This window comes from Pseudoalteromonas sp. NCIMB 1079 (assembly GCF_040567695.1).
GTDB classification, from domain to species: Bacteria; Pseudomonadota; Gammaproteobacteria; order Enterobacterales; family Alteromonadaceae; genus Pseudoalteromonas; species Pseudoalteromonas distincta.
The window spans coordinates 57,672-115,342 of record NZ_JBEWZA010000002.1; the positions used below are offsets into that span (position 1 = coordinate 57,672).

Consider the following 57,671-nt stretch of genomic DNA (forward strand, 5'->3'; position numbering starts at 1 on the left):
CAATTTCATCTAACCAATTTACAGTTAATGAGTTAGCTACTGCAATTAAAAACAACATTCCTAATGAATATATTTTTGCACTTATGAAGCAGGTGCCTACACTGGATGCTATGCCGTTGTACGAAGAAAATTCTGTTTTGTATAACATGGCTGATATTGCCGTAAGCCAGTTTAATTTACCGCTTGTAAAAGCACTACAACAACTAGGCGTAACACCAACCAATCGGCCTGGCTTATTTACTGGTTTAGATGTTGCAATAGTAAACCTGCCTAGAAGTGGTAACTTAACGCCAGCCCCTTTAGATGCAAAGCATACTCAAATGTTGGACTACCTCACAGAGCAGGGCTATAAAGCTCATAGCGGCAATGCTAATGACGACCTAAATGGCAAAGGCGTTTCTTTTGTAAGTGATTTTATTTACCAGCAAGGCGCCTATATTAATGGGCAGGAAAACCCTGAGCAATATGCTTACTTTAGCCCTATTGGTAAAATAGACAACGCCACATTGCCACAAGTGAGTGAGCCCGATGATTCTGAAATATCTCAATTTTTACAAGAAATACAACTTAAAAAAGAAGAACTAAATTCATACTCAAGCAATTGTAGTCAACTACCAAAGAAGCTATTTGCAGCCCAAAAGCTCATACAAGATAGAGACGCTTACGCAAAAGTTCGCGAAATTGAAAAAGAATATGGCAGCAACTTTGAAGACGTATTACAAGATATAGACCCTGTTTTAGTTAATTATTGGTGGAACACTCTTGCCGGTCGTACCTCTTCAGATAGAAGCGATAATGTATTTCGTGAGTATTTAGCTAAAAAAGAATTTCAAAAAGCACTTGAATACAGCCAAACAACTCCACTAAACCAAACAGAAACAAACGTGCTATTTATTAGGTTACTTGAAAATCCATATGACTTAGTTCCTATTTGGAATAGCCGAACACTACCCGTCCCTCCAAAGGATTTGGTTAGACTAAGCTGGTTTCCACTAAAAAAATGGCAAGAACTTGCACAACTTGGTTTTGATTTTTCGATTACCGATATACGTGGACGCGACGTTTATATACAAGCTGCATCATCTTCTGTCGAAGTAGTCCAATTTCTAATTGATAATAAAATACCGACTGTTCCCAGTAAACTTGGCGTAGATATACTCGACTTAGCGCTAGAACAAAGCTACACCCAAGGTGAGTTGAGCCCAATGGTCCCTTTAGCGTTGCAGCTTGTAGAAAAATTTGAACCAAACCACTTTTCTCGCGTTGCCCGATTAAAAACATTTTATCCTGAAGTTTATCAGCAGTTAGTACAACTTAACCCTGCACTAAAACCCGCTGAGGGCACAGAGCTAAATCACTATATTTTTAATAATCACTGATCTACATAACAGGCGAGCCATTACTTGATGAATATTGTCTTTAATTTTTAACATTGTCTGTGTAGAGTATTTAAAACAACTAAGGAAATTGGGTTATGACGGGTAAAACGCTAATTTTTAACTTTGACGGCACAGGAAACGAACCCCGTGATGCAGAGCAATTTAGCTCTGATCATTTTAAAGAAGACTCTAATATTACCAACATTCTAAAACTGCATTTACTACTTGGCGGTAAATTAGAAGACTCCCCCGTTACTCCATTTGCTAATCAACTCAGTTTTTATTATCAAGGTATTGGCACTAAAGGCAGCCGCCTTAAACGTATTTTAAACCAAACCTTAGCACCTCGTGGTGACGACGTAGCCAGTATTTTAAATCAAGCATTAAGCGACTTTAAAGCTCACTACCTAATAGGCGATACCATACTGCTAACGGGTTTTAGCCGAGGCGGTGCACTTGCTAGGCGTTTTGCCAAAATCCTAGAGCCTTTAATTGCTGATAATGTTTACGTATGTGTGTTTGATACCGTCGCCTCTATTGGCTTATCAAAAGTAAGTAAAGCCACACGCGGCGCAGAGCACGTTATTTTTGAAAACCACACCATTGCCAACAACATTACTCACGCGCTGCACTGCGTAGCCCTTGACGAAAAACGCCGCGCCTTTGAACCCACACTCATGAACCATCAAAGCAATATTACCGAGCTATGGTTTGCAGGTGCGCATTCAGACATTGGCGGCGGTTACTACCGCGATGGCCTAGCCGATATTTGCTTGCGCTATGCACTTGAGTGGTTAATAGAACAACCGCTTAATATTTCGTTACTCACTAGCCACGATATAGATTACGAAACCCTACTCCCCGATAGCAACTTAGTAGCACAAGATGACGTAACCGTAACGCCCGATCCGCTCGCATTAAGCCATCAACAAAATTACTTTTGGTTTAACCCATTTTTTAAATTAGTAGATAGGCAGTGTTATGTATTAATTGATGACGAAGCCAGCAACCTTGAGCCTTTAGTGCACTACAGCGTAGCCGAACGTATTAATAAGCTAACCAGTTATCGCCCTGAATCGCTTAAAAAACTGCATTACAAAATTAGCTACAACGACAACACCACGCTCAGTTTTATTGGTTTAAGCCAACATATAGAACTGGCTAATCAAAACATGAGTGTGCTGAGCATTAACCAAAGCCAAGATGTAATGGTATTTGCCTCTGAGCAATACAACGCAACCGGGCTCATGCTAGAGCAAGGCGCTACGTACCGCTTTACCCCATATCCAAATCAATACTGGTTTGACGATGGCATAAAGTGCACGCCATTAGGCTGGAACCGCGATAACGTACAACTTGGTGTAAAAGAAATCCCCATGGCTGTGCTTGAACCATTTAGACGATTCCCTCGTGCACAATGGTTTTCACTTATTGGCGCTATAAATAAAAACGACGACCACCTTTTTGAAATAGCCAACGGCGCCGATATTAAAATGGATAAATCTGGCGAGTTTTGCTCATTTGCAAACGACTTAAGCCGCTTTTATGGCGCTAATGCCGGAAAAATAAAAGTGAAAGTAACGTGGTTGGAATAAGAGGAAACCGAGGCTTTTAAATTGTAGGCTGGAATTTACATCGCGCTTTGGCTTTATAAAAACATTAAGCGAGGTATAAAACCTCACCTACAATAATTCAAACACCACACTCAACAAACCCGTAGGTGCGATTTTACATCGCGCTTTGGCATTATAAAAAACACCATGCGAGGTATAAAACCTCACCTACAATAATTCAAACACCACAAAGCCCGCCTAAACTCCTGTAGGCGCAAAGCTTGCTCGCGCGAAAAGCGAAGCTTTTAAATTAAATAAAACAAATATCAGTTTTAATGTTCACTATAAAACTGATAGGTTATTATTACTGTTTTTATCAATGGTTACTTTTTCGTGGCAAATGAAGTTATACAAAAAATAATTGAGTATTTACATCAAAACACCGACATTGATGTAGTTTGGCTATATGGCTCCCATGCAAAAGGGACAGCTCAGCCTCATAGTGACATTGACTTAGCCATAGCATTTAAAAACTTTGATCTGGAATCGTTCGATAAGCGCCTTAGGCCAAAAGAGCTTGAGCTTGAAATAAGTAATGCACTTAATCTTAACGAACAACTTATTTCGATTGTTGATATAAATATTATTCCAAGTTATTTAGCTTTCAACGTTATTGAATATGGAAAAATAATTATAAGCAATAATAGTGTTAGAGCGATGAAAGAGCAGCAGCGTATATATAGCCAGTTCGAATTTGAAACCATAGCGAGTAAACATGACTGATACCGGAATTACACTTTATTTAAGTGAAGTAACACGCCATATTGACGAATATATGCAAGAACTCGACGAACTCAGTCAAATCGATTCACTTAATAGTAGAGACTACCGAGCTGCAGAGCGATTACTACAGTTAATGACCGAGGTGTGTATTGGTTTATCAAAGCATTGGCTAAAGCAGCACAAAAGTAGTACCAGTAGCAACGCCTATCAAACATTTAGCGAACTTACTAATTTGGGCTTTTTGAGCGAGGCAGAACTACTGTCATGGCGTAAAATTATAGGCTTACGAAATGCTCTTGTTCACGATTACTTAACTATTGACCAAAGTATCGTTAAAACAATCATTAAAAAGCAACACTACACAACTATGCACGCATTTAGTATTAAAGCGATTACAGAGCTAAACAAAGATTCATAGATAAAACCTCACCTACAATAATTAAACCACTGCACTGAACAAAACCGTAGGTGCGATTTTACATCGCGCTTTGCTCTTATAAAAACACCCGCGAGGTATAAAACCTCCCCTACAACAATTCAAATACCTATTCGCCTCACACAGTGAGGCGAATAGGTATTTGAATTGCCTCATTAGGCAATTTTGTAACGTGTACTACGCCCACCTGCGGCGGTTTTTGTTAAAAATCCAAGCGTTTGCAAGTCCGATAAATGGCGTGTTGCGGTTGCACGGCTAACCTTAGCTACCTTTTGATACTGACTAGCACTAATACCCTGTTCAAATTGGCCATCAAGTAACTTATTAAGCACTTTTACTTGCTGCTCACCTAGCTTTGTTTGATCTTTACTTGCCCAGTAATTGGTTTTAAAAATTGTTTGCTCAATATTATTAAGCGTGTGGTGTATCGCATTATTAAGCGTACATAAAAACCATTTAACCCACTTTGTAATACAAAGATCTCCACGTTGAGTGGCTTCAAGCACCTCGTAGTAGCTCTTTCTGTCTTCTAAAATAGCCACCGACATAGCGTAAAATCGAATTGACTCAGCATGTTCTTGCGCTAATGCCAGGTCGGTTATAAGGCGTGTAATACGCCCATTACCATCCTCAAGTGGATATATTGTTACAAACCATAAATGTGCGATAGCTGCCCGAATAAAAGGATCTATTTGAGGTTCGTTTTGCGTTTTGTTAAACCAGTTAAAAAATAGCGAAAGCTCTTTATTTACTCGCTCTTTAGGAGGCGCCGTAAAATGTAATACCGGTTTATCTAAGCGCCCCGATACCACTTGCATTGGCTCGTCACCACGCAATTGCCCGCCCTCAATTTTAGTAAATAAGCTTTGCTCACCTGCAAACAATAAGCGATGCCAATTAAGCACTCGCTCTAAATTAAGCGGTGAGTCTGTGTTATTTATTGCATCAAGCATAATCTCTGCAAGATTATCGCTTTGCACAGTTGTTGGGTAAGGTTGCTCATTAATATTGAGCTTTTTAGCAAGAGAAGAGCGAACCGAAAATGCATTAAGCTTTTCACCCTCAATCGCACTGGAGTGAATAATATTTGCAAGTAAAGTATCAAGGGCTTGCTGCTTTTGTTGAGCACTTTGCACGCCCATACGCCCTACTAATAAACCTTGATTGTATGAAAGATCCCTTAGTAAAGGAGCAAGCGCTGCAGCATCCCACGTAAAGTTTGGCCAGTTTTGCAGTTGCCATATCCACATAGTCTTTAGTCCTAAAGGTAATTAGCTTCAGTCTATGTTATTTATTTGCCTCATACAATGAGGCGAATATAATAGTTAATTGCCTCATTACTTTTAAGCGTTAAACAGAACAATAATTCATTTTTCAATGGTAAAAACAATCCATTTATAAGCGAGGTATAAAACCTCACCTACATTAATGTAAACACCACTCTTAACAAAAGCGTAGGTGCGATTTCATATCGTGCTTTGGCTTTTAAATAAGGCCAAGCTCAACACCTGTAGGCGCGAAGCTTGTTCGCGCGAAAAGCGAAGCTTTTAAATTGTAAGCCGGAATTTATCTCTCGCTTTTAATTTTAATTTGCAAATATCGCGTTGATACTGACAACCAAAATATGAATTACTTACTCAAAATGCATGTATTTATTTTCTAATGTTTAAATAAATGCATCCATATTTGGTATTTGTATTATTTGCTCACTCAGCTTATTTGCAGCTTTATTAATTATTTTTATGCACAAATCAATGTGTGCTAATTCAGCAGTAGACAAGTTATTTTTAACAGCAGAAACTTTAGCAGTATCAATTGCGGCTAATACAGAGTCAACGGTTTGACTCATAAGTAGTTGCATCCGTGGTAGTGAAATAGCAAATTCATCAGCAAGATCAGCTAACATGTAAGCTGTAATCTCATTAGTAAAATTGCCTGCACTTTGCGAATTATGCTCACCCACTGACATAGCATAACACCTTGATATTTTGGGCTGTAAATAGCCCATATCACGGTCAATGCTTCCCTGCTCAATAATAGCCTCTATATTTACCAAGTCGTAAAACGGCGTAAGCTCTAAACCATTTTTGCCAACAAAAAAACTAATGTTTTTGCCATGAGCATCGTAATTACGTACTAAAATATTAAATGTCATCCAACGAATAAGCTGAGCCTCATACGCTTGTACATTCGTTGTTTTAACATTAAATAGTTTTGCAAAAGAAACGCCATCTCTAATATAAATACCATCCCCATCATCACCATGCTGACGCTCATATTTATAAGAAGGAGGTAAATTAGTGGCTTGGCAACCATCAATAATATGACGACGTAATACACGGCTTTGATCTTGTGTAACGCGCCTATCAAAACGATCTATTACAAATACTCTTACATCTGCGTAAGTACGCAACTCAACATGGGGAACATTGAGCCCCGACTCTTTTGCCAAAAGCATGGTAAAAAGTTCATTTACTGCAATGAAAGGCGCGGTACCTGTTTCAAATTTAAAAATTTTATTAGAGCATAGCTCCCCTTCACCAAATCCTAATTTACTATCGATTTCGAGTAGGTTTAGTTTGTCTTGAACGCCAGCAACAGAGAGCCGAGTTCGGCCATCCCAATGAGTAATTGACTCTCCAACTTGTACAAAGCGTTTAAGTTTTTGGCTTAGCTCATCATTAGTTACTTCACGAAAAGATGTTTGCTTTAAAGTACTGTTACTTGCTCTAAACGACAAAGCGCCTGACGTTTCCTCGCCAATTACTTTAATCAAACCAAACGTATTATTTTTAGAGATAGTAGTACTACTTATAATTTCATCAAGACCTTTGCCCTCGGGTAATAAGTTTTGTAAATAATTACGCACATCACGTGAGTCAAAATCACCATTGAGCGGTAAGTGTGGTGAAATAGCAAAACCCTTATTAATCCACTCAGGCTCATAGGTAAATGCAATTTCATTTTCAGAGCCTATATCAAGAGTTATCGCACCTATCTTCTGCGTATGCCCAATAAATACATCTAAGCTATTTTTTTTAATACCACTGCTCATCGCTCACCTCATCCTTGTTATTGTGGTGCGACTCGTCATCACTGACAAGGCTAAACGACAGCCCCAAGTATTCCATCACTTTGAGTACATTAAAAAACTGCACATTCACATCACCTTTTTCTATTTTTATCAGCGTAGGCTTTGAAATATTAAGTGCTTGCGATACATCAACCAGTGTAAGCTTCATGCCAGTTCGCTTTGAAGTAATCGCTTTAGCGAGCCGCACCGACGAAAACGGCTTTGATAGATCAGGCATTTCAGTGCGTTTAACAACTCTTCCAAGTGTTTTTTTTGCTGGTAATTCACTCATTAAAGGTCAACTATAGTTTACTTATACAATTTATTTTAGGGTAGCCCACCCAAAAGTCAAATATAACTTACTTTTAAGTTTGAGCGTATATTTACTTCCTATAAGTAAATCCCAATTTACTTATAGGCAGTAAAATAAAACACAACCCCATAAGTAAAACATAAATTACTTATGGAAAGTTAATGACATTTTGAGCTTAATAGCCAAGCTAAACACCTGTAGGCGCGAAGCTTGCTGGCGCGAAAAGCGAAGCTTTTAAATTTTTACCTTATTTAAAATATATGCGCTTTTAAAGGCTTTTTTAACCTCTGAGAATATTCACGATTAAGATTAGGAAATTGCTTATACATCATCGTTTTTAATTGCCTTTCATATAGCTTATTACAGAGGAATTCTTGCTCAGCAAGCATTATATTCTTAAGTAACGCTCTCCCTGCTTGAGTATCCATTAAAAAGTAAATTGCAGCCCAGCTGCTTGCATACAACTTACTGATGTCACCTTTTTTCCATGAGTCATCCAAACCCACTAACGAATCAATCGAAAATACACTTTTAGTAATATTGTTATTTTTCGTCCATGAACTATTCGACTCAACAATAGCTGTTTGCATATTATTTTTAGTAAGCTCAAAGTATTCAGCAAACCCCTCATTAAACCATCTCGGGGTGTAACCTAAAACTGCTTTATTAATGGCGTGCACTGCTTCATGTACCGCAGTTCGCATTGCACTGTGTGCATTATCATAATGAATAAAAGCAGAATTACTCGCGTGAAAATACATACCAGCAGTATTTGTAGGGTCAGCACTGCGTTGCTTTATTGCGGCCTCATAAGCGCGGCGCGTAGGCAATACCGTTAAATTAAGCTTTACCTTTTTATGTGCATGCACGCCAATAATCTGCCCGTATACTTTAAATACAGTAATGAGTTTTATGCGTAACTCTTGGTTAAATGACGAAGGTAAATTAGGCGTATTTAAAGTGAGATCAAAGTAATCTAACGGTTCAATAAAACCAGTATCGTAAGTTGCTACCGCAAAATCCGGTTTTTTATCACTAAAATGCGGTACACCGTCACTGTCTGTCCACGTAAATATATCGCCACTTCGTTTATATTTAACCTTACCCAACGACACATCCACGCAGCGAGTATTGTTAGCTTGCGATAAATGGTTATCGGCAGGTACTGATGCGTTTTGTAAAGTTGTTGTGCTTACATTTTTGAGCTGTTTAGTTGCTAACGGTTCAGTAGCTAACTGCGTCGATAAACTATTATAAATTCGTTTAACCTCGCCTATAGGATCGTAATAATTAAATACCCGCCCAGTAAAATGATTAGCAATGAGCGCCGACGCAATTAGCAGCACAAAAAATACAAACACCACGCGCAATTTTGTTTTAAATATCTTTATGGGCGCCCTTGCCACTGTGCTTCAAACAACTCTTTTTGCTTACCCCGATACTCACTACACCATACAAAGTCGGCCGACTCCATCCCTTTTTTACGGCAACGTTTGGGCAATTTATAAAATTTTGACCAAGCATCAAGCTTAGCGGCATCTTTATAGCTATCGCTGTGCAAAGACATGTTTGATACTTTTTGATTGAGTAACCAATTGCTATTAGGCGTACGAGTTGGGGTAGGAGAAGTAGCCTGATAAGCGCTACCACTCTTTTTAGGCTTACTGCAGTGATTAGCAAGTAATGTAAATAGCGCTTTATCGCGTGCAGTTAAACGCTCACCTTCTTTATTACTGTAGCCACTTCTAAATTGAGAGCGAATAGCTTCGCGCTGCTTTTTAATGCTATCGCATTGGGCTTGTGTGTAAGCCTCACCAGCTTGAGGAAAAGTTGTAAATACGCTAATAAATACCAGTAAAATCCATTTAATCATTATTCATTCCCTGAATTAAAACTTTAAAATAGTGTACCTATAAATGTGAAAAAACACATCAACATTACTAATCCAAAAAGCAAAAATTAAAGCTGTGGGTGGGAGTGCATCTTGTGTCTGGTTTTTATAAAGCACCCGCGAGGTATAAAACCTGACCTACAGTAATTAAACCACCGCACTCAACAAAAGCGTAGGTGCGATTTTACATCGCGCTTTCTCTTTAGTAACTAGCTCATTACCTCAATCAACAAGCAAAGCTCACCTAAACACCTGTAGGCGCGAAGCTTGCTCGCGCGAAAAGCGAAGCTTTTAAAATAATTTACAAATATCGCGTTGGCGATGGCAACCAAGGGGCGTACGGTTTTCAAAGTTCACTCTGCTGCAAGTAATTCATCCCTGAAGCTGGGTTCCTGTCAGCATCCATGCTTCCACTTCCTCACGCTGCGAAACTTCGTTTCGGTCACTCGTCACCCACGGCGCCCCGAGGATCACATTATTTCCTCAATTTAAATTAATGATATGAACGTAACCAGCGTAGATAGGCCATCCATGGCCAAGCTACGCTTTTAACAGCATCCATACTGTTAATTACTCATCATTAATTAAATTTCGGATGTGAGCACGGGGGAAATTTTTTAGCAGCGTTCTTAAAATTTGCTGTAGGCGCTCAGCTTGCTCGCGCGAAAAGCGAAGCTTTTAAATTGAATTTACAAATATCGCATTGGCGATGGCAACCAAGGGGCGTACGGTTTTCAAAGTTCACTCTGCTGCAAGTAATTCATCCCTGAAGCTGGGTTCCTGTCAGCATCCATGCTTCCACTTCCTCACGCTGCGAAACTTCGTTTCGGTCACTCGTCACCCACGACGCCCCGAGGATCACACTATTTCCTCAATTTAAATTAATGATATGAACGTAACCATCGTAGATAGGCCATCCTTGGCCAAGCTACGCTTTTAACAGCATCCATGCTGTTAATTACTCATCATTAATTAAATTTCGGATGTGATCACGGGGGGATGTCTTAGCTGTAGCGTTTAAGCTAAATTTGTCGATGGACTTAGAGTTAGGTATATTAAATTTATACATAATTTGAGTAACTTAAATGGCTAACCAAAAACAACAAGGTGAGTGGTTTTCAAGCAAAGAAACGATGAAGCTCTTAAAAATATCAGACTGTGAGTTAATGCATCGTCGGGAACGTGGCGAGCTTAAGTTTGAAAAACGCGGACGTGCGTACTTTTATTATTTTGAAATCAAGGATGAATAAGTGATATTTCACGATTTACTACAAAAAATGCAAGCCAAAGAACAAAAAGTGACTCCTCCCCAAGGCTTTCAAAAATATTTAAGTACCAATAATTTAAAAGCCAATACTGCAGCATCAATATCTATAGATTCGATAAAAAAACTGCCAACAATTTTACGAGATCACAATACAATGGTGCTAAGGCTTGGTTCTCGCTTGGGCGATAATCAAACTTATTTTTCACTTGTAAAATCAAATGATGTAAACGATTTCTTTTTTAATGACCAAGCACTGTTTGGCCAATTACAACCTGAACTATTTTTACCGAACGTATCAATAAGAAGTTTATTTGCATTTCAGCTCCTGCCTAAAGTTACTGAAACCTCCGTTGTTAATCTAGCTATAGCATCAGGGTTAATGGCTGAAGCACTTAACTTAAAAGAAGACAAAACTATAGTAGTGCCAGCAACGGGGCAAAGTACATTCACGTTTAGCTTTAAGCCACTCGCTAACGAAGACGTTATCCTTGAGCATATAAATGGCCAAGTTGAAATCGATGCTGTATTTATTGCTAAGCGAGACGGTAAAGAACACTTATTTGTGATTGAAGCAAAACATGGCGATAAGTTTGATTCACTAGCAAAACACAAATTGCTTTACCCTAGTTTAAGCTTATTACAAAAGCTTCCTTCATCTATGCCCATAGTTCCCGTTTACTTGAGAAGTATAAAAACAAAAAATGGTATCAACTTTTATATTGCTGAGTGTCCTTGCATTGTAAATCAACAAGATGAACTATATAGTTTGGATACATTGAGCCCCTGTAAAGTGCAGGCACTACATTTAGCAAATTATTAAACTATGAACGCAGAGCAATTTAAGCAACTTGTAAAAAAAGTAAAAATAGCAAAAAAGCTACCTGATGCAATCTATTTCCATAAAGATGCATTTGCAGATGCACCTGCCGATTTAGTTAAATTTATTAAAGTTGTTGCGCAAGCTTTAAAGGTTGATGAAGCCGATTACGATCTTATAAAGCTATTTAAAAACGACTTTAGGCTCTCGCTATTAAGCTACCCAACCTTTTATGATGATTCATACCCCGCGCTTAAACAAAGCGTAACTGTAGATCTAGCAAAGCTTAGTCATAAAATCACTAAGTACGATAACAGCGAAAACCCGCCTATTTTGCATAGAAAAGAAACCATGATTTCGCCAGCTAGTAAGTTTTACCAATTATTTTGTGATCTAACTGCAGAGGGCGAACAAGCGGGTCTATACGAAAATACCCGTATGATCGGTTTTAAAGGCTCGTGGGAGCGTTTAATTGCTAAAAAAGGATATGAGCTAGTTGATGGTCGTTTATTTCGAAGCTCTGCTGTACAAAGCCCTGATGATGATAAAACAATAGACAGGCATTTAACGGCCATTGTGCGGCACGAGCTTTCTGCTCCTTTAAAAACACTCGCTAAAAATGGCTTTTTGAATGGCGACTATTCAATATTTGATTATGGATGCGGCAGAGGCGACGACTTGCGCGAACTCGAAGCCCATGGAATAGATGCATTAGGCTGGGATTTAAATTACCGCCCTGACGCTGATAAAGTTATTTCTGACATTGTTAACATTGGTTTTGTAATTAATGTAATAGAAGACAGAGATGAGCGAATAGAAGCGTTACTTGGTGCATGGGAGCTTTCACAAAAGTTACTTGTTGTATCAGCAATGCTCGGAAACGAAACGCTGATAAGTCAGTTTCAACCTTATAAAGATGGCGTAATTACGAGTCGTAATACCTTTCAAAAATACTACACGCAATCAGAGCTTAAGGCATTTATAGAAATGAGCGTTGACGAAAACGCCATTGCTGTTGCCCCTGGTATTTATTATATATTTAAAGATAAGCAACTTGAACAACACTTTTTACAAAACCGTCATAAACGTGCTTATAAATGGCAGCACCTAACAGCGCCAGAACCTGTTAATGAAGAACAGGCGCGAATTTTATTTACACAACACCAGCAACTTTTTGAATCGTTTTGGTTAACATGCCTAACGCTTGGCCGCTGCCCAGCAAGCAATGAGTTTGCGCAAAGTGACAAAATAAAAGAAGTCATTGGTTCAAATAAAAAAGCCCTGCAACTTGTATTAAAATGGTTTGAAGAAGATGAGCTAAAAACAGCCGAAACAATGCGTAAAGAAGATTTACTCCTTTACTTTGCTCTTGCTATGTTTGAAAAGCGAAAGCCTTACGCCCAACAACCTGATGATTTAAAGCGCGACATAAAAGCATTCTTCGACACTTATAAAATAGCGCAGCACCAAGCCACTGAGCTGCTTTTTCAAATAGCGGATAGTGCATTAATCGAATCACTGTCCCTAGAAGCAGAGAAAATATTACCCGCGAGTAAAGTCGACTTTGAAAATGGGCTACCACACTCACTAACGCTTCATAAGGACTTTATAACCCTGCTACCGCTAGTACTTCGCGTGTATATAGGCGCAGCACTACAAATGTACGGTGAGCTTGATGATATTCAGCTTATAAAAATTCACATACATTCAGGTAAGGTAACACTCCTTGGTTATGAAGGATTTTATGATTCCCCTCTTCCGCGTCTAAAAGAGCGTGTAAAAATAAAAATGGCAGATCAAGATGTAGACTTTTTTGATTACATTATTGAGGAAAAGCGTCCACTACTTCTTAACAAAATTGATTATATTGATGATACTTTTGATGATTATAAAAAGCAAAAGGCGTTTAATAAACGCCTTTTGAAAGAACTAAATAAGTTAGATCTTGGATATAGGAATTTAACTTATACCCAAACTTTAGCTTTTTTAAGTCAGGTAAACTTGAAGATCGAGGGTTATCATTTATACCAATTCAGTACTCCTTGAGTACTGAATTTTTGTCTAGCTTTCAAATCTTTAGTTATCAGCTCTTAACAATTAACCAATTAATTAAATTATTCCAACTATTATTTAAAAGATTTTCTGATCGCTCGACTATAATATCCGTACGCCATGCAGGAGCATTTGCAACTGATTGAATAAATTGATTATAGTTTCGAACTATACCAGTGGTGCTTTTTTTAATAGCAAGCTCTTTATAAAGTGCCTGTTTAGTTAGCCATGAATTATTAGAAGCTTCAGAGTTATCTCCTCTCGTTAGGATCACTAAATTACCAAGCGTATTAATCAGCTCGCCATCATCTAGGCTGCTATCCCAATCAAAATCTTTCGGTTGCTGTGGAGCAATATGCTCAATGGTAAATTGAATCTTGCTATTCTCTAGGAATTCAGACCAATTATAAAAGCTTAACGTTGGGTTACAACCCTCTTTACCTTGTACCGTTTTCCAACTACATTCTGGATCTATAGCCATATTATGCATAGAAGCTAATAATAATAAACGACAAATACCTAGTTGTTTCCCTGTTGCGTATTGTTGTATTTTAATTGATTTTTTTAACCAATCCTTTCTTGTTGAATCAATGTCGAAGGTTGTGTTTTTTCCAGAGAAAGTGTTTGAAATATCTTGCTGAAAGAAGTGACTTATCTCAGATATTCGATCTAATATAGGGAAGTCAAAAGTAACTTTGTCAGCTAAAGCTGAGCCAGAATATAGCTCCTTATACCGACTATCTATGCCAGCAGTGCCCCCTGTACCAGCTCTTCTTAAAGTCCAAAATGCAGCAAGTAATTTTGTGCACAGTTTGAATTTAGCGGTGTTACGTTCTTGTTTGAAATAGTGATAAGCTATTGATAAAAAAGGGCGTGCAATTTCATGTCCCGTAGATTTCAATAAACCTATAGAGAGCTTAAATTCTTGTTGTTGATCAAGAGAATCGACACATTGAGAAACAATCGTTTCATCTGAAGAATACCAAATAGAAAATAAAAATTCAGCTGTATCAGCAAGCTGCTGTAAATATTTAAGTTTATCATCTGATGCAGAAAAACTATCAATTAGATACCTTCTTTGCTGAGATATGTGAGTCCCGCATCTTTTTCCTGATTTCGCATAAGAAAAGACTTCAACCAACTTTTTAGTGGCGTCATTTTTCTTATTTGCATCAGAAATTGAATTTAAATAGCCATCTACTATGCCTAAGTATTTTCGCCCCTCTTTGTCCTCGTTTATTAACGACCGCTCTTTTAAACTATGAAAAAATTGGATGGCTTTTGGTCTGAATGTTTCGTAAGCGGTTAAAGGTTCACCCGTTGTATTCAGTGCTTCAAACATATCGAATGCATAGTCAAGGTTATTAACACTTACAAAAGTAAAACATGTTCTGTACAACAAATAGGAGGAGAACGCACTTAAGTAAATAGCCTCCTTAACTAATTTAACATCTTTATCAGTTAAAAAATCTGATTTGAGTAGGCTAGGTAAATCACCAATATCAAAAAAGGTTTCTTGTTGGTAATTTCTAAAATCTATAGTACATAAATCTGTGACAACTTCATTATTGAAAATGTAACCATTTGATATCTGCATTAGTGCTTGATCAATCACTTTTAAATTAGCTGATACCGTCGTGTCTGCAGCCGATGGCAAGACATGAAAATCATCATCTACTGTTGCTTTTGTAACTTTATGAATATATTCAGCAATAGCTGAATTATAGCGCGCTTGGTTCTTTTGTTTCGACCATGTATCTTCTCCAGACCTACTTAACAGTGGATAGTAACGATTATATTTATCTCTTGAGTTAGTATCTTTAGAAAAAAACCTTAGACCAGCAACAATGTTATATAAGTTATCTGAAAATTTATTTATCTCCTCGCAAAATCCCCCAGCTTCATTATCGTCATTATAAGTATTAGTGACATCTGTTAACTCATTAAGATATTGATTTAATTTTAAATAAAGTCTTGTAGATATAAGAGTAAGTGTCGTAAGTCTTTGCTGACCATCAATGACAAGTCTTGTTTTCGGGGGTTTTTCTGCCTTTAGTTCAGGACTTAAAGATGTACCTTTATAATCATCGACAGTTAAAAGCGTACCTAAGAAAGTAATTGCATCATCATGCTCAACAAGAACAGAACAGCCAGCTTTTATATCATCGAATAAACGACTTACCTTATCTTCATTCCAAGAATAAGGTCTTTGATATTCCGGAATATGAAAACACGTCCCACTTTCTGAAATTACTTCATGAACAGACTTAGGTGTTGATTCAAAAACATCGTTTAATTTCATTTTTTTCCTTAAATATGTGAGGGGATAAAAAGTTTTAACCTCACTTTTTCTTTATTTTTTATATGGCCGTGTTTAAACCTTGAGAAAACAATTATTAATTAATCTATTTTTATTCTCAAAACTTCACTACGTCTACCTGGCATATAAACTTCTATCTCATCGTAAGCATACTGTTTGATATAAGAATATAAATTAGCCTGTAAGCTCTTAATTTCTTGACGATAAGGTGCAGGATCATCAGCTAATTCATCATGTAACAGCCTTGATATTTGACCAAACCCTAAATTCCTATCCGTTTTATTATCTAAAATTTGTTTTTTTATCCAGTGATAAGCTTTACTTCGTTTGAACAACTTAGCAGCCTCGAATGAATTACCTTTATTAGCTTCTATCTGAGCAAATGGTAAAGAGGGATTTAACTCATACTCATAAGTACTGATACCGGGCGGGGTTAAAGGAAAGTCAGATACGAACAAGTCAGAAGATTGGGGGAGTATTTCTTCAGGCCAACTAGAGGGAATAAAAGACGCCTCTTGATGCCTGTATTGCTCTAAAAACAAGTCCATTCTTTCAAGAGTTAATATATCTAAAGGTACTGCTGCATTTACTAGTTTATTAATAAAACGATTAGACTCTGTACAGCCTTCAACTCTAGTGCATGCTTCATAGTTACTTTCAGCAACAATAGCGAGCCCTTTACCAGTGAGGTTAGCACTACCATTGAATATTAAATCATCATCTATTTGGTAGATTTTCGCATGTAAGTTTAATAATGCTTTTACATGGTAACCTTTTTGAACCGCTCGCTTAATAGTGACGAAATCACTAGCCCCACTTAGAAAGTCACTTGGTATCAACCTACCAATAAGTGAAACATTCGAGCAGTCGGCAGTAATTAAACTATCCATCCACTCAAAGCCAACTTTAGAAATAAAAGCTGACGCAACAACTAATTTTTTACAAGAAGGCAAGACTACTTCTAAATCAGTTTTTAATTTATCACCTGAAAATAAATTACTCAAAATTCATACTCGCCAATTTATCTTCAAGAAACTCACTCAATCGAGAAACATACTTTATATCTCTCTCTTGTACCTTCTCATTAGTTGTTTCAAATGTCATTTGACACATACTAATGATGAAAAAATCTATTATTTGCTTTTGCTCTTTTGATGACTTTGAATAGACTTTTTCATAAAAAGGGTGGCTCCCATTTATACCTATATACAAATGATTATTTAAAAAATTAAATTCAAAAGCATCATGTGATTTATTTTTTACAATCTGGATACTTGTGTTCAACTCTTTTGGAAACTGCAAAGCTACTTCGGCGACTTGCTGTTCCAGATCATTACGAACTATAGGATCTTTTTTTCTTTTTTTTAAAAAATAGCTAACTGGATCAAATAGTGTTTTCATATTCTACGCCTTATCTAAGGCTAACAACTTTAATCTTGTTAGCCTTACCCACATTAAAGGTCTAACTCTTCAAACATCTCTTCAATAACTTCACCCCAATCATTACGTGCTCTTTCAAGTTGGCGTCGTTTATTTTCATTAGTTGTAGAGTCTTCCATCAATGCCCAAGCTCCTAGAAGCACTTTAAATATCATTTTATCTTTATCTGACATTTGGCTTAAGAATTTTGTATATAACTCATGCTCAGGATTAATAATAAGTACGGCAATACCTTGAAGGTTTTCTACTTCGAAAAAAGATTGATTAGAAGTTTTACTATATTGAACACTTATTCTAGATTGTAAATCTTCCATTTTCTTAGTAGTTAATTTTGCATTTGCCTCATCATAGCCAAAATCATCGACGAGCTTTTTCTCTAGCTTTTTATAGTCAGGCTCTTGAGCTAAAGTATTCCCGGGGTTCACTTCATCGCGCTTATTCATTACTGTATTAACTAAGATGCTAACTTTATCGTCTTCATTCAACTCAGGAGTTACAGTACCTACTTTTGTTGTTGGTAACAATTTTGCTTTTTTACGAGCGTTAGCAACTACTTTTTTAAGTTTGGTCGATATTTCAAAAAGTACAGCTCTCTCTTCATCACCATTCTCTCGTAAATATTCGATAATCAGGTCATCTTTTTCAATTACATCCTTTTCATCTAAATCCATTTTATCCGCATCTAATTCTTTTAAGTTATGAGCATGCTGCTTATTATTTGTAACGCCTAAAACTTCATCTAGTGAAGGAGGAATATCAATCTCAACTCCCATAAAACGCGCTTTATATGCGTCATCTTTTAAGAAGAACTCATTAGTAATAAGCTCAATTTCACGGTCTGCCCTCATTACAGATATCCCGAAATTTCTTAAGCAGTCTTTCCCATAGTCAGTTTTACCAGCTTGGTTCTCACTACCTAAATTAAGAATCCTAGTGATCATCTCAGATCTAGCAACTGAGCTTCTAATATGAATCGTATGCTGAGCACCTTGGAACTCAACCTTAAAAGGAAAAGACTCCAGCTCTTCAAAGAAAGTAGGGGTTTCATCAACATGTAACCCAGGAAGATCCGGTAGAGCAGAATCTGCAGTCAAGTAAAGGGGGTCATTTGCTTTAATAAAACCTGTTTTAGTTTCGCGTTCTAAGGCCTGCATTTTAGAACCACCAAAAGTATCAAAAACTTTAAATTGAACTGAACACTGACCTTTAGAGATAAACCTACGGTACATTCTACCTATTTCATATTGTGATTTAGCAAATAATGTTGAAGAGCGCTTCCACTTTAATTTATCTAGATTTGACCATAAAACAAATGTACCTGACTCAGGCATGTCTCCGTCAAACATTGAGTCTAAATATTTCTCAGGCATTTCGACTAGAGTTGGTTCTGGTAAGTCGCTATAAATACCGTCTATGATTTCCTGAACATCTAAATACGTATAATAAATCTCATGTTTATTTTTCCAACTCCATACTTGAATTCTTTTACATTGAGAAACAGATGCATTAGGTAAACCCATACCAAACTTACCCATTCCTTTAGTATCATCATTTAATAAGTTGCCATCTTTATCTTTCTCGCGACCAGACTCACCAAAACCCAAAGCTGAAGCTAATAAGCTCTGTGACATCCCAGCCCCATTGTCGACAATAGCAATCTCTTCAATAGTTCTTTTTTGATTTTCAAAAATTAAGATTTCAACTTTGTCTGCCCCAGCCTGAATTGAGTTATCTGCTAACTCAGCAATAGCGTAAGCGGTATCTTTATAGCCGTTAGAGCGCGCGGAAATAATATATTGTTTAGGGTTTACTAAAGACATTTTATAATCCTTTAAAGTTTTTCATTTTCAAGCTCTGTCCACATTTCATTCCAATGCTTAAAAGCTAAATTAACATTATTAAACTCTGATATTTCATCTAGCACTGTATATATACGTGCCGTTTTAGGAGTTAAGGGGGGATTACCGCGTAATGCGCGGCCTATCATTTGTAGATATAAGACTAAGGAGTTAGTGGGTCGGGCTATAATTGCAACATTTGTTTCTGGAGCATCAAAGCCTGTAGTAAGCATTTCACAATTCACTAAAACATCTAAATCGCCATTCTTATAATTATCGATAATTTGAGTTTTTTCTTCAGAAGTAGTGCTTTTACTATCAACAGATGCAGCTTTAACGCCCATGCAGCATAGAGAAAATGCTAAGTTTCTCGCATGCTCAATATCACAAGCAAAAATAATCAATTTTGAATTATTGCTTTTTACTTCATGAACTGCTGTTTTAAGAATAATAGAATTACGATTGTTAGAACTGCTAAGTTTTTTTAACAACTCACTCTCAGTGAAATGACTTAAAGCACTGGTATTTTTATAAATATCTATATCGTCATAATTTAGTTCGATAAACTGAGGATCAGCTAGATAATTCTCTTTTATCAAGAACTCCATTGGTTGATAAGGCGCAACATCCATAGTAATTTTATTATTACCAAAAAGCTCAGCAAGAGCTTTGTTCTCCGGATCTAATTCAGGTTTATCATCTTTATAAACACGCCCAGGCGTAGCCGTTAAACCAACTAACTTAGCTTGTGGAGAAAACTCCAAAAAGCGCTCTAAAACCTCTTTATAAGTCGAAGCTAATGCTCGATGAGCCTCGTCAAAAATAACTAATGTTATTTTTTTATCAAATGCTGCGGTTTGATGCGGTGTCATTGAGTTGTAATAAGAAACTAATTTTTGTAATCCCCCTACAACAAAGCCGCTTTTGATACTTTCAAGTGAAAAGTTATTAGAACCATAATAACGACCTTGGATAATTTCTCTATTACCCAATTTTTGCCAAGCTTTACTGAATTCTTCAGATGCTTGTTCACATAAAATTTCAGAATTAGCTAACCAAAGTACCATCGCATCTTTTTTTGTCATCAAATGGCGACATGCTATATGCATAGCAGTTCGGGTTTTTCCAGCGCCAGTAGGTAGGTGGATTATCGCTTTATTATTATTCCCAAACTCTATCGAATTAAATACCTTATCTGATATCTCTATTTGATAAGGGTATAATCCATACTCAGGCTTTACAGTGCGGAACGCTTTATATTCTTCGGTTTTATTGCTGGAATCTATAAAATTAAACCCTAAAGAATTCAAAAATGTAACTAGCCCGATCTGTGAATTGCAGAAATCTTTTACATTTACGTAGTGTTCAGGATTAATTTCGTTTACATAAGAGCCGTTTATTCTAAAGATTATTTCATTGATGTCTTCTTTACTCAATCGATCAATAAAATACTCACGGCTTGTTTTAGCTAAAAGTAACCGCGTTGGATTTGAGTTTATTATTGCTTGAACTAATAACTTTTGCTGATTATTTTCATCATAGTATGACTTGTCTATGTTCAAAGTATTCTCAAAGAATGACAATGAATCTTGACCTGCGAGAAACTTTAAAGCATTAACACTAAAACAGTTTAGACACTTTTGAAACACATCTTCTCCTTAAGATTTAAAAATAAAAGCACTTATTAAATTCACGCGATTAAGTTCGCATTCATATTTCCAGAGACTACAACAAAAGTATGTACCTAACAAGGTGTTATACTCATAGCTAATAACTACTGTACATAAATACACATTCTGAGATAAAGTTCTTTCGCTGCTACAAAAATAAAGTTAACATTGCTCTTGGACATTCTCTCCAATTAAAGGTTACAAAATTAGCATGAAAGCGAAATTTACAGGGCATGACACCTTTCCTTTACGCTACGGATGGCTATTCAAAGCTATTAATCATTTGAATAATAAAAGCAATTTTTCGTCTAGCGAAGACAGTATTCGCAATTCTGTTGTTGAATTAGGTGTTGGTAAAAATATGGTAAAGGCGATTCAGTATTGGGCTGAATCAAGCAATGTAATAAAAAGAAGTCCTCAAAGTGAATATGGTCATTATGTGACTGATAGTGGTAAATACTTGTTTGGTGCCTTAGATAAAACAGGACAAGATCCTTTTTTAGAATTACCTGGTTCTATTTGGTTACTGCACTTCTGGTTAAATTTTAATAATGAAAGCCTTACAGCTTATCGTTACTTTTTTAATTATTCTAATGTTCAATATTTTGAAAAAAGTAAACTTACCGATGATTGCTATGATGATGCAAAACGATTAGTAAAAACAGAAGTTGGCAACCCTAGTACTCTAAAAAAAGATATTGACTGCTTTTTAAATACTTACAGTAAAAAACAAAAAAATAGTACTGCTAAAAAAATAACTAAAGTCGATGAGGATCACTTTACTTCGCCTCTATCTGAGCTGAACTTACTACAAGATAACGGGGGCGGATTCTATATAAGTAATTTGTCTGAGCGTCCTGAATTACCTGTTGAGATATTTATTTTTGCCTTACTTGAATTTTTTAATAACGAAACTCAAGATTCAAACGTTGGCACTATCGATTTTGACTCGCTTCTGACAAAACCTTGCTCTCCGGGAAGAATTTTTAGGCTTTCAGAGTCGGGCTTAGGTCAAAAATTAGACGAGGCGCAAGAATTTACTGATAAGCACGTAACTTGGGTTGATTCGCTAGGGTTGAGACAAGTAAGTATATCAGATGATATAAAAGATAACGCTATCAATTACTTAGATATGTACTACGGTAAATAATATGTCAGACACTTTAATTACAATAAATCAACGCTACAAAAGTTCGACACGAATTGATACTGAGAGTACTGATTTTTCTCCATTTATTGATGAATTTGTATTGCATGGCACAGCCATCAATGTACTTGATACCATTAGCCGCGAATTTGAAAATAGCACTCAACGCGCTTTTACTATTACTGGGCCTTATGGGTCGGGTAAATCAACAGTTGCCTTATTTTTATCATGCTTACTTTCTATAGATGTTGAGCAACGTACTTATGCATTGCAAAAGCTGAATAGTGCTCAAAATATTATTACTGATTTTGATAAACGCTTTGAATTAAGAAATGGCTGGCAAACAGTTAAGCATGTATGTGGTTTAGAAGCGCCAGCGAACAGTATTTTAGTTAGCTTACTTAATGCATTTGATGAAGACTTTGATAAAACAGAAATAGCTGATTTTGATGATGATAAATGCTTAGCTGAAATAAAAAAATTATTACAGAAACCCAGTAAAAATGAAGACGGTGTTTTAATTTTACTTGATGAAATGGGTAAAGCTTTAGATTACCAATCTCGTGAGAACAAAGACCTACATTTATTCCAATCTTTAGCTGATATTGTACAACAAGCAAAACGCCCTGTGCTGCTTATGGGTTTTTTACATCAAGCTTTTTCGGATTATGCTAAAAATAAAGATGTTAAAACTCAAAAAGAATGGAGCAAAGTACAAGGCCGTTACCGTGATTTGAGCTTTAACCCATCAATTGATGAATCTTTGACCCTCGTTGGTGATTCTATTTATAGAGCACCGAAAGTAGCAGATGCTATTGAATCAAAGTATGCCAATTTAGTTAATACTGTAAGTGGTGCTTTTGCTAATCAAAATAAAAACGTCAATGCACTGAGTAAAACGCTACCATTAGATCCTATTGTTAGTTTATTGCTTGGCCCTGTTTCTCGTCGTCGTTTTTCTCAGAACGAGCGTAGCTTATTTGGCTTTTTAGCCTCACATGAAAAACATGGTTTTAGAGAGTTTTTAAATAATAGTTACAGTGAGTTTAATGAAGAGCTAGCTTTGTATCGCCCAGAAATGTACTGGGATTACCTTTACCACAATTTACACCATTTAATTGTTACCTCTCAAGATAGTAAAGCGTGGCTCGAAGGCTCTGATGCAATATATAGGGCAGAGCAAAAAGGTGGCGTGCTTCATATAGCTATTACTAAGCTAATAGCGCTATTAACTATTTTCGGTTTTCATCATCAGTTACATGCAAAACGAAACTTCATAAAAGAATATTTTGTATGTCGAGGCTATAAAATTGAAGATGTTGATGATGCGATTGCGGAATTAGAAGCAAGCACTGTTATTATTTATCGCCAAAAACATGATGCTTTGTTTGTGTTTCAGGGCAGCGATATAGATATTAATAACCTTATTAGTGAACAGATTGAAGTTGTTAGTGAAGGTATTGATTGGACTGAAGCATGTGCGACACCACAGAATATTTTAGCGACAGCGCATTACCACAAAACAGGCACTATGCGCTGGGCAACAACTAAACTTTTAAATAAGTTTGATGCTCAAGTATTTGAATCGTTTGTAACAAAACCTAAAACAGGTGAAGCATTTTTATCTTTTGTTCTACCAACAAATCCTGATGTTGCCAAAACACTTAAAGAAAATGCTAAAACAATGCCATTTGTTGTAATTGGTACTTTTAATGATTTTAGTAATTTAAAAACAGCTGCAATTGAGTTGATAGCACTTCGCAAAATATTAAAAGATGAGAAAAAAATTGCTCATGATTTAATTGCTAAAAATGAGCTTGAGAGCCGAATAAAGTTTGCGCAATCAAATGTAGAGACTGAACTACAAAATGCTTATAAAAATGCTAGCTGGTCATACTTAGGCAAAAAGTTAGCATTACTTCCTGTAACAAAAATAGCCTCTGATATTGCAGAAGTCATATTTAGTAAGTCGCCTCCGGTAATAAATGAGTTAGTTAACCGCTCTAAACCTTCGGGGAGTGCAAACAGTGCAATAAGAAAATTAATGAATGCAATGTTTGAGAACGGCGATAAAAAAGATCTTGGATTTGATGATAAATCATTCCCTCCAGAAAAGGGTCTTTACCTATCTTGTTTGAAGAGTAAAGGTTGGCACTGCGAAACACCTGAGGGTTACTTATTCCCGAGTGAGTGGAGTAAAGAATCTATAAATGCTAACCCCAAAATGCATGAATTATTTGAAAGCGGTTTTGAGTTCATAAAAAATAACTCAGCTACAAAACATGTAACAATGGCCGAACTTTATGAAATGTGGATGTTACCACCGTTCGGTTTAACCGCAGGTTTGTGTCGCATATATGGTTTAGCATTATTAAAGGCACTTGAAGGGCAAGTTGCTTTTTATGACTGGGATTCGACAAAGCAGTTTGTATTTATACCTGAACTTGACGAAGAGTTGGTTAATAAAATATATAAACACCCGATTGAAGCAGGCGTTAGGTACTTTAAAATATCAGAAATCCAAAGCCATTTATTGGATAACCTTGCTAAAGCAACTTTAGGTGAAGCTAAAAAAGATGATGCAATTTTAAATATTGCTAAGCATATTGTAGGAATTGTTCATAAACTACCTACATGGGTAAAGAAAACAAGTGGCGAAAGTTTTACTAGCTCAAATGAAAGTGGATTAACTAAGCAAGCGAGAGATTTTAGAAATAAAGTGATCGCCGCAAATGATCCATACAAATTAGTGTTGGATGATTTACCCGCTGTTTTTGGCTTTAAACAAGATGACCCTGAAGTTGAAGAAAAGCTAGGCGCATATCTTAAAACTGCAATAGAAGATTTAAGCGCGCAGCACGAAATGCTACTCAACGGCTTTAAGCAGATTATTATTAATATGTTAGGCGAAGATTTTAATAGTGTTTTAAAAGCCCGCTGCGACATAGTTGAAAAAGAAGCTAAACGACCTAAAGTAAAAGATTTAGCAAATCGCTTGTCACAATTCATTGATGGTAAATCTAAATTTGAGTTTGTAATTAATATATTAACGGGTGTGCCTGAGCCTAAATGGACAGACAAACTTTTGCGTACTGGACTAGATGAACTACAAAATTTATGCGTGCAATTTAGACGTATTGAATCTTTTAGCAATTTTCAGGCTAAAGGCTCATCGAAACCCATTGCTTTTATAACTACAGACAACGATGGTAATCATCAAGAATATAGTAGCTTTACTAAGCATGATTTAGCTGCTGACGGTGACGTTCAAGCAGCTGTGAATAACATTGAACAAGCTATTGCCGAAATGCCAAAAGAAAAGCAACTGGCTGCACTTACGAACTTATTAACTAATTTGATGGATAAAACACAAATAGAGGTGCCAAATGACACAGAAAGTTAAACATGTTTTAGGCCTCTCTGGCGGTAAAGACAGTAGCGCTTTAGCTCTATTTGTTAAAGAAACTTATCCTGAACTAGACGTAGAGTACTTCTTTACCGATACGGGTTATGAGTTACCTGAAACAAATGAGTTTATTGATCAACTTGAAGAAAAGCTTGGTTATATTCATCGATTAAACGCGCGTTCTTTAAATAATATTGAAGGCCGTGGTGAAAAAGACTTTGCTCATCTTTTAAAAGAGCATGGTAATTACTTACCTTCTCAAAGAGATCGGTGGTGTACTGTTCAAATGAAGCTAAAACCTTTTGAGCAGTGGTTAGATAGCTTTATTAAAGATGGTTACAAAATAAAAAACTATGTTGGCATAAGAGCAGATGAACCTGAACGCGTAGGCTATATGACAATTGAAAAGCCAATTGAATCTGTTTTTCCCTTTAGAGAACACGGCATAGTAAGAAGTGACATCGAAAATATATTACAACGCAATGGTTTAGAACTGCCTGAATATTATAAATGGCGCTCTCGCTCTGGTTGTACATTTTGTTTTTATCAGAGAAAAATTGAATGGGTTAAGCTTATGGAAAAGCACCCTGATTTATTTGAAGAAGCCAAAGCTTTTGAAAAAGGCGATGACAACAATACTACTGTAGGTGAACGCTTTTATTGGATGGGCCAAGGCCAGCCATTAGAAACATTAGAAGACCCAGCAGTACAAAAAAGAATTATTGAAAATCACGAGAAGAAAGTTGCTCGCTTTAACAAGAAAAAGCGTCGCAATGCACTGTTAGGCGACTTTAACGGGGTATGTGAATTCAATGAATTAGATGATATTTATGATGAAGCAGAAGGCGGTGGAGCCTGTGTAACATGCTATAAATAATAAAAAAGCGGCTAAATAGCCGCTTTTTTTATAGCTGAAATCAATAGATTAATATCTGCGGTGGTGATTTCGTTCGTAAAACTTATGCGAAAAGTAAATTCAGCTTCTTCACGACTCAGACCTAATGCTGTTAAAACATGTGATGCTTCAATTTCTTTAGAAGAACAAGCGGAGCCTTGAGCTAAACAAAAGAGCTCTTCATTGTCTCGTACCAAAATACCTACATTTGTTTTAGGTAAAGTTAAGGAAACCATATGCGGTAAAGCTTTTTCATTACCGTTTATAGAAAAAGGGATTTCAGCAATAGTAAGCTGCTTTAACAAGTAGTTACGTATCCCTTTATCTACAAAGCTTAGATAACTGTGTGGAAATGTATTTATTGCCGTTCCAAAACCGACTATTAACGGCGCTGCTACTGTTCCGCCTCTAATTCCTTGCTCTTGCCCTGCACCATGAATAACAGGTGTTAGAGAGCGTTTGCGCAAGTCTCGAATATAGACAGCTCCAATACCTTTTGGACCACCGATTTTATGAGCTGAAAACGACATAATATCAACATTCAGATCATCTACATCAACCTCAGTTTTCCCGAAGCTTTGCGCTGCATCACTATGAAAAAGAATGTTGTGCTCAAAACATATTTCACCAATCTCTGAAATAGGATTAATCGTACCTAATTCATTATTAACATGCATTACAGAAACAAGTGCAGTAGATGGTTTGAACAGGCTTACTATGCTTTTAGGCTCAATAATTCCTTCTTTGTTTGGCAAAACAATGGACACTTCAAAGCCTTCGCCTTTTAAATACTCGCAAATAGCAAAAATACATTTATGCTCAATAGCACTAATAATAATGTGATTTTTATCTTTTGGATGATCGCTATTAAGTAATATGCTCTTGAAGGCTATATTATTAGACTCAGTAGCACCGCTAGTAAAAATAATTTCACTTGGATATGCGCCGATCATATCAGCAAGTTCTTCTCTTACTTTATCTACTTTTTGTAAAGCCGCTTCACCTAAAATGTGACCTGAGGCTGAGTTTGCATAACAATTATCGAATGCATCTATTAAAGATGTTTTAACTTCTGGAAGTAGTGGGTACGAAGCCGCTGTATCAAGATATATCATTTAATTAATCCTTAATCTGAGCGTTTAATAATACCATAAAGTACTTAATCATTAATTTAAACCCGCTTAATAATGAACTTAAAAAGCTAAAGCCACTACCCCGAGTGTGTTGTCAAATTCAGGGGCGCTTGCCACCCTTTGCTGCTAACTAGACACTAGCTCGCCTAAACTGTCGTTAAATTCGGCCTCATCTTCATCACTTAAAGTTAGGTCGTTACTAAATCGAAGTTCAACAATAGCGTCGGCCATAAAATACACATAATTACGTTTATATTCTTGGGCGTTATATTGGGCAAATTCACCAAATTCTTTTGTTGCTGCTTTTTCATTAGAAAATGCTTTTAAAACGCTGCTTAGGTTATTAAGAGCCTGCTTTTGCCCTGCATCAAGCATACGTTTATTTATATTTTTAAGCGCCTGTAAAACCCCTTTACAGTAACTTGGTAGGGGCATGTTCGGCTTTAGCGAATCCCGATAGTCTTGCTTAGATAGGCTACATTTTGTTGGCATTTTTAATTCGTTTTGAATTACTTTATCCATGCTTTGGTTATACAACGCCATTAAGCTTTCAAGGTATTTTATCTCGCTCTCTTTTTGAAGGTTAATATCTCCAAATAAATCAGGTTGCCACTCGCTCGGGGGAAGCATTTGGGGTAATACACCTAACCCCATTAAATAACCTTGTATAAAATAGTAGTTTGGTTGTTTAGTGCTTAATTCACTGAGTTTTATAACATTGTTGCGAATTTTAGTTGGCGACATAACGTGCCCTGCTATGTATAAATTTATTATTAGTGTACCCATAGATAAGGTTACCAACAACGCTAGTTTGGTTGTTTTATCCTAAAACGAATTTTTAACGAAATATTTACAAATTTAAGCAAACCCGCGCCGCTAAAATACAAAAGCTGGTTTATACTGTTGTAATAATGAGCAAAATAATAACTATGAGGCGTAATGAATAAATTAATTACCGTATTTTTATGTTTGCTGTTTACGGCTCCATTTAATGTATTTGCTTGTGAAAGAACCTTTAGCGTGGCATCGCACGATGCTTTTTGGCCGCCTTATGTAATGGGCATTAACGGTAAGCTGCAAGGCTCGGAGGTTGATGCACTTAACATTATATTTGCTGACTCCCCTTTTTGTTTTGAAGTTAAGTTACTACCAAATTCTAAGCGGGCTTTTATTGAGCTTAAATACGGCCGTATTGATTTAGAGTGGGCTGCAAGTTATACAAATGAGCGCGCTAAATATGTGCACTTTAGTGATAACTACCGAACTGAAGTTATGCGTTTATACGAAAACAAAAATAATCAGCATAGCGTTAAAAACCTCGAAGACATTTTTAAACAAGGCTTTATTGTTGGCGCTAACTTTGGAAGCTATTACGGCGAGGAGTTTGAGCAATATAAAACAACGCATAAAAAACAAATTGAATACGCCAGTGCAACCAGTAAACGCTTTGAAATGCTTAACAAACAACGTATTGATTTTGCTATTGAAGACGAGTTAGTGGGTGCTTATTTTGGCCAAAAGGGCTCAAATATAAAATTAGTAACCAACATTGAGTATGTAAATAAAGACGATATTTATTTAATGTTTAGCAAACAAACGGTGTCGGTTACTGAGCTTGCAATAATTAATGAGCACATAAACAAAAACAAAACAGCACTTAATGCGCTGTTTAAATACTAGGAGTGTAATGAAAACTTTATTTTTAACATTTACTACACTGCTATTTACTCACTTTAATGCCCTTGCGTGTTCAAAAACATTGGTAATGGGCACTAACGAAACTAATTGGCCGCCTTATCTTGTAAAACAAGGTGATACATTTTTAGGCACAGAAGTGGATGCTGTAAACGCTATTTTTAAAGATTCAAAATTTTGTATTAAATGGACTTATTTTCCGAGTTTTTCGCGTGTTCAAGCTGAGCTTAAAAATGGCCGAGTAGATATAACCTACGCGGCAAGCTATACAGAGCAACGTGCTCAATATGCGCACTTTAGTTTGCCTTATCGCGAAGAAATAATGCTGCTTTATAAACATAAAGATTCGGCTGATGTAACCAGCTTGGCTGATCTTTTTAGTCAAGATTTTACAGCAGGTATTAACCGAGGAAGCTTTTTTGGTGATGAGCTTGAACAACTCACAACCAAGTATTCAAAACAGGTCGTGCTTACTGCTCAAGCAAATAATCGGTTTAGCATGTTAGATAAAAAACGAATCGACTATGTTATTGAAGACTCGGTGGTTGCGCAGTACTTTGTGAAAAAACACTCCTCAATTTCGCCGGTAAAAACTATTACACCGATTAACGTTAACAATGTGCACTTTATGCTAAGCAAGGAGTCGCTAACACTCGATGACGTGGCGACTGTTAATCAGTTAATTACCAAAAACGAGGCGGCTATAAAGTCAATTTACCAACCTATGCATTAAAACATAGCTAATAACTTAGCTATTTGGCGCCCCCTCTTTAATATTGCTTGGCATTAGTAATTATTTACATTGTGGCTGTAAGCACATTCAACACTACATACGCTAAAAATAATGACTTAAAACCGAGAATTGCCGTTATTTTTACTTGGTTATAAATTAGCTGCCTTTTATCTTTCATTCGTTGTGGCTGATCTGTATAATTCGCCAGCTAATTTACCCTATTGTCTGGTTCTTGTTTGTGGCGTTTTGCTGCAGCGTACTCCTGTCAGTACTAATCTAGGATTACCTTTTTTGATCTCCACCGCAAATATTACGATGCAGTTTGGCGCAGAGCCGTTGTTTGAAAACATTTCAGCTAAATTTGGTAACGGTAACCGTTACGGTTTAATTGGCGCTAACGGCTGCGGCAAGTCGACTTTCATGAAAATTTTAAGCGGTGCGCTTGTTCCAAGTGCGGGTAATGTATCTATTACTCCAGGGTTAAAAGTAGGTAACCTAAGCCAAGACCAGTTTGCTTTTGAGCAATACAGCGTTGTAGACGCGGTAATTATGGGCGACGTGGAGCTTTGGAAAGTAAAGCAAGAACGCGAACGTATTTACTCGTTACCAGAAATGAGCGAAGAAGACGGTATGAAAGTTGCCGATCTTGAAAGTGTATTTGCTGAAATGGACGGTTACACAGCTGAAAGCCGCGCTGAAGAAATTTTGCTTGAAGCAGGTATCGATAAAGAATTTCATTACGGTTTAATGGCAAACGTTGCCCCAGGTTGGAAACTACGTGTGCTTTTAGCACAAGCGTTATTTGCAAACCCTGACATTTTGCTACTCGATGAGCCTACCAATAACTTGGATATTCATACAATTACGTGGCTTGCTAACGAGCTTAACAAACGTAAATGTACGATGATTATTATTTCGCATGACCGTCACTTTTTAAACTCGGTATGTACACACATGGCCGATATTGATTACGGTGAGCTGCGTATTTATCCTGGTAACTATGAGAAATTTTTAGAAGCTGCGGGCTTACAACGCGAGCAACTTTTAGCTGAAAATGCTAAAAAGAGCGCTGAAATTGACGAGCTACAAGACTTTGTTAACCGTTTTGGTGCTAACGCTTCAAAAGCTAAGCAAGCAAGTTCGCGCGCTAAAAAAATGGATAAAATTAAGCTTGATGAAGTTAAATCTTCAAGCCGTATGAGCCCATCGCTTTCGTTTGACGAAGGTAAAAAAATGTATCGTCAGGCGCTTGAAGTTAATAAGCTTGGCCATGGTTTTGATGGCGAAACGTTATTTAGCGGCGGCGACTTTTTACTTGAAGCTGGCGCTAAGCTTGCCGTAATTGGCGAAAATGGTGTGGGTAAAACTACATTTTTACGCTGTTTAGTAGACGAGCTTAAAAGTAATGAAGGCGAAATTAAATGGTCTGAAAATGCGAGCTTTGGTTATTGCCCGCAAGACAGCACTAAAGATTTTGATAACGATTTAACGTTGTTTGATTGGATGTCGCAATGGCGTACAGCTAAGCACAACGATTTAATGGTTCGTGGCATGTTAGGCCGTTTGTTGTTTACAGCTGACGATTCAAACAAAAAAGCGCGTAACTGTTCTGGTGGTGAAAAAAACCGCCTGTTATTTGGTAAGTTAATGATGCAAGACGTTAACGTGCTTGTTATGGACGAACCAACTAACCACATGGATATGGAAGCCATTGAAGCGCTTAACAATGCGCTTAAAGACTTTGAAGGTACGCTTATTTTTGTAAGCCATGACCGAGAGTTTGTTTCGTCATTAGCTACACGTATCATTGATATTAAAGATAAAAAAGTAATCGACTTCCAAGGTACGTTTGACGAATACCTAGCAAGTTGTGAAGAGAAGAAAGCGTAAACTTTTTCTTATTGCTTATAAAAACGGTGCTAAATTTAGCGCCGTTTTTTTATGTGTGGAATTTGAGTTTAACTATAAAATTAATTAACAAAGGCTTAAATAAATAATTCACTAAGAGATTAAGAGACGCTACGCTTTTAGAGTCAGTGATAAAATACTCGTTTTCTGGCTTGGCTCTTCTCATTTACTCCTCTTTGGCTTCTCCTAGTACAATAGTTTTTCAAGTAAATAATTCACTAATGGTGATATAAGACGCAGCGCTTTTAAAGTGAGTGATAAAATAAAAAAGCACTGTTTTTTTGACTTTATTTTTCTTAGTTACTGCTGCTTCGCTTTTCCTTATGCAATTAATGGCTCTTATCGCAGAGCTAATTATTCACATTATTTTATTGGTAAATACTGCATACACCATTGCTTTAAATCTAGTCATATTCTCCTGTAAGTCTTTGTCGCTTAATGCTAATGTTTATGGAGTGAGTTATTTAAAACTTTAATGGCTAAACCAAGAGGTAACTATGTCTAATTGGGTTGAAGCAACAGTAAAAAGCGTAACATGGTGGAGCGAAACGCTCTTTAGCTTAACCGTTAATGCTAATGTAGAGCCGTTTAAAGCTGGCCAATTTACAAAGCTTTCAATAATGGATGGCGACAAACGTATTGCTCGGGCTTATTCATATGTGAATGCTCCTGAAAATCCCGATCTTGAATTTTACCTTATTAACGTTATTGACGGTTTGCTTTCTCCTCGTTTAGCTACATTACAACCTGGCGAAACCGTATTAATAGAACAACACGCAACTGGCTTTTTTACTCTTGATGAAATACCACAAAGTGATCAGCTTTGGATGTTAGGGACTGGCACTGCCATAGGGCCTTTTTTATCGATATTACAACAGCCCGATGTATGGAAAAAATACAAAACTATAAATTTAGTGCATGGCGTACGTTTTAATAACGACTTAAGCTATCAGGCACTTATTAACGAGCTATTAAGAGTGTACCCAGCACAACTCAACTATATTCCTGTTGTAAGTAGAGAGGAGCCATTACAAGGCTTAAGTGGGCGAATTACTAACGCAATTGAGAGCAACCGCTTGTTTGAATATGTAAAGTTAGACCCAAAGCCCAGTAATGCACAATTTATGATTTGCGGAAATCCACAAATGGTAAAAGACACAACCGCGCTACTTCTCGATAAAAACTTTACGCGTAACCGCCGTAAAAACCCCGGCAATATTACGGTAGAGCAGTACTGGTAGGCTTCAGTGGTGGTATTAACTACCCGATAACGTTAAAATTTGCTATGTTGCACCCTTATACTAATTTTATCAAAAATATGATCATTCTATCGCATTAAATAACTCACTAACTGCGTTAAAGGTTATTCATATAGAACAACTATATGTCACAATTTTCGCGTTGTTATTGCGCTATTTTTTAACGCTATAATAGATCGCCTATTTAATGTAATTGGTATTACACGTATTTAGTGTTCATTTTAGGAAAGTTATGAAACCGTTATCTATTATTTTAGCCTCATTAGTCACTACCGTTGCGCTAATTACTTATGCCGCAGAGCAAAGCGAGCCTGAGCAAAAAGAGCCGCAAGTTGAAGCTCAAGCAAGCGTTGAAAAGCCAAAAGTTGAAAATGAGCAATCAGTAGCTCAAACCAACACTGACGACAAAGTAAATACGCTTGAATACAAAGTGCCAGAGCTTAAAAAGCCAACAATTGATGCGACTAAACCAGACGATTCAAAAGTATTAGGTAACGAGCAAATTAAACCTGCTGAAAAGCCTAAAAATAAAATAGAAAAAGCAGTGGCTGTAGCCGAAGCTGAAAAAGCTGTAACGCAAGCAAAAGAAGCACTTACAGTTAAGCAGCAAACTAAAGCTAAACAATCGCGCGAATCACTTGCTGTGGTAGAGCAGCTAGTTAAAGCATATAACGCGCGTAACATTGAAGAGTTTCTTCGTGTATATGCCGAAGATGTTGAGTTTTATATTTTCCCTAATGAGCTATTATTTAAAGGTAAAGAAAAACTAATAGAACGTTATGGGCTAATGTTTAAAAAGTTGAAGTGTATTCACTCATCACCAATTAAGCGCATAGTGCACGGTGATATAGTGATTGATCACGAACTTTCAGAAACTTGTTCAACTGACGAAAACGTAGTTGATAAACGCTCAGAACTTATTTCGAGTTATCAAATTAAAGATGGGAAAATAGTACGCGTACTGTTTTTTAGATAAAGGCTTTAAATGCAAATAAATGACGACAAAAAAATTCGCTTAATGTATCGCATTGAGCCAGGTTGCCTTGGACCTAAGGGTGCTGAGCATATTGAAGATTTTTGTCGTTTTGCAAACAAGCATATTAAGTCACCATTTTATGGCCAATTTGTATTTTTACCACGTTACGATAAAACCATAGACGAGCGACAATATAGCGTTAACAGCCGTAATTTATCACTTGTGCAGGCTCGGGCTTACTTAAAGCACTTTGATATTAATATTGAAGAATTTGAAGAACAACTCGACGAGCTCCTCACAAAAGCGATTGATTTATACTTTAAGCGATAGCGTTTAATTGCTGTTGCTTAGGTATTGCCTCCCCTCAAACGTACATTTTTATTTATTTTAATTACTAAAAAATATAAATAATTTCTTTCACAAAGATAAGGTAATCAGTAATAACTGAGAAAAACCAGATCAGCCAATATGTATCATTTACTCTAAAAGCGCAGCGCCTCTTAACCTCTTTGTGAATAATTCGCTCTTTAAAAGCCTTTATTTGCACAATGAGAAGTAAAAGAGGAGTAAATGAGAAAAGCCAAAACCAGTATTTATATGTTTTATCACTCACTCTAAAAGCGCAGCGCCTCTTAACCTCTTTGTGAATTAATTAACTAAATATTTTAAAAGCCCTAAAAACAAAAAAGCGGTGTTAATTTTAACACCGCTTAATGCGTAATATATTTAGCTTTAGTAAGCTTGGGTTACAACATAGGTTTTATAACATCAAACACAGCTTCTATATGGTCGTCTCTGTCGTTTAGTGCCGCTATGTAACGGTATTTTTCGCCGCCTGCGTTTTCGAATATTTCACGGTTTTCACCTTCTAGCTCTTCAAGTGTTTCTAGGCAGTCGGCGCTAAAAGCAGGACTTATAATAGCTACATCGGTAATACCTTCATCAGGTAAGGCTGCAAGAGTTGCGTCGGTATAAGGCTTTAACCACTCTGCTTTACCAAATCGACTTTGAAAAGTACTAATTACTTTGTCTTTATCAAGGCCTAGTTTTTCGACAACTAAACGCGTGGTTTGTAAACATAGGCAATGGTACGGATCGCCGCGCTCTAAAAACAATTTAGGCATACCGTGATACGAAAAAACAATTTTTTGTGGCATACCATTCGCTTCTAAATCCTCACTAATACTATTAGCAAGCGATTCAATATAACGGGTGTTTTTATGATACCCATTTATAAAATGAAGCTCTGGCACCCAACGCCATTTACGCAGTACGCTTGATACCGCATCAAATGTAGAACCCGTAGTCGGGCTAGAATATTGCGGATACATTGGTAAAATAATTATACGCGTTAGGCCTTTATCACGAAGCTCTTCAAGGCCTGCCTCTATTGACGGGTTGCCATAACGCATTGCCATTACTACTTCTGTATTGGTATAACCTTGCTCTTTTAATAAGGCATTTAGCTTTACGCTTTGTTGGCGGGTAATATGGGTAAGTGGTGAGCCGTTTTCGGTCCATATACTTTCGTATAATTTAGCCGAACGTTTTGGGCGTACGCGTAAAATAATGCCATGTAAAATTATCATCCATACCAAGCGCGGTATTTCTACAATGCGTGGATCTGATAAAAATTCGCGTAAATATGTACGAAGCGCAGCCGCTGTTGGTGCATCAGGGCTGCCTAAGTTAGTTAGCAGTATTCCCGTTTTTTGGTTAAAACGCCCATCATGGGGGTTGTCAGTAACCGCAGAAAATCGCGACACAGAGTGCTCCTTCAAGCAAATTCAATAATCTATTTTATACACATTGTAACGAAAAAAACTGCGGTTTAGATCAATCATTTAGCAGTTTTCACCATTATTCTGAACGGAGTTGGTTTTTTCGATTCTAGCTGTTGGAGTTTTTCTATCGATTTACTGCCAAATACATGACCTTTGGGCAGCAACATTATGCCCGTATGGCTGTGTAGAGCATGGCCCAGTACCATTTGCTCTTTGAGTTCACGGGCGTTACAAATTAGCACTGATCCTGCTGAACTTTTTTGTTCGTGTAGTTTTGCATGGCTTGCTTCAAGTGCACATACAATTTTAGGATGATAAAACGATCCACTATAAAGTTTTACACTTTCGAGTGCGTCATCGTGGCGCTGCTTTTCATCACTTGCATTGCTCTGCTCAAACGCGTCCCAATAGTCGCGCGCTAAACCTAGCACCATAGCGCCTATTGGTATGTCGTTTCCGGCAAGGCCTTTGGGCATTCCGTTTCCGTTAAAGCGCTCAAACTGATAATAAATAGCATCCGACAAGTCATGTAAATGTATTGCTGGCATTAACATTAATTGTGCAGTACTTGGGTGAGTATAAAAGGTTTTGCGTTGTTGCTCGTTTAAGCGGTTAACTGGTTTTTTATAAAGATCAGGATCCATAGCAAGCAAGCCTATTTGCGCCAAGTAACCAGCCATAGGGGCAAGATCAATGCTTTTTTGCGACAAGTTTAAGTAAAGTGCTATTTGTGTGCAGGTATTAGCAATATTTTGTGCTTTGTTGCCATCTAGGTAAGGGTTTGCGTTAACAAAATTATATAGCAGCTCTACGGTCGATTTATGCTCTTGTTTTTCGCGCTCGTTGGCGTCTTCAAGCTTTTTTAAAACCTGTTTGATTTGTAAGGTGCGTTTTTCTACCCGTTGTTCAAGCGAATTATTAAGCTCTAGCAACTCTTGGTTTTGCGCTTTAACTTGTGCCTCTAATTTTTGATTTTGTTTTTTTAGTGCAAATTTTTCTAGGCTATCTCTAATGCTACGAAGTAATAAATCGTTTTGCCAAGGCTTTTGAATATAACCATTTATTTGGCCCTGATTAACAGCCGCTAAGGTGGTTTGTATGTCGGCGTAACCGGTTAATAAAATGCGTTGGGTGTCGGGTGCCAGCGCACGCGCTTTTTCTAAAAACTCGGCACCGTTCATTACCGGCATACGCATATCGCTAATAATTAAACCAAACTCATGATTTTTAAAAAGTGTTAATGCGTTTTGCGGATTATCGCAAACAATAACCGTTAAGCCATTTACTTCAAGTAGCCGGGTTAACGTGCGTAGTACTATTTCATCATCATCAATGCAAAGTACATCAACCTGATTTATTGGTGTGCTTGGTGTTACTTGAGTCATTGAATCGCCTTTAAATTACTTCTGGTTAAATAATAGCTTAAAAAAATATTCTATGGTGTGTTTGAGCCTACCTTTTATATTAAGTGGTATTTATATAATGGAGTTATTAGCAATAAGTGGATAATTACTCATGCATAAAATTAGGCCTTGGCTGCACTAAAGTTGCAAATTTGCATACAGACGACTAAACGTTAAGTATAAAGTTATCTATATGGATGAAAGGAATGAATGGATCAGATGGTAATTTTGAACGTGCTTTTTTAAACGAACAAAAGCTGCGCTTGGCCGCAGAACAATTACTCAAAGATAAAAGCACCGTTTTAGTTGCCATAAATAATGAACTACAAAAAAAAGTAGCCGATTTAGAACACCAGCAAATGCTGTTTGTGCAAACCGAAAAAATGGCAACCTTAGGAACGCTTTGTGCAGGCGTAGCCCACGAAATAAATACCCCGCTTGCCTATGCAATGAGTAATATAGAAAGCTTACAAAATTCTACCCCTTTGCTTATCACGTTGCTAAAACTTAACGAGCAATACTTAAACAATGAAATTAAAGAGAGCCGTTTTAAACACGAAATAGACATACTCAATTTACAGTATCCGTATGCGTGGATTTATAACAATTTGCAGGGGCAAATTAACGACAGCGTTGAAGGACTTAAACGTATAAAACAAATAGTGCATGACTTATTAAACTTTGCCCACCCCACCTCTTCTCAAGATAAACAATTAGCCGATGTAACAACGGGTGCTAATAATGCTTTAAGGTTATTGAGTAGCAAACTTAAATTATGCGAAATAAAAACGCGGTTTGAACCCCTACCACTCATTTGGTGCAATTTATCGTCAATTAATCAGATTTTTGTAAATCTTTTAATGAATGCTTGGCAAGCTTGCGAATTAGATTTAGAAAAAGGCTGCATTATTGAAGTCAATATTTTTGAACTCAACACAAATATTTGTATTGAAATAAAAGATAACGGTTGTGGCATGAATGAAGACACAATAGCGCATATGTTTGACCCTTTTTACACAACAAAAGAAGTCGGAAAAGGCACCGGTATGGGTATGACACTTGTATACGCTATGGTGAGCGATCACGGTGGAAAAATAGAAGTTAACAGTACATTAGACACAGGTACGACCATTCGCTGCCTATTACCTTTAAAAGTGTAAAATAACGAGCAAAACCACATTGTAAATAAAGCGTTAAACACTCTGCTTTTTGATGTTTAATCCTTTCTTAGTACGTATTTCAACCAATTTGACATGGTTTTTCTTATCTTGAAGTTTATTTGCATACTTAGACCAAATATTTCGTTTTTTTCATTTCTTTTTGCTTGCATATGTTGCTAGGATGTTTACAAAAGGTTATAAGCATCATAACCACACACATATTATTAAGAATATAAAAAAACAGGGTCGTCACTATGTCAACATACCGTTTAAACACACTTGCTGTAGCCGTTGCTTTCGCGTTTAGCGCACCAAGCATTGTTAACGCTGAAGAAGCACCAGTGCAAGCTGCTAAAAACATAGAGCAAATATCTGTATTAGGATCGCGTGTATCTAACCGTACCTCTACAGAGTCTTCTTCTCCTATTGATTTAATTGACGCGGATGATTTAACTAAAGGTGGTTTTACCGAATTAGGCCAAAGCCTTCAAGCGACAGCGCCTTCATTTAACTTTTCGCGTACACAAGTATCAGACGGTTCTGATTTATTTAGACCAGCAACACTTCGCGGCTTACAACCAGATCAAACTCTTGTATTAGTAAATGGTAAACGTCGTCATAACCAATCAATTTTTGGCCTTAACGGTACAGTAGGCGCAGGCGCTGCGGGTACCGATATGAATGCCATTCCGCTAACAGCGCTTAAAGGCGTTGAAGTATTGCGCGATGGCGCAGCGGCGCAGTATGGCTCTGACGCGATTGCAGGTGTTATTAATTTATCTCTTAATAACTCAACCGGTATTACAACGGGTTTTGTACAATACGGCGGCACAAGTGAAGGTGACGGCGACACTATTTCAGCAGGTTTAAACCGTGGTTTTGAATTAGGTAACGAAGGCGGCTTTATTAACCTATCGCTTGAGTACCGTGATGCCGACGGCACTAACCGCGCAGAGCGCGATACGGGTGGTTCGCTTAATGTTGAGCCAGGTACGCTAAGTGAAGATGTACGCTGGGGCCAAGGTAACTCAGAAAGTGAATTCACTTCGTTATTTTACAACATGGCTTTACCAATGGGCGACGGCGAGCTTTACTCGTTTGGTGGCTACTCAGAGCGCACTGCACTAGGTAATGGTTTTTACCGTAACTTTAACGAAGCCTCTAAAAACGTAACTCAAGTATATAGTGATGGTTTTTTACCGCGCATATATAACGAAGCACAAGATATTTCAGTAGCGCTTGGTTTTAAAGGCGATATAAACACAGACTGGACTTATGATGTATCGGCTGTTTATGGCGAAAACCAATACGATTTTACATCACGTAATACATTAAACGCTTCTTACGCGGCTGAGTATTTATTTAATAACCCAAGTGCAAGCGATGCCGACATTGCAGCAAACTCAGGCCCTACTGGCGGTTACTCAGGCGGTTTTAGATTCGATCAAACAACGGTTAACCTTGATGTAAACGGTATTGTAGATATTGGCCGTAGTGAGCCTTTATATGTAACAGTAGGCGCCGAATACCGTAAAGAAAACTACGAAATAGTGCCTGGCGATGAAGCATCATACGCGTGTGGGTTAGCAAATATGGATACCTCGTACCCATCAGTAAACGATCCGGATCAATTTGCACAGTGTGGTTTTCAGGCTTATAACGGCCTTCGCCCTGAAGCGGCTAACGACAGCGACCGTAACAGCTACGCAGTTTATGTAGACGTAGAAACCATGATCACCGATGCATGGAACGTAAGTGGTGCGCTACGTTATGAAGATTTCTCAGATGCTGGGGATGATTTAATTGGTAAATTAGCAACACGTTATGAATTTTCAGATGACTTTGCAGTACGTGGTGCAGTATCTACTGGTTTTAGAGCGCCATCACTTCAACAAAGTGGTTATACAGCCTTTACAACTAACTTAGGCTCAGACGGCACATTAACGCAGTCGTTCACGGCAAACACAGGGACCGCTTTCCCAAGTGCGTTAGGCGTAGATAGCTTAGAGCTTGAAACTTCAACAAACTACAGCGCAGGTTTTGTTTACGAAGTAACAAGCGAGCTTTCGTTAACGGTTGATTTTTACCGTGTAGAAATTGAAGACCGTATTACACTTGGCAGCTTACTTACCGCTGACGACATATCGTTTAGCGGTGATGCAGTTGCAGCGCTACAAGCAACGGGAGCTGTGCAAGCTAACTACTTCTCAAACTCGGTTGATTCTACTACGCAAGGTGTTGATATTATTGCATCGTACCGCACTGAAGTTGAAGGCGGTAATTTAGGAGTAACTTTTGCAGGTAACCTAAACGATACTAAAATTGACAGCGTAAACGCAGAAGACGGTATTCCTGAAGCGGTTGCTTTTGATGATTTACAACGCAGCTTTTTTACCGACGGACAACCGAGCGAACGTGCAACGCTTACGTTTGACTACGAACGCGATGCCTACACATCAACCATTCGCTTTAACTACTTTGGCGAAACAGACGTAAAATACTTTGGTAACGACCATATTTCATTACCTGGTGAGCTTTCGCCTACGGGGTCATTTAAACCAACAAGTACGGTTGAGTCTGCTGTGTTAGTTGATTTAAATGTTAGTTACCAAATTAATGACATGTTTGCGCTTTCGGTAGGTGCCGATAACGTATTTGACGAAACACCAGATAAATTAGGCGACGACGAAGTACTTAATTTTATCACCAACGGCGCATTTAAATACCCTGTACGCGCATTGCCATACGGCTTTGACGGCAGAACGTATTACGCAAAAGTAAGCTTTAGCTTTTAATTTATAAAGTAAACTAAAGTAATATTAAGCGCAGTTATTAACTGCGCTTTTTTATGCTTTTTTATTATTAAAAAACTACCAAATGGATGTTAAAAATACTTGCGCGGTTGAAAATTAAGCCTACAATCGCCATCTCTTAAATAGGCTAATATAAAAGCCTCTTTATTATTTAACTTAAAATAACCATTAGTTTATAGGAAATATATGACTAAAAAATCTAAAGCAAAAACCGCAAACACCAGCGCGGTAGACACAGGGCGAGGCGTTATAAACCACAATGCACTAGCGGCGATGGTCACCTCTAAATTATTTAAACCACAAGTGGTTAAAGCTAAAAAAGGCAAAGGCTCGTTTAAACGTAGCAACAAACATTCAGGACAAGAGTCCTATTTAATCGCGGCTTAATTAGCACCGATCAAATAGGGCTTTTGAATATAGTAAGCGAGGTTTTATACCTCGCTTTTACTTTTAGTTCTTTATTATTTTCACTCCCAAGCAATCCTCTAAAAACGCAGCGCCTCTAAACCTCTTTGTGAATAACAGCCCTTAAAATATGAATGCACAAAGAGAAGAAAAAGAGGAGTAAATGAGCAGACAAAGTCCATTTTTTTAAGCTATATGATATTTCACCATCGAGGCGCTGTGCGTTACACAAAGAAAACACGAGTAATGTTAGTCACTGCTCCTTGTTTTCTCCTTCACTTCTCGGTGGTGGTTAAGTTACTTGTTTACTAATGCATCCGACTAAATGCAAAAGCGGTGCTTTTAAACGCCAGCAAGCTGCACGTCTACAGGTGCTTATACTCAAGTTAGAAGTGTCATTTTTAACCTTTAAAACTATTATTTTTAACTGTTTGTGATGGGTTTTCACCAAATAGTTGCGTGTAATCTTTAGCAAATTGTCCCGCGTGCCAAAATCCCCAATTGGCTGCTATTACTGAAATGGGCTTATCTTGGTTTGGTTTTTTTAGCTCTCGCCTTACATTATTTAAGCGTGTTAAACGTAAAAACCGCAAAGGGTTAATTCCTAAAATACTCTCAAAGCTATACTGAAGTGTGCGCCTACTTACAAAGGAAAGCTCGCACAGCTCGGTTATTGTTATTGGGTTTTGTGGATTTGTGGCCACGTAATCTTTTACTTTATCTACTACGGCTTTTCGGTGTTTATAACTTGGCGCAATATTTTGCTGCGCATTGTCTGCTTGTAATAAGTGTAGTGCCAACATGTTTAGCATATCTTGTTGTGATTCGGTTCTAAGTCCAAAGCCCTTGCCTACAACCATGCTATTAATTATTTGTCTTGCCGTTTGCAAAGATGAGTTGCTCACCGATAAACGAGCTGATTGTGCAGATGCCAGGTTTTTCAATGTTACGCCTTGGAGCTGCGCCATATATTCAATTGAGTTCCAATCGATTACCAAACCATAAATATTAAACTGCTCAGGGGTTATCAGCTCAAAGTCGTTATCACTTGTACGGCACATAAATTGATTACTTGCCACACCTAAACCATTAATTTTACTTTGCTGTGACTGACAAGGAATGCCAAGCCAAACCGAATTAGGGGCTATATTACATTGCTGACGAAGCGCTCGCTCAGTGTATTCTTTAAACACATGAATATTGGCGTAATCCGTTTCTTCAATACAACCATAAAAGCTGCCGTCGCTCATTTGATCGTATTTTTGCTGCCATTGAGTAAGGCTATAGGCTTGCTCGTCTATATCGTGTGTTTGCACCTTGCTCTTTAGTGGTGCGTTGTAGCTATTTTGCTGCGCCATATAGGGGATGCTCTTTTTCGTTACACTTTTATTATGGTTAAGTTAACACCGCTTTACGTATGTAACCAATTGAATTGAATTGAATTGGATTAATAAATAATCTTTTGCCGAAATTCGATAGTTACTTGGTACAAAATAAGCTGTCTTGTAACTATTCAATATTGATTTATAGCTAAAGATGCAGCAAAACCTATACCAAGGTTGATCATATTAGTTATGTGGAGTAAATCATGGGGCAAGCGTACAGTTACACTTTAGGTACACATACTTATAAATTTAAGAACTTAGCCCAGTTAATGGCTAAAGCTACACCTCAGCGTTCGGGTGATCGCTTAGCGGGCGTAATTGCACAATCAGCACAAGAACGTGCTGTGGCACAAATGACATTGGCGGATATTCCTCTTAAAACATTTTTAAATGAGGTACTTATTCCCTACGAAGATGACGAAATTACACGCTTAATTATTGACGATCACGATGCAAATGCCTTTATGGCTATTGCACATTTAACCGTAGGCGATTTTCGTAATTGGCTTTTAAGTGACTTTGCAACACCTGCAGTACTTGCAAGTATAAGGCAAGGTATTACGCCGGAAATGGCTGCTGCTGTTAGCAAAATAATGCGCAATCAAGATCTCATATTAATTGCTAAAAAGTGCCATGTTACAAGTGCTTTTAGAAATACTATTGGCCTCCCCGGGCATTTATCTACACGTTTACAACCAAATCACCCAACTGACGATATTAATGGTATTGCTGCATGCATGCTTGATGGTTTGCTATACGGTAATGGCGATGCAGTAATAGGTATAAACCCTGCAACCGATAACGTTGCCCAAGCCATTAAATTAATGACGTTAATGGATGATGTTATTCAAAAGTACGCCATACCAACCCAAAGCTGCGTGCTCACCCATGTTACTAACACCATTGAATGTATAGAGGCTGGCGCACCAGTTGATTTAGTATTTCAGTCGATTGGTGGCACAGAGGCTACTAATTCAAGTTTTGGTTTTAATTTAAATACCTTAGCTGAAGCGCAAGATGCCGCTTTGAGTTTAAAGCGTGGCACTGTTGGCAATAATGTGATGTATTTTGAAACTGGGCAAGGCAGTTCGCTTTCAGCAAATGCGCATCATAAGCTTGATCAGCAAACGTGTGAAGCTCGCGCTTATGCCGTTGCGCGTAAGTTTAACCCGTTACTGGTAAATACCGTGGTGGGGTTTATTGGCCCTGAATATTTGTTTGATGGTAAAGAAATTACCCGAGCAGGACTTGAGGATCACTTTTGCGCTAAGTTACTAGGCATACCGATGGGATGCGATGTGTGTTACACCAATCATGCAGAGGCTGATCAAAACGATATGGATAACTTGCTTACGCTATTAGGTGTTGCTGGTTGCTCGTTTGTAATGGGAATACCTGGCTCTGACGATATTATGCTTAATTACCAAACTACGTCGTTTCATGATGCATTATATGTTCGCCGTGTACTTGGCTCCAGACCTGCCCCTGAGTTTGAAGCATGGCTAAGCAAAATGAAAATAATGCAAAGTACTACCGATATTACACTTTCAGATACCTTGCCTCCCGCTTTTGCGAAACCTCTGGGTGCAATTGCTGGAGGTGGCTCATGAAATCACGTTCAAAACAGAGCTCTCCTTTAGATGACTCAGTAAACGAGCATAAAAATAACGGTAATGTAGTGCACAATCCTTGGAGTGATTTACGCCGTTTTACCGACGCCCGTATTGGGCTTGGGCGTGCGGGTATAAGTTTACCCACCTCAGAAATGCTGGCTTTTCAGCTATCTCATGCACAAGCACGCGATGCGGTGAGTTTTCCGCTTGATATTAACAAAATGGCTGAGCAACTAGGCAGTATTAGTGCTCTAAAAGAGGTTGCCCCTCCCCTGCATTTACACAGCCAAGCCGTTGACAGGGTTACTTACCTTCAGCGACCCGATTTAGGCCGCAAGCTTGATGAAAATGGTAGGCAAATACTTCTCAGCTATATGAATAAACAAAAGCACACTACACAGGCTAAATACGATTTAGCGATTGTAGTGGTTGATGGACTCTCCTCGTTAGCGGTACAAAAAAATGCATGCCCATTTATAACAGAGCTATCAGCGCACCTTACAACAGACAAGCAATTTAAAATTGCCCCCATTACTTTGGTTGAACAAGGTCGAGTAGCAATTGGCGACGATATAGGTGAGTTGCTAAATGCGCAGGTAGTTATGGTGTTAATAGGAGAGCGCCCAGGACTTAGTTCGCCAGATAGCCTTGGCTTGTATTTAACATGGGAGCCTAAAACAGGACTTAACGATGCATGTCGTAATTGCATATCGAATATTCGCCCAGCAGGCCTACCTTATACAGAAGCGGCTAGGCGTGCGCTGTACTTATTACGTGAAGCTAAAAAACTAAAACTAACTGGGGTTAATTTAAAAGACCGTACACAGGACGATGTGATTGAGCATCAGGTTTCAACCACTAACTTTTTAATTGCAGAGTAATTTTAATTAAAAACATGTGAAATAAAACAATAAAAACTAAACATCAACGGAGAAGGGTTATGTCTACTAACAATACAGAGTACCTTGCTAAAAGACAGTTAAAACGGGGTACTGCGGGGTGGTTATTACTCGCAGGTTTGGGTGTGTCGTATGTAATATCGGGTGACTTTGCAGGTTGGAACTTTGGTATCGCCGAAGCGGGTTGGGGTGGTTTTGCAATTGCTGCAGTGTTAATGGCTGTTATGTATTTAGCGCTGGTATTATCGCTTGCTGAAATGTCAGCTGCAATACCTGCAGCAGGCGGTGGTTATAGTTTTGCGCGCCAAGCTATGGGGCCAGCGGGAGGCTATTTAACTGGGCTTGCGGTATTAATTGAATACGCTTTAGCGCCCGCTGCTATTGTTATTTTTATAGGCTCTGCAGTTGAAGCCCTCACGGGATTTAATGGACCATGGGTATATGCATTATTTTACTTACTATTTGTGGGAATTCATTTAGCAGGCGTAGGAGAAGCACTTAAAGTAATGATGGTAATAAGTGGTTTAGCAGTATTAGCTATTATTGCAACGGCTTTTGTTTTAATTACAAATTTTGATGCATCGCGCTTATTTGACGTCCCCGTAACCAATGCAGTGGGAGCCAGTGAGTTTTTACCTTTAGGGTGGTACGGGGTTTGGGCTGCATTACCGTTTGCCATGTGGTTATTTTTAGCGGTGGAAGGTGTACCGCTTGCTGCAGAAGAGGCAAAAGATCCCGCTAAAGATGTGCCAAAAGGCATTATTGGTGCAATGATCTTTTTGTTATTTACTGCTTTTTTAGTTGTTGTTTTAGTGCCTGGCGCTGGCGGTGCTGCTGCAATGGGCGCAAGTGCTGTACCTTTGGTTGATGCATTAAATGCATCAGGTAGTGAGGGCTTAGCAACTGTAGTAAATATATTGGGGCTTGCGGGTTTAGTTGCTTCGTTTTTCTCTATTATTTATGGTTATAGTCGCTTAGTGTTTGCTTTATCTAGAGCCGGATATTTATCGCGTTCGTTGTCGATTACAACTAATCGCAAAGTGCCAGCACGTGCGTTGATTGTACCTGCCGTATTTGGTTTTTTAGTATCACTAAGTGGCGAGGGTGATTTAATACTTGCAATGGCTGTAGTAGGTGCAACGGTATCGTATGCATTAATGGCGCTGAGCCATATTTTGCTACGCGTTAAACAACCTGATTTACCTCGCCCGTATAAAACCCCTGGTGGTGTAGTAACTTCAAGTATTGCTTTAGTGCTTTCGCTTATAGCATTAACCGGAGTGTATGCGTTCGACCCTCGTGCATTTTTATACACTATGATGCTGTTTATTGTGGGCGCTGCATATTACTTTGGCTACAGCTCAAAACACTTAGTTGCTAAAAGCGCTGATGAAGAGTTTGCAATGTTGGCAGATGCAGAATCTGATTTAGAAATGGCTAAGTAAATATTAATAGTTATTATAAGTGAGGCTAGCCCTCACTTATATTTTTATACAAGCAACACGGTGTAAAAATAGTACCTGGATGTAAACATCTAGGCCCTTCTCTACTTTATTAATACCATTTAAAGCTAAAACTTTATGCTGCCACGTAGCGCTTTGTTTTGCCCATGCTTGGTTTTTTTGTCCATGCGCTTTCGCTGTGAATTACGGCTGGGCCTGGTGGCTCGACGCGCCTTATTAACTACCGTAGCACTAAGAATTAAATCCTTTAAACGCTTAAGGGCATCTTCTCGATTTAGCTCTTGAGTACGGTGGCTTTGCGCTTTAATGATTAAGACGCCGTCTTTGGTAATTCTTGTATCATTTAAGGCAAGTAAGCGTTCTTTGTAGAAGTCAGGTAATTTAGAGCGGTTAATGTCAAAACGTAAATGAATTGCACTTGCTACTTTATTAACATTTTGACCACCGGCACCTTGCGAACGAATAGCTGTGAGCTCTAGTTCCCATTCATCGATAGTGACAGTATTTGAAATTGTTAACATTGTGTTCAGCTCTATTTGTCAAAAATACATTATATCATCAGTACATTAGCTTGTGGTGAATCAACTAAATTCTTAGAACTTAAATAAATCCTCATAAATTGTACTATAAATCAGCCAATATTTTATTTTGTGTTGGCAAGTGTTGCTTATTAGTTTCTAATTGGCACTACTTTAATACTAGGAAATGCTCAATGAAAAAAATACTTGTATCACTTAGCTTATTAGCGATGAGTTTCTCAAGCCTTGCAGAGGATATTAACGAAGGTCAACTTCAAAGCTATATGAAAGCACTGCCAGCTGTGACTAGCTGGGCAAGCAGCCAAGAGTCGTTAAAAGACTTAGATTTAGCAAGTATGCTAGGTGGTTCTGCAGATCAAAGTGTTGGCGAACAAAGCTCTTTAGCTAACAGTGCATTAAGCATGATTAAAGAACAAGACCTATACAAAAGCTTTGCGAGTGTTACAAACCGTTACGGTTTTACGCCAGAGCAGCTAGTAACTGTAGGTTCTGAAGTATCAATGGCTTATATCGAAAATCTTAAGTCGGGCCTTTCTGCTGATAATCAAGAAACTGCTAATAAAGTAATGGGCGGTTTTCAAAGTATGAAAAGTGCTAAAGATAAAGGCGCTAGCTCATTAATGGGTTCGTTTGGTAAATCGTCAAGCGCAGCTGAGGAGTCTACAGAATCTTTAGTAAGCGAAAACAACCTTGAACTTGTGAGCGAATATATGCCACAACTACAAAAGCTTTTTGCACTTTTATAAGTTTTATTGCTTTAAAAAAAGCGGGCTTATCTAGCCGTGAAATTAAAACGCATAAAAAACGGGGGAGTATTCAATACTCCCCCGTTTTTATTTAGCGTACAGATTATTTAAGATCGAACCTGTCTGCGTTCATTACTTTTACCCATGCATTTACAAAGTCATGTACAAAACGTTCTTTATTATCGTCTTGTGCATAAAACTCACTTAGGGCACGTAAAATAGAGTTTGAACCAAACACTAAATCTACGCGTGTGGCAGTCCATTTAATGGTGCCTGTTTTGCGTTCAACAATATTATATATACCTGGCTCTAGTGGCTTCCAGTTGTTGGCCATGTCGGTTAGGTTTACAAAAAAGTCGGTAGATAGCGTGCCTACATTATCGGTCAGTACACCATGTTTAGTGCCCGCATAGTTTGTGCCTAATACACGCATGCCGCCCACAAGTGCAGTCATTTCTGGTGCTGTTAAGCCCATTAACTGGCTACGCTCTAGTAATAACTCTTCAGCTGATACTGCGTAATCTTTTTTCAGCCAGTTTCTAAATCCATCGTGAATTGGTTCTAATACATCAAACGATTCTGCATCAGTCATTTCGTCTGTTGCGTCTCCTCGTCCTGGTGCAAATGGTACTGTTACATTAACACCGGCTTGTTTTGCCGCTTGCTCTACAGCCGCTGTGCCACCTAAAACGATTAAATCAGCCATGCTTACTGGCTTAGATAAACCCGCTTGTACTTTTTCAAGGGCACTAAGTACACTTGCTAAGCGCTCTGGTTCGTTACCTTGCCAATCTTTTTGTGGTGCTAGACGAATACGTGCGCCATTGGCGCCACCGCGTTTATCAGAACCACGATACGTACGCGCGCTATCCCACGCTGTATTTATTAAATCACTCGCGCTTACACCGCAATCAAGTAGCTGTGCTTTTAAGCTTGTGATTTCATCGTCTGATAATGTGTAATCAACTGCTGGAATAGGATCTTGCCAAATTAGGTCTTCGCTTGGTACATCTTTACCTAAGTAACATGCTTTAGGACCTAAATCGCGGTGAGTTAGCTTAAACCATGCGCGTGCAAATACATCAGAGAAGTATTCAAAGTCGTTATAAAAACGCTCAATAATTTTACGGTACGCAGGGTCCACTTTCATGGCCATATCGGCATCGGTCATCATTGGGTTTAAACGAATTGATGAATCTTCAACGTCTACTGGTTTGTCTTCTTCTTTAATATTTACAGGCTCCCACTGATGAGCGCCAGCTGGGCTTTTAGTGAGTTCCCATTCGTAATTTAAAAGTAAGTGGCAGTATCCGTTATCCCATGTTGTTGGGTGTGTGGTCCATGCGCCTTCAAGGCCTGAAGTTACAGTATGACGACCAAAGCCGCCTTCTTTGGTGCTGTTCCAACCTAAACCTTGCTCGTGTACATCAGCTGCTTCTGGCTCTGGGCCTAAATGCTCTGCTTTACCATTACCGTGAGTTTTACCTACTGTATGGCCGCCCACTGTTAATGCTGCTGTTTCTTCGTCATCCATTGCCATGCGAGCAAATGTTTCACGTACATGAGCCGCTGTTTTAAGAGGATCTGGTATACCATTAACACCTTCAGGATTAACGTAAATTAGGCCCATTTGTACTGCGGCTAATGGGTTTTCCATTGTGTCTGGTTTTTCTACATTGTCGTAGCGCTCATCACTTGGTGCTAACCATTCTTTTTCTGCACCCCAGTAAATATCTTTTTCTGGATGCCAAATGTCTTCACGGCCGCCCGCAAAACCATAAATTTTAAGACCCATTGATTCGTATGCCATATTACCAGCAAGAATAAATAAATCGGCCCATGAGAGTTTGTTACCGTATTTTTTCTTAAGTGGCCATAAAAGTCTGCGTGCTTTATCTAAGCTTGCGTTATCTGGCCATGAATTTAAAGGCGAGAAACGTTGGTTACCCGTACTTGCGCCACCACGACCATCAGATAAACGGTACGTACCCGCTGAGTGCCATGCCATACGAATCATTAAACCACCGTAATGGCCCCAATCGGCAGGCCACCAATCTTGGCTGTCGGTCATAAAGGTTTTTAAGTCGGCTTTAACTTCGTCTAAATCTAGAGATTCAAATGCTTCTGCGTAGTTAAAATTAGTACCATATGGATTTGATTTAGTATCGTGTTGATGAAGAATGTCTAAGTTGAGTGTGTTTGGCCACCAATCGGTGTTTACTTTAGAAACAACTGAATTACTACCGTGCATAACAGGGCATTTACCCGCTGTTGGCTTGCTCATTGTGAAATCCTTAAAATAGAAAAGTAAAATACTTAATCAATCAGTATTATTGCTTATGTGTTTATAACTTTTTAAAAAGTAACGGTTATTTTTATTTAATAGGCTTACTTTTTACTCAGCGTGCCTACCCAAGTGCTTACGTATCCTTAATATAGGCGTATAAATTATGCTAAGCCAGCCTCAACATACTATTTAAAACGATTGCTCCAATTTATATTTTTGATTGCCCTTACGTTAATGATGTATTTAACAATAGGCTTAAAGTCGCGTTTAAAATAATAGTAAAAAAGTCAGATGGCGCTCATATAAAGCATTACGCAAAATAAAAATTTAAATATCGGTGAATTAACCTTAATCTTTTTACTAGACCTGTGATCGAATTGAAAAATTTCGGCGTAATGGTATGTGAAGGGTTTGAAAGTGGCTTTAGTTTACTAAAGCGCACATTGGAATACCCCCCTTCACCATGAAATTGTAGTTAGATAGTTATAATGATAAAGGTGCATTACTTAAGCCCAATGCACCTTTCTTTATTTTTAACTAATTGAATTAAGTTAAGTAATTGTTCAGATAAATTCAGTTAGTATGAAGTTGTTCTCCTGTGAACCCTTACGACATATTGTTGTTTTAAGCAGTTTTTGCCAGCTCTCCTTGAGCTGGCTTTTTTTTTGCCTATTTTTACTCAAATTACCTGAGCATAAGTAATATGCTCAGGTTTAACCCTATTATTGCTAAGCTCACTAGGCTAAAAAAAATTTACAACTATTGCTCCTATCTAAATTAGGTCAATTTTAATCCACAAAGAACAACACGCCCTAGTGCCATTAAGCCCTGCATGCTAAAGTTATTACAGTAATTAATTTAATTAGGCGTACCAATGCGTTATTACCTATCTGTACTTTTTGTTTGTTTAACTTTGTTTTCGGGCATAGTGAACTCTGCTGAAAAGCAACCAGCTTCACCTACAGCACAACAAGAGCAACAAGCTCTTCAACAACTCAAAGAGCCTATGTATAAGCCGCTAATGGAGCGTTACATATTAGATGAGCTAAAAGCAGTTAGGCAAGATCAGCAAAAGCTTCGTGAAGATGTAACTAAGCAGGTTACTCATGCGCAACTTGATACTGCAGATCGCGCATTAACGTACACTACAGATACCATTAATAATGTGTTTTTTATAATTACCGCTACGGCGTCGATTTTAGTTTTAGTGGGTTGGAACTCGTTGCGCGATGTTAAAAATAAAGTAGAAGATATTGTAAATACGCGTGTGAGTGTAATTACAGACGAGTATGAAGACCGATTAAAAATTCTTGAAGAAAAACTACGCGTTCGCTCAGAAGAAATACTCAGCAACCAAGAACGCATATCGGTGACTAACGAAGTTCATTCGTTGTGGATGCGCGCAAACTTAGAAAGTGATTTTGCAAATAAAATTGAAATTTTTGATGAAATACTCAATCGCAAACCAGAAGATGTGGAAGCCATTGCTTATAAAGCCGATGCACTACTAGAAATTAATGAAACAGCACAAGCCATTGAGCTGTGTAACCAAGCAATTGATATAGATAGTGACTATGGTTATGCCTATTGGCAACGAGCCTGTGCTTATGCATTAACACATAAGCATGCTGATGCATTAGCCGATATTAAAATGGCACTTGAATACTCTCCAAACTTACGTAATGAATTATTACATGAGAGCGCTTTTGCAAGCCTGCATGACAACGACAGCTTTAATACGATAGTGGCTGGTGAAGTTGTTTAAGCACTCAGAATTTGGCCTGTTTGATTAGGCGCAACATCATAAAAAAGGGCCTTGGCCCTTTTTTTGTTTTTAATGGTAAAGTTTGTTGTGTAATTAGAAGCTTAACTGCGCTCTACAAACTCAGCTCTAGCGTAGAGCTAAGATCAAAAATGATTAATTCACAAAGAGGTTTAGAGACGCTGCGCTTTTAGAGAAGAGCTTAGAAGTTAAAATAATAAAAACAATCAGAAACTGTGCTTCTAACATGAGCAACAAGTCATACTCTCTAAACTTGGTATAAACACAGCTATTCGCGCAGGTTACAAGCTTTTAAAGCAACGCTTGTACTTTTATAATGCCGAGTCAGCAGGTTTTGCTCTTCTCATTTGCTCCTCCTTTTCTTCTCTGCGTGCATATTGTTTTTTAGGGCTGTTATACACAAATAGGTTTAGAGATGCTGCGCTTTTAGAGTAGTTAGCTTAAGTGCTTCTCGCGCGAGCAAGCTTAGCGCCTTGTGGAAAACTTACACTGAGCAGTTTAATTTACCTGTAGACGCGCTGCTTGCAGGCGTTTAAAAATGCAGTTTTTAGATGGTTGAATTAATACCAACCCGCAATAATACTTAATCATTTTTAGGGGCTAAACGTGTCGCTACCTGCGTTAAAAAATTCTCATTTATAACAACTAAATAGCGAATTTTTTGCCTAGCTATCAACACGTTTTTCCATCCTCAAAATAGATCACTTAATTAAGCGAATTGGTATAAGTAATTAGAAGCTGCTACCCATTTTCTTCAGGCATAAAAAAAGCCGCATAAAATGCGGCTTTGGAGGTTAGTCTCACTTCACTTTGGGCGTGTCTCCAAAACTTAGTGAATACGTTACCAAGGAACTGTTATGTATTATTTAAGCTATTGACTCTAATGCAATTTTAACCATTTCGTTAAACGTGCTTTGACGCTCATCAGCAGGTGTTGCTTCACCGGTGATTACGTGGTCACTTACTGTAAATAATGCCATTGCGTTTGCGCCGTATTCAGCTGCAACGCCATATAAACCGGCTGTTTCCATATCTACTGCTAGCATGCCTAACTTGTCTAAGTCTTTATAGAACGAGTCGTCTGCTTGGTAGAAAGTGTCGGTTGTAAATACGTTACCTACTTTTGCTTCTATTCCTAGCTCTTTAGCGGCGTTTACACCGTTTAAAAGTAAGTCAAAGTTAGCAATAGCAGCAAAATCGTAGCCACGAACACGTGCACGGTTTACGTTTGAATCTGTGCTTGCACCTTGTGCAAAAATTACGTCACGGATTTTGATATCTGTGCCAATACCGCCACACGTACCAATACGTATAATATTTTTAACGCCAAAGCTTACAATTAGCTCACGTGCATAAATAGACATTGATGGAATGCCCATGCCTGAACCCATGATGCTTACTGGCTTACCTTTGTAAGTACCAGTGAAACCGTACATGTTACGAACACCTGTAACTTGTACTGCATCATCTAAAAAGTTTTCAGCAATATATTGCGCACGTAGCGGATCGCCTGGCATTAATACTGTTTCGGCGAAATCACCAACGTTTGCACTGATATGCGGAGTACTCATTAATTGTTTTCCTTTTTATTTGGCGTTGTTAGCTCATTTAAAAAGCTGTCGCCGTAATCAAGCGCAGATAAGTTAAACCACTGTGCCAGTGTTTGACCGATATCTGCAAAGCTGTTGCGTTCACCTAGTGGTGTGTTACTCATACCTGGTTTATATGCAATAACCGGTACGTATTCGCGAGTGTGCTCAGAACCTGGAAAGGTTGGGTCACAACCGTGATCTGCAGTGATCATTAATATATCATCTGCGTTTAACTGTTTTAGTATAGTTGGTAAATAGTCATCAAATTCTTTTAATGCTTTTGCATAACCTACTGGGTTACGGCGATGACCAAATTTTTCATCAAAATCAACTAGGTTAGTAAAGATTAAGCTATGATCTGGTGCGCTTTTCATTACTTCGCTGGTTTTTTCTAGCAAGTTCATAAGCCCAGGTGCTTTATGCTTTTGGGTTATGCCCTGATGCGCGTAAATATCTGAAATTTTACCAATACTAATTACTTCGCCGCCGTCTTTTGCTAACACATCTAGCAATGTTGGTGCTGGCGGAAGCACTGAATAGTCGCGACGATTACCTGTGCGGGCAAAGTCTTGGCTATTTGAACCCAAAAATGGCCGCGCAATCACTCGTCCTATATTCATTTCATCAAGTAGCGCCCGTGCGATTTCGCAAACTTGATAAAGCTTCTCTAGGCCGAATGACTCTTCATGCGCGGCTATTTGAAACACGCTATCAGCTGAGGTGTAACAGATTGGTTTACCTGTTTTTACGTGCTCTTCACCTAGCTGTTCTAAAATGGTTGTTCCCGATGCATGGCAGTTGCCTAAAATGCCAGGAATACCAGTACGAGCTATAAACTCGTCTATAAATTCTTGTGGGAAACTTGGCTGTGTTTTTGGGAAATATCCCCAATCAAATAACACAGGTACTCCTGCCATTTCCCAATGACCTGATGGCGTGTCTTTTCCGCTAGATAATTCTTTAGCGTAACCCCATGCTCCTTGAGAAGCTTGGCGGTCTGAAATTAAACACGGTTCTCCACCGGCAGCTTCACATGCATCCACTAACCCAAGTTTTGATAGGTTAGGAAGCGATAATGCAGCGCCTGTTTCGTCGTAATATGCTTTTAGTAAGTGAGCGAATGTATTAGCCCCAAGATCGCCGAATTTATCTGCATCTGGTGCTGCACCGATTCCTAGGCTATCTGCCATTAAGATAATTGCTCTTGCCATTTTGACCTCACTTTGATTCTAGGTGGTTACTTTATCCGCTGATCGATTTTTCCGTACAGGACAAAAGTCCTGTTTCATAAAACCTAAACATTATAAATTTGCATTCTTAAGCGAAGCAAAAGAGATTAATCGTGTCTTTTTTGCTATTGTGATCTACCAACAATATATCCTTCTGTGTGGGTGAGAACTTTAGTGACACGAACTACTATTATAGCTATTGCAGGCGCGTCTGCGTCGGGTAAATCTCTTTTTAGCCAAACTATATACAATGAATTGGTTAATGAGCTTGAACCAGGCGCTATCGCCATTATTGAAGAAGATGCTTACTACAAGGATCAGTCGCATTTACCGATGGCGCATCGTACGCAAACGAATTACGATCATCCTGATGCATTTGAACATGCGTTAATGCTTGAGCATTTAACACAGCTTCGTAGTGGAAATTCAGTTGAAGTACCAACGTATGATTATGCACAGCATACACGTAGCGAGAAAACTCGCCGAGTGCCTGCTGCTAAAATACTCATTGTTGAAGGTATTTTATTATTGAGTGACAAAGCGCTTAATAAAGAATTTGATATTAAGGTGTTTATAGATACGCCTTTAGATATTTGCTTAATGCGTCGTATGCAACGTGATATGGAGCAACGAGGCAGAACATTACAATCTGTTGTTGAGCAGTATCAAGCAACTGTTAGACCGATGTTTTATCAATTTATTGAGCCTTCTAAGCATAACGCAGATTTAGTTGTGACTCGAGGCGGCATGAACCGCGTTGCGATTGATATAATAAAAAGTAAGATAAAATATTTACTACAAGAATAACAACGGGAAACATTTGTATGACAACATTTATGAGCTTAGTAGGCATGTGTGTGCTACTAAGCATTGCCTTTGCGGCATCAACTAATCGCAAGGCAATTAATCTAAGAACCGTTGGTATAGCATTTGCGATGCAAGTGGTTATTGGCGGTTTTGTCCTGTTTTTTGAAGCAGGAAAAAATGTGTTAACGAGCATGTCAGCAGCCGTATCGTCGGTTATTGGTTATGCAAACGACGGTATTGGGTTTTTGTTTGGCCCACTTGCCTCACAAGACACATTAGGTTTTATTTTTGCGATTCAAGTTTTGCCCGTTATCGTGTTTTTCTCAGCACTTGTTGCTGTGTTGTATCACCTTGGCATTATGGATTGGATAATTAGGATTTTAGGCGGCGGTTTACAAAAATTATTGAAAACCTCTCGCACAGAATCGCTTTCAGCGACGGCAAATATTTTTGTTGGCCAAACTGAAGCACCGCTAATAGTTAAGCCATTTATAGCAACGATGACCAAATCGGAATTGTTTGCTGTGATGGTAGGTGGCTTAGCCACTGTGGCAGGCTCTGTAATGGCCGGTTACGTTATTATTGGCGTAGATCTTAAGTATTTAATAGCAGCGAGCTTTATGGCTGCTCCTGGTGGTTTTTTAATGGCAAAAATGATTGTGCCAGAAACTGAAACGCCTAAAGATAACTTAGCAGATCTAGATTTAAATGATGATGATAAACCAGTTAATGTAATTGATGCAGCTGCATCAGGTGCAGCAAATGGTATGCATTTAGCACTTAACGTTGGTGCAATGTTACTTGCTTTTGTAGCGCTAATTGCACTACTAAACGGTTTATTAGGTGGTATTGGCGGGTGGTTTGATTACCCAACATTAACGCTTCAAGAAATATTAGGCTATTTATTTGCTCCTGTTGCATGGTTACTCGGTGTACCGTGGGATGAAGCAATTATAGCCGGCAGCTTTATTGGTCAAAAGATAGTAGTGAATGAGTTTGTTGCTTACTTAGACTTTATAAATTATCGCGATACGTTAAGCGCGCACACACAAGCAATTGTTACTTTTGCTCTATGTGGCTTTGCTAACTTATCATCGATAGCCATTTTACTAGGTGGGTTAGGCGGTATGGCGCCTAGTCGGCGGAAGGATATCGCACGCTTAGGGCTCAGAGCAGTGTTAGCAGGATCTATGGCTAACCTTATGAGCGCAGCAATTGCTGGGTTTTTCCTCTCGCTAGCTTAGAAACTTATTGAGATGAACACCGGTGTTGCAAAACAAGAGGATAGCGCTTTAAGGGGTTAAAGCTCTATCTGACTTGAACGATACTTCACCAAGGGCCGCAAGGCCCTTTTATCGTTTTAGGCCTTCCACATTTATACACTCCCCAACCTTCAAGCTATTTAACCTTATTTATGGTTATATAACTCAAATAAACCAATATCTTAGTAACAAATTCACATAAATATTTTTTGTGTTTTTCGTATTTCCAGCCACACTTATATTACTCAAGCTAACCGACTAACGATCCGCTATTGTGAAATATATTCTTTATTCTCTTTTTTTAATTTGCTCTGTGTATGTTCAAGCAAAGGAGCCCATCCTTGTTGTTACAGAGTTAGCACCGCCAAACCAGGTGTTGATTGATGGTGAGGTAGCAGGTGAAGGTACTCAATTTATTAGAGATATATTTAATGAGGCTGATCTAACGCCGAATATTCAAATGTACCCTTGGGCACGTGCTTATAAAATTGCAGATGAACTTAAAAACACCTTTATA

At 38.1% G+C, this 57,671-nt stretch carries 46 protein-coding genes (2 of these 46 cut by a window edge); 27 read left to right on the forward strand and 19 right to left on the reverse strand.

Annotated features, from left to right (window positions below; translation table 11 throughout):
• The 4 genes from ABX891_RS17095 to hepT all read left to right on the forward strand — a co-directional run.
• Positions 1–1,379: the 3' portion of a cupric reductase gene (locus tag ABX891_RS17095; protein ID WP_354630184.1), read on the forward strand. The gene continues 712 nt to the left of window position 1, outside the view; 1,379 of the gene's 2,091 nt are visible here — the last part of the coding sequence; its start codon lies beyond the left edge, outside the window; the stop codon is at positions 1,377–1,379.
• 95 nt (positions 1,380–1,474) lie between these two features.
• Entirely contained in the window at positions 1,475–2,974 is a 1,500-nt protein-coding gene (locus ABX891_RS17100) for a phospholipase effector Tle1 domain-containing protein (RefSeq protein ID WP_354630185.1), read from the forward strand.
• A 351-nt stretch (positions 2,975–3,325) separates the two neighbouring features.
• Complete coding sequence (mntA, locus tag ABX891_RS17105; RefSeq protein WP_002962075.1) at positions 3,326–3,715, forward strand: type VII toxin-antitoxin system MntA family adenylyltransferase antitoxin; 390 nt, start codon at positions 3,326–3,328, stop codon at positions 3,713–3,715.
• Positions 3,708–4,133 (forward strand): type VII toxin-antitoxin system HepT family RNase toxin, encoded by a 426-nt coding sequence (gene hepT / locus ABX891_RS17110; protein ID WP_149603437.1) that lies wholly within the window; start codon positions 3,708–3,710, stop codon positions 4,131–4,133. The genes mntA and hepT overlap by 8 nt, the downstream gene beginning before the upstream one ends.
• Before the next feature lie 173 nt (positions 4,134–4,306).
• Here hepT and ABX891_RS17115 read toward each other — a convergent pair whose 3' ends face one another.
• The 5 genes from ABX891_RS17115 to ABX891_RS17135 form a co-directional block, all read right to left on the reverse strand.
• A complete protein-coding gene (locus ABX891_RS17115) occupies positions 4,307–5,401 on the reverse strand; it encodes a Fic family protein (protein ID WP_354630186.1) in 1,095 nt (364 codons plus the stop codon).
• A gap of 416 nt (positions 5,402–5,817) precedes the next feature.
• Positions 5,818–7,206, reverse strand: coding sequence for a HipA domain-containing protein (locus tag ABX891_RS17120; protein ID WP_354630187.1), 1,389 nt, complete (start codon positions 7,204–7,206; stop codon positions 5,818–5,820).
• Positions 7,190–7,516 carry a helix-turn-helix domain-containing protein gene (locus ABX891_RS17125; protein ID WP_029753647.1) on the reverse strand — a complete coding sequence of 109 codons (327 nt, stop codon included), beginning with the start codon at positions 7,514–7,516 and terminating at the stop codon, positions 7,190–7,192. The genes ABX891_RS17120 and ABX891_RS17125 overlap by 17 nt, the downstream gene beginning before the upstream one ends.
• Positions 7,517–7,788: 272 nt before the next feature.
• The gene (locus ABX891_RS17130) at positions 7,789–8,922 is read right to left on the reverse strand and encodes a DUF1570 domain-containing protein (RefSeq protein WP_502936060.1); all 1,134 of its coding nucleotides are present in this window, start codon (positions 8,920–8,922) and stop codon (positions 7,789–7,791) included.
• A gap of 2 nt (positions 8,923–8,924) precedes the next feature.
• Positions 8,925–9,410, reverse strand: coding sequence for a hypothetical protein (locus tag ABX891_RS17135; RefSeq protein ID WP_354630189.1), 486 nt, complete (start codon positions 9,408–9,410; stop codon positions 8,925–8,927).
• 1,103 nt (positions 9,411–10,513) lie between these two features.
• On the opposite strand from ABX891_RS17135, the gene ABX891_RS17140 reads away from it, so the two are divergent.
• Genes ABX891_RS17140 through ABX891_RS17150 form a run of 3 tightly spaced genes read left to right on the forward strand, consistent with a single transcriptional unit; the run spans position 10,514 to position 13,558 of the window.
• On the forward strand, positions 10,514–10,678 hold the full coding sequence (locus ABX891_RS17140; protein WP_197192627.1) for a hypothetical protein: 165 nt from the start codon (positions 10,514–10,516) through the stop codon (positions 10,676–10,678).
• Positions 10,679–11,515, forward strand: a complete 837-nt coding sequence (locus ABX891_RS17145) for a DUF6997 domain-containing protein (protein ID WP_354630190.1) — start codon at positions 10,679–10,681, stop codon at positions 11,513–11,515.
• A gap of 3 nt (positions 11,516–11,518) precedes the next feature.
• A complete protein-coding gene (locus tag ABX891_RS17150; RefSeq protein ID WP_354630191.1) occupies positions 11,519–13,558 on the forward strand; it encodes a DNA phosphorothioation-associated putative methyltransferase in 2,040 nt (679 codons plus the stop codon).
• A 37-nt stretch (positions 13,559–13,595) separates the two neighbouring features.
• On the opposite strand, the gene ABX891_RS17155 is transcribed toward ABX891_RS17150, so the two are convergent.
• From ABX891_RS17155 to ABX891_RS17175, 5 genes are all read right to left on the reverse strand, one after another.
• Entirely contained in the window at positions 13,596–15,866 is a 2,271-nt protein-coding gene (locus ABX891_RS17155; protein WP_354630192.1) for a DUF262 domain-containing protein, read from the reverse strand.
• Positions 15,867–15,964: 98 nt separating this feature from the next.
• Positions 15,965–16,888 (reverse strand): phospholipase D-like domain-containing protein, encoded by a 924-nt coding sequence (locus tag ABX891_RS17160; protein WP_354630193.1) that lies wholly within the window; start codon positions 16,886–16,888, stop codon positions 15,965–15,967.
• Complete coding sequence (locus ABX891_RS17165; protein ID WP_354630194.1) at positions 16,881–17,285, reverse strand: hypothetical protein; 405 nt, start codon at positions 17,283–17,285, stop codon at positions 16,881–16,883. The genes ABX891_RS17160 and ABX891_RS17165 overlap by 8 nt, the downstream gene beginning before the upstream one ends.
• A 53-nt stretch (positions 17,286–17,338) precedes the next feature.
• Positions 17,339–19,144 carry an ATP-binding protein gene (locus tag ABX891_RS17170; protein ID WP_354630195.1) on the reverse strand — a complete coding sequence of 602 codons (1,806 nt, stop codon included), beginning with the start codon at positions 19,142–19,144 and terminating at the stop codon, positions 17,339–17,341.
• Positions 19,145–19,155: 11 nt separating this feature from the next.
• Positions 19,156–20,811: a DEAD/DEAH box helicase gene (locus tag ABX891_RS17175; protein ID WP_354630196.1), complete on the reverse strand. Its 1,656-nt coding sequence runs from the start codon at positions 20,809–20,811 to the stop codon at positions 19,156–19,158.
• 232 nt (positions 20,812–21,043) lie between these two features.
• Here ABX891_RS17175 and ABX891_RS17180 point away from each other — a divergent pair, with 232 nt between their 5' ends.
• From ABX891_RS17180 to ABX891_RS17190, 3 genes are read left to right on the forward strand one after another with little or no spacing between them, the layout of a single operon-like run.
• A complete protein-coding gene (locus ABX891_RS17180; protein ID WP_354630197.1) occupies positions 21,044–21,982 on the forward strand; it encodes a DUF4007 family protein in 939 nt (312 codons plus the stop codon).
• A gap of 1 nt (position 21,983) precedes the next feature.
• Positions 21,984–25,382, forward strand: a complete 3,399-nt coding sequence (locus ABX891_RS17185; protein ID WP_354630198.1) for a hypothetical protein — start codon at positions 21,984–21,986, stop codon at positions 25,380–25,382.
• Positions 25,366–26,262 (forward strand): phosphoadenosine phosphosulfate reductase family protein, encoded by an 897-nt coding sequence (locus ABX891_RS17190; RefSeq protein ID WP_197116864.1) that lies wholly within the window; start codon positions 25,366–25,368, stop codon positions 26,260–26,262. Before ABX891_RS17185 ends, ABX891_RS17190 begins: the two co-directional genes overlap by 17 nt.
• Positions 26,263–26,273: 11 nt before the next feature.
• Here the strand turns inward: ABX891_RS17190 and ABX891_RS17195 are convergent, their stop codons facing one another.
• The gene (locus tag ABX891_RS17195) at positions 26,274–27,395 is read right to left on the reverse strand and encodes a cysteine desulfurase family protein (protein WP_354630199.1); all 1,122 of its coding nucleotides are present in this window, start codon (positions 27,393–27,395) and stop codon (positions 26,274–26,276) included.
• A 144-nt stretch (positions 27,396–27,539) separates the two neighbouring features.
• On the reverse strand, positions 27,540–28,157 hold the full coding sequence (locus ABX891_RS17200) for a UPF0149 family protein (RefSeq protein WP_354630200.1): 618 nt from the start codon (positions 28,155–28,157) through the stop codon (positions 27,540–27,542).
• Positions 28,158–28,352: 195 nt separating this feature from the next.
• Between ABX891_RS17200 and ABX891_RS17205 the strand changes: the two genes are divergently transcribed.
• From ABX891_RS17205 to ABX891_RS17230, 6 genes are all read left to right on the forward strand, one after another.
• Complete coding sequence (locus tag ABX891_RS17205) at positions 28,353–29,093, forward strand: substrate-binding periplasmic protein (protein WP_354630201.1); 741 nt, start codon at positions 28,353–28,355, stop codon at positions 29,091–29,093.
• Positions 29,094–29,100: 7 nt separating this feature from the next.
• Positions 29,101–29,841, forward strand: coding sequence for a substrate-binding periplasmic protein (locus ABX891_RS17210; RefSeq protein ID WP_354630202.1), 741 nt, complete (start codon positions 29,101–29,103; stop codon positions 29,839–29,841).
• Positions 29,842–30,132: 291 nt separating this feature from the next.
• Positions 30,133–31,731: an ABC-F family ATPase gene (locus ABX891_RS17215; protein ID WP_182755808.1), complete on the forward strand. Its 1,599-nt coding sequence runs from the start codon at positions 30,133–30,135 to the stop codon at positions 31,729–31,731.
• A gap of 515 nt (positions 31,732–32,246) precedes the next feature.
• Positions 32,247–32,990, forward strand: coding sequence for a ferredoxin--NADP reductase (locus ABX891_RS17220; protein WP_354630203.1), 744 nt, complete (start codon positions 32,247–32,249; stop codon positions 32,988–32,990).
• Positions 32,991–33,240: 250 nt separating this feature from the next.
• On the forward strand, positions 33,241–33,984 hold the full coding sequence (locus ABX891_RS17225) for a nuclear transport factor 2 family protein (protein ID WP_290192301.1): 744 nt from the start codon (positions 33,241–33,243) through the stop codon (positions 33,982–33,984).
• 9 nt (positions 33,985–33,993) lie between these two features.
• Complete coding sequence (locus ABX891_RS17230; RefSeq protein ID WP_290192300.1) at positions 33,994–34,314, forward strand: hypothetical protein; 321 nt, start codon at positions 33,994–33,996, stop codon at positions 34,312–34,314.
• 416 nt (positions 34,315–34,730) lie between these two features.
• Here the strand turns inward: ABX891_RS17230 and hemH are convergent, their stop codons facing one another.
• The gene (gene hemH / locus ABX891_RS17235; protein WP_354630204.1) at positions 34,731–35,750 is read right to left on the reverse strand and encodes a ferrochelatase; all 1,020 of its coding nucleotides are present in this window, start codon (positions 35,748–35,750) and stop codon (positions 34,731–34,733) included.
• Positions 35,751–35,824: 74 nt separating this feature from the next.
• Complete coding sequence (gene nosR / locus ABX891_RS17240; protein ID WP_354630205.1) at positions 35,825–37,153, reverse strand: response regulator c-di-GMP phosphodiesterase, NosR family; 1,329 nt, start codon at positions 37,151–37,153, stop codon at positions 35,825–35,827.
• A 224-nt stretch (positions 37,154–37,377) separates the two neighbouring features.
• Between nosR and ABX891_RS17245 the strand changes: the two genes are divergently transcribed.
• From ABX891_RS17245 to arfA, 3 genes are all read left to right on the forward strand, one after another.
• Positions 37,378–38,331: a sensor histidine kinase gene (locus ABX891_RS17245; RefSeq protein ID WP_354630206.1), complete on the forward strand. Its 954-nt coding sequence runs from the start codon at positions 37,378–37,380 to the stop codon at positions 38,329–38,331.
• A gap of 254 nt (positions 38,332–38,585) precedes the next feature.
• Positions 38,586–41,126, forward strand: coding sequence for a TonB-dependent receptor plug domain-containing protein (locus ABX891_RS17250; protein ID WP_354630207.1), 2,541 nt, complete (start codon positions 38,586–38,588; stop codon positions 41,124–41,126).
• Positions 41,127–41,330: 204 nt separating this feature from the next.
• Positions 41,331–41,531 carry a ribosome alternative rescue factor ArfA gene (gene arfA, locus ABX891_RS17255; protein WP_007583517.1) on the forward strand — a complete coding sequence of 67 codons (201 nt, stop codon included), beginning with the start codon at positions 41,331–41,333 and terminating at the stop codon, positions 41,529–41,531.
• 419 nt (positions 41,532–41,950) lie between these two features.
• Here the strand turns inward: arfA and ABX891_RS17260 are convergent, their stop codons facing one another.
• Positions 41,951–42,907 (reverse strand): helix-turn-helix domain-containing protein, encoded by a 957-nt coding sequence (locus ABX891_RS17260; RefSeq protein WP_354630208.1) that lies wholly within the window; start codon positions 42,905–42,907, stop codon positions 41,951–41,953.
• A gap of 230 nt (positions 42,908–43,137) precedes the next feature.
• On the opposite strand from ABX891_RS17260, the gene ABX891_RS17265 reads away from it, so the two are divergent.
• Genes ABX891_RS17265 through eat form a run of 3 tightly spaced genes read left to right on the forward strand, consistent with a single transcriptional unit; the run spans position 43,138 to position 46,891 of the window.
• On the forward strand, positions 43,138–44,544 hold the full coding sequence (locus ABX891_RS17265) for an ethanolamine ammonia-lyase subunit EutB (RefSeq protein WP_354630209.1): 1,407 nt from the start codon (positions 43,138–43,140) through the stop codon (positions 44,542–44,544).
• The gene (gene eutC, locus ABX891_RS17270) at positions 44,541–45,428 is read left to right on the forward strand and encodes an ethanolamine ammonia-lyase subunit EutC (protein ID WP_354630210.1); all 888 of its coding nucleotides are present in this window, start codon (positions 44,541–44,543) and stop codon (positions 45,426–45,428) included. The genes ABX891_RS17265 and eutC overlap by 4 nt, the downstream gene beginning before the upstream one ends.
• 59 nt (positions 45,429–45,487) lie before the next feature.
• Positions 45,488–46,891 (forward strand): ethanolamine permease, encoded by a 1,404-nt coding sequence (gene eat / locus ABX891_RS17275; protein WP_354630211.1) that lies wholly within the window; start codon positions 45,488–45,490, stop codon positions 46,889–46,891.
• Positions 46,892–47,016: 125 nt separating this feature from the next.
• Here the strand turns inward: eat and arfB are convergent, their stop codons facing one another.
• Complete coding sequence (gene arfB / locus ABX891_RS17280) at positions 47,017–47,430, reverse strand: alternative ribosome rescue aminoacyl-tRNA hydrolase ArfB (protein ID WP_024605584.1); 414 nt, start codon at positions 47,428–47,430, stop codon at positions 47,017–47,019.
• 191 nt (positions 47,431–47,621) lie between these two features.
• On the opposite strand from arfB, the gene ABX891_RS17285 reads away from it, so the two are divergent.
• Positions 47,622–48,194 (forward strand): hypothetical protein, encoded by a 573-nt coding sequence (locus ABX891_RS17285; protein ID WP_002959106.1) that lies wholly within the window; start codon positions 47,622–47,624, stop codon positions 48,192–48,194.
• Between the two features lie 103 nt (positions 48,195–48,297).
• Here the strand turns inward: ABX891_RS17285 and katG are convergent, their stop codons facing one another.
• Complete coding sequence (katG, locus tag ABX891_RS17290) at positions 48,298–50,478, reverse strand: catalase/peroxidase HPI (protein WP_354630212.1); 2,181 nt, start codon at positions 50,476–50,478, stop codon at positions 48,298–48,300.
• An 877-nt stretch (positions 50,479–51,355) separates the two neighbouring features.
• Between katG and ABX891_RS17295 the strand changes: the two genes are divergently transcribed.
• Positions 51,356–52,246, forward strand: a complete 891-nt coding sequence (locus ABX891_RS17295; protein WP_002959108.1) for a tetratricopeptide repeat protein — start codon at positions 51,356–51,358, stop codon at positions 52,244–52,246.
• Between the two features lie 884 nt (positions 52,247–53,130).
• On the opposite strand, the gene deoD is transcribed toward ABX891_RS17295, so the two are convergent.
• Both deoD and ABX891_RS17305 read right to left on the reverse strand, forming a co-directional pair.
• The gene (deoD, locus tag ABX891_RS17300; RefSeq protein ID WP_024596283.1) at positions 53,131–53,835 is read right to left on the reverse strand and encodes a purine-nucleoside phosphorylase; all 705 of its coding nucleotides are present in this window, start codon (positions 53,833–53,835) and stop codon (positions 53,131–53,133) included.
• Positions 53,835–55,067 carry a phosphopentomutase gene (locus ABX891_RS17305; protein WP_024596282.1) on the reverse strand — a complete coding sequence of 411 codons (1,233 nt, stop codon included), beginning with the start codon at positions 55,065–55,067 and terminating at the stop codon, positions 53,835–53,837. Before ABX891_RS17305 ends, deoD begins: the two co-directional genes overlap by 1 nt.
• Before the next feature lie 192 nt (positions 55,068–55,259).
• Here ABX891_RS17305 and udk point away from each other — a divergent pair, with 192 nt between their 5' ends.
• The 3 genes from udk to ABX891_RS17320 form a co-directional block, all read left to right on the forward strand.
• On the forward strand, positions 55,260–55,892 hold the full coding sequence (gene udk / locus ABX891_RS17310) for a uridine kinase (protein WP_024596281.1): 633 nt from the start codon (positions 55,260–55,262) through the stop codon (positions 55,890–55,892).
• A gap of 17 nt (positions 55,893–55,909) precedes the next feature.
• On the forward strand, positions 55,910–57,136 hold the full coding sequence (locus ABX891_RS17315; protein WP_149592762.1) for a NupC/NupG family nucleoside CNT transporter: 1,227 nt from the start codon (positions 55,910–55,912) through the stop codon (positions 57,134–57,136).
• 292 nt (positions 57,137–57,428) lie between these two features.
• Positions 57,429–57,671, forward strand: the start of a protein-coding gene (locus tag ABX891_RS17320; RefSeq protein WP_354630213.1) for a substrate-binding periplasmic protein. The gene runs 468 nt beyond the window's last position; only the first 243 of its 711 coding nucleotides appear in the window; the start codon lies at positions 57,429–57,431; its stop codon lies beyond the right edge, outside the window.

Excerpts from the sequence above, each read along its gene's own strand:
- ABX891_RS17100 (WP_354630185.1), top strand. The coding sequence starts at position 1,475 with ATGACGGGTAAAACGCTAATTTTTAACTTTGACGGCACAGGAAACGAA.
- hepT (WP_149603437.1), top strand. The coding sequence starts at position 3,708 with ATGACTGATACCGGAATTACACTTTATTTAAGTGAAGTAACACGCCAT.
- ABX891_RS17115 (WP_354630186.1), bottom strand. The coding sequence starts at position 5,401 with ATGTGGATATGGCAACTGCAAAACTGGCCAAACTTTACGTGGGATGCT.
- ABX891_RS17120 (WP_354630187.1), bottom strand. The coding sequence starts at position 7,206 with ATGAGCAGTGGTATTAAAAAAAATAGCTTAGATGTATTTATTGGGCAT.
- ABX891_RS17125 (WP_029753647.1), bottom strand. The coding sequence starts at position 7,516 with ATGAGTGAATTACCAGCAAAAAAAACACTTGGAAGAGTTGTTAAACGC.
- ABX891_RS17135 (WP_354630189.1), bottom strand. The coding sequence starts at position 9,410 with ATGATTAAATGGATTTTACTGGTATTTATTAGCGTATTTACAACTTTT.
- ABX891_RS17140 (WP_197192627.1), top strand. The coding sequence starts at position 10,514 with ATGGCTAACCAAAAACAACAAGGTGAGTGGTTTTCAAGCAAAGAAACG.
- ABX891_RS17150 (WP_354630191.1), top strand. The coding sequence starts at position 11,519 with ATGAACGCAGAGCAATTTAAGCAACTTGTAAAAAAAGTAAAAATAGCA.
- ABX891_RS17155 (WP_354630192.1), bottom strand. The coding sequence starts at position 15,866 with ATGAAATTAAACGATGTTTTTGAATCAACACCTAAGTCTGTTCATGAA.
- ABX891_RS17165 (WP_354630194.1), bottom strand. The coding sequence starts at position 17,285 with ATGAAAACACTATTTGATCCAGTTAGCTATTTTTTAAAAAAAAGAAAA.
- ABX891_RS17170 (WP_354630195.1), bottom strand. The coding sequence starts at position 19,144 with ATGTCTTTAGTAAACCCTAAACAATATATTATTTCCGCGCGCTCTAAC.
- ABX891_RS17180 (WP_354630197.1), top strand. The coding sequence starts at position 21,044 with ATGAAAGCGAAATTTACAGGGCATGACACCTTTCCTTTACGCTACGGA.
- ABX891_RS17185 (WP_354630198.1), top strand. The coding sequence starts at position 21,984 with ATGTCAGACACTTTAATTACAATAAATCAACGCTACAAAAGTTCGACA.
- ABX891_RS17190 (WP_197116864.1), top strand. The coding sequence starts at position 25,366 with ATGACACAGAAAGTTAAACATGTTTTAGGCCTCTCTGGCGGTAAAGAC.
- ABX891_RS17195 (WP_354630199.1), bottom strand. The coding sequence starts at position 27,395 with ATGATATATCTTGATACAGCGGCTTCGTACCCACTACTTCCAGAAGTT.
- ABX891_RS17200 (WP_354630200.1), bottom strand. The coding sequence starts at position 28,157 with ATGTCGCCAACTAAAATTCGCAACAATGTTATAAAACTCAGTGAATTA.
- ABX891_RS17205 (WP_354630201.1), top strand. The coding sequence starts at position 28,353 with ATGAATAAATTAATTACCGTATTTTTATGTTTGCTGTTTACGGCTCCA.
- ABX891_RS17210 (WP_354630202.1), top strand. The coding sequence starts at position 29,101 with ATGAAAACTTTATTTTTAACATTTACTACACTGCTATTTACTCACTTT.
- ABX891_RS17220 (WP_354630203.1), top strand. The coding sequence starts at position 32,247 with ATGTCTAATTGGGTTGAAGCAACAGTAAAAAGCGTAACATGGTGGAGC.
- ABX891_RS17225 (WP_290192301.1), top strand. The coding sequence starts at position 33,241 with ATGAAACCGTTATCTATTATTTTAGCCTCATTAGTCACTACCGTTGCG.
- ABX891_RS17230 (WP_290192300.1), top strand. The coding sequence starts at position 33,994 with ATGCAAATAAATGACGACAAAAAAATTCGCTTAATGTATCGCATTGAG.
- nosR (WP_354630205.1), bottom strand. The coding sequence starts at position 37,153 with ATGACTCAAGTAACACCAAGCACACCAATAAATCAGGTTGATGTACTT.
- ABX891_RS17245 (WP_354630206.1), top strand. The coding sequence starts at position 37,378 with ATGAATGGATCAGATGGTAATTTTGAACGTGCTTTTTTAAACGAACAA.
- ABX891_RS17250 (WP_354630207.1), top strand. The coding sequence starts at position 38,586 with ATGTCAACATACCGTTTAAACACACTTGCTGTAGCCGTTGCTTTCGCG.
- arfA (WP_007583517.1), top strand. The coding sequence starts at position 41,331 with ATGACTAAAAAATCTAAAGCAAAAACCGCAAACACCAGCGCGGTAGAC.
- ABX891_RS17260 (WP_354630208.1), bottom strand. The coding sequence starts at position 42,907 with ATGGCGCAGCAAAATAGCTACAACGCACCACTAAAGAGCAAGGTGCAA.
- ABX891_RS17265 (WP_354630209.1), top strand. The coding sequence starts at position 43,138 with ATGGGGCAAGCGTACAGTTACACTTTAGGTACACATACTTATAAATTT.
- eutC (WP_354630210.1), top strand. The coding sequence starts at position 44,541 with ATGAAATCACGTTCAAAACAGAGCTCTCCTTTAGATGACTCAGTAAAC.
- eat (WP_354630211.1), top strand. The coding sequence starts at position 45,488 with ATGTCTACTAACAATACAGAGTACCTTGCTAAAAGACAGTTAAAACGG.
- arfB (WP_024605584.1), bottom strand. The coding sequence starts at position 47,430 with ATGTTAACAATTTCAAATACTGTCACTATCGATGAATGGGAACTAGAG.
- ABX891_RS17285 (WP_002959106.1), top strand. The coding sequence starts at position 47,622 with ATGAAAAAAATACTTGTATCACTTAGCTTATTAGCGATGAGTTTCTCA.
- katG (WP_354630212.1), bottom strand. The coding sequence starts at position 50,478 with ATGAGCAAGCCAACAGCGGGTAAATGCCCTGTTATGCACGGTAGTAAT.
- ABX891_RS17295 (WP_002959108.1), top strand. The coding sequence starts at position 51,356 with ATGCGTTATTACCTATCTGTACTTTTTGTTTGTTTAACTTTGTTTTCG.
- deoD (WP_024596283.1), bottom strand. The coding sequence starts at position 53,835 with ATGAGTACTCCGCATATCAGTGCAAACGTTGGTGATTTCGCCGAAACA.
- ABX891_RS17305 (WP_024596282.1), bottom strand. The coding sequence starts at position 55,067 with ATGGCAAGAGCAATTATCTTAATGGCAGATAGCCTAGGAATCGGTGCA.
- ABX891_RS17315 (WP_149592762.1), top strand. The coding sequence starts at position 55,910 with ATGACAACATTTATGAGCTTAGTAGGCATGTGTGTGCTACTAAGCATT.